At 56.9% G+C, this 57,671-nt stretch carries 52 protein-coding genes (2 of these 52 running past the window's edge); 28 read left to right on the top strand and 24 right to left on the bottom strand.

Translation table 11 applies throughout. The features are described from left to right. Together PL263_RS07970 and PL263_RS07965 are read right to left on the bottom strand one after the other, a co-directional pair. Window positions 1-341 carry the beginning of a CHAT domain-containing protein gene (locus tag PL263_RS07970; protein WP_278212497.1) on the bottom strand. It extends 2,467 nt beyond the left edge of the window, so 341 of the gene's 2,808 nt are visible here — the first part of the coding sequence; its start codon is at window positions 339-341; the stop codon falls past the left edge of the window. Window positions 342-358: 17 nt separating this feature from the next. Beyond that, window positions 359-1,309, bottom strand: coding sequence for a CFI-box-CTERM domain-containing protein (locus tag PL263_RS07965; RefSeq protein ID WP_278212496.1), 951 nt, complete (start codon window positions 1,307-1,309; stop codon window positions 359-361). Window positions 1,310-1,634: 325 nt separating this feature from the next. Between PL263_RS07965 and PL263_RS07960 the strand changes: the two genes are divergently transcribed. Then, a complete protein-coding gene (locus tag PL263_RS07960; RefSeq protein ID WP_278212494.1) occupies window positions 1,635-1,787 on the top strand; it encodes a hypothetical protein in 153 nt (50 codons plus the stop codon). A 662-nt stretch (window positions 1,788-2,449) separates the two neighbouring features. On the opposite strand, the gene PL263_RS07955 is transcribed toward PL263_RS07960, so the two are convergent. From PL263_RS07955 to PL263_RS07945, 3 genes are all read right to left on the bottom strand, one after another. After that, on the bottom strand, window positions 2,450-3,829 hold the full coding sequence (locus PL263_RS07955; protein ID WP_278212493.1) for a trypsin-like serine protease: 1,380 nt from the start codon (window positions 3,827-3,829) through the stop codon (window positions 2,450-2,452). A gap of 221 nt (window positions 3,830-4,050) precedes the next feature. Further along, window positions 4,051-4,947, bottom strand: a complete 897-nt coding sequence (locus PL263_RS07950; protein ID WP_278212491.1) for a hypothetical protein — start codon at window positions 4,945-4,947, stop codon at window positions 4,051-4,053. Between the two features lie 460 nt (window positions 4,948-5,407). After that, complete coding sequence (locus PL263_RS07945) at window positions 5,408-5,668, bottom strand: SRPBCC domain-containing protein (protein WP_278212489.1); 261 nt, start codon at window positions 5,666-5,668, stop codon at window positions 5,408-5,410. Between the two features lie 362 nt (window positions 5,669-6,030). On the opposite strand from PL263_RS07945, the gene PL263_RS07940 reads away from it, so the two are divergent. Then, window positions 6,031-6,561 (top strand): YgjV family protein, encoded by a 531-nt coding sequence (locus tag PL263_RS07940; RefSeq protein ID WP_278212487.1) that lies wholly within the window; start codon window positions 6,031-6,033, stop codon window positions 6,559-6,561. On the opposite strand, the gene PL263_RS07935 is transcribed toward PL263_RS07940, so the two are convergent. Beyond that, window positions 6,558-7,517, bottom strand: a complete 960-nt coding sequence (locus tag PL263_RS07935) for an alcohol dehydrogenase catalytic domain-containing protein (protein ID WP_278212486.1) — start codon at window positions 7,515-7,517, stop codon at window positions 6,558-6,560. The two genes, PL263_RS07940 and PL263_RS07935, sit on opposite strands and share 4 nt — an antisense overlap. A 230-nt stretch (window positions 7,518-7,747) precedes the next feature. Here PL263_RS07935 and PL263_RS07930 point away from each other — a divergent pair, with 230 nt between their 5' ends. The 3 genes from PL263_RS07930 (at window position 7,748) to PL263_RS07920 (ending at window position 11,689) form a co-directional block, all read left to right on the top strand. Next, window positions 7,748-9,253 (top strand): phenylacetate--CoA ligase family protein, encoded by a 1,506-nt coding sequence (locus PL263_RS07930; RefSeq protein WP_278212484.1) that lies wholly within the window; start codon window positions 7,748-7,750, stop codon window positions 9,251-9,253. A gap of 133 nt (window positions 9,254-9,386) precedes the next feature. Beyond that, window positions 9,387-10,934, top strand: a complete 1,548-nt coding sequence (locus PL263_RS07925; RefSeq protein ID WP_278212483.1) for an alpha-isopropylmalate synthase regulatory domain-containing protein — start codon at window positions 9,387-9,389, stop codon at window positions 10,932-10,934. A gap of 32 nt (window positions 10,935-10,966) precedes the next feature. Continuing rightward, on the top strand, window positions 10,967-11,689 hold the full coding sequence (locus PL263_RS07920) for a pseudouridine synthase (protein WP_278212481.1): 723 nt from the start codon (window positions 10,967-10,969) through the stop codon (window positions 11,687-11,689). A gap of 9 nt (window positions 11,690-11,698) precedes the next feature. On the opposite strand, the gene PL263_RS07915 is transcribed toward PL263_RS07920, so the two are convergent. The 4 genes from PL263_RS07915 to mscL form a co-directional block, all read right to left on the bottom strand. Continuing rightward, window positions 11,699-12,094 carry a type II toxin-antitoxin system VapC family toxin gene (locus tag PL263_RS07915; protein ID WP_278212480.1) on the bottom strand — a complete coding sequence of 132 codons (396 nt, stop codon included), beginning with the start codon at window positions 12,092-12,094 and terminating at the stop codon, window positions 11,699-11,701. Further along, window positions 12,091-12,357 carry an AbrB/MazE/SpoVT family DNA-binding domain-containing protein gene (locus tag PL263_RS07910; protein WP_278212479.1) on the bottom strand — a complete coding sequence of 89 codons (267 nt, stop codon included), beginning with the start codon at window positions 12,355-12,357 and terminating at the stop codon, window positions 12,091-12,093. Before PL263_RS07910 ends, PL263_RS07915 begins: the two co-directional genes overlap by 4 nt. Window positions 12,358-12,553: 196 nt before the next feature. Next, a complete protein-coding gene (locus PL263_RS07905; protein ID WP_278212477.1) occupies window positions 12,554-13,150 on the bottom strand; it encodes a Uma2 family endonuclease in 597 nt (198 codons plus the stop codon). A gap of 282 nt (window positions 13,151-13,432) precedes the next feature. Continuing rightward, window positions 13,433-13,888 carry a large conductance mechanosensitive channel protein MscL gene (gene mscL, locus PL263_RS07900; RefSeq protein WP_222101894.1) on the bottom strand — a complete coding sequence of 152 codons (456 nt, stop codon included), beginning with the start codon at window positions 13,886-13,888 and terminating at the stop codon, window positions 13,433-13,435. Between the two features lie 536 nt (window positions 13,889-14,424). On the opposite strand from mscL, the gene PL263_RS07895 reads away from it, so the two are divergent. Further along, on the top strand, window positions 14,425-17,496 hold the full coding sequence (locus PL263_RS07895) for a cytochrome c peroxidase (protein WP_278212475.1): 3,072 nt from the start codon (window positions 14,425-14,427) through the stop codon (window positions 17,494-17,496). Window positions 17,497-17,863: 367 nt separating this feature from the next. Further along, the gene (gene leuB, locus PL263_RS07890) at window positions 17,864-18,970 is read left to right on the top strand and encodes a 3-isopropylmalate dehydrogenase (RefSeq protein ID WP_278212474.1); all 1,107 of its coding nucleotides are present in this window, start codon (window positions 17,864-17,866) and stop codon (window positions 18,968-18,970) included. Window positions 18,971-19,060: 90 nt separating this feature from the next. On the opposite strand, the gene PL263_RS07885 is transcribed toward leuB, so the two are convergent. Then, entirely contained in the window at window positions 19,061-20,314 is a 1,254-nt protein-coding gene (locus tag PL263_RS07885; protein WP_278212473.1) for a hypothetical protein, read from the bottom strand. A 53-nt stretch (window positions 20,315-20,367) separates the two neighbouring features. Next, a complete protein-coding gene (locus tag PL263_RS07880; RefSeq protein ID WP_278212472.1) occupies window positions 20,368-20,652 on the bottom strand; it encodes a type II toxin-antitoxin system HicA family toxin in 285 nt (94 codons plus the stop codon). A gap of 210 nt (window positions 20,653-20,862) precedes the next feature. On the opposite strand from PL263_RS07880, the gene PL263_RS07875 reads away from it, so the two are divergent. After that, on the top strand, window positions 20,863-21,018 hold the full coding sequence (locus PL263_RS07875; protein WP_278212471.1) for a hypothetical protein: 156 nt from the start codon (window positions 20,863-20,865) through the stop codon (window positions 21,016-21,018). 96 nt (window positions 21,019-21,114) lie between these two features. Here PL263_RS07875 and PL263_RS07870 read toward each other — a convergent pair whose 3' ends face one another. After that, window positions 21,115-21,426, bottom strand: a complete 312-nt coding sequence (locus PL263_RS07870) for a hypothetical protein (RefSeq protein ID WP_278212470.1) — start codon at window positions 21,424-21,426, stop codon at window positions 21,115-21,117. After that, on the bottom strand, window positions 21,420-22,094 hold the full coding sequence (locus PL263_RS07865; protein ID WP_278212469.1) for a glutathione S-transferase: 675 nt from the start codon (window positions 22,092-22,094) through the stop codon (window positions 21,420-21,422). The genes PL263_RS07870 and PL263_RS07865 overlap by 7 nt, the downstream gene beginning before the upstream one ends. A gap of 205 nt (window positions 22,095-22,299) precedes the next feature. Here PL263_RS07865 and PL263_RS07860 point away from each other — a divergent pair, with 205 nt between their 5' ends. Further along, window positions 22,300-23,892, top strand: a complete 1,593-nt coding sequence (locus PL263_RS07860) for an ABC-F family ATPase (RefSeq protein ID WP_278212468.1) — start codon at window positions 22,300-22,302, stop codon at window positions 23,890-23,892. Window positions 23,893-23,899: 7 nt separating this feature from the next. Here PL263_RS07860 and PL263_RS07855 read toward each other — a convergent pair whose 3' ends face one another. Both PL263_RS07855 and PL263_RS07850 read right to left on the bottom strand, forming a co-directional pair. After that, window positions 23,900-24,739, bottom strand: coding sequence for a cupin domain-containing protein (locus tag PL263_RS07855; RefSeq protein ID WP_278212467.1), 840 nt, complete (start codon window positions 24,737-24,739; stop codon window positions 23,900-23,902). Beyond that, window positions 24,732-25,370, bottom strand: a complete 639-nt coding sequence (locus PL263_RS07850) for a sigma-70 family RNA polymerase sigma factor (protein WP_278212466.1) — start codon at window positions 25,368-25,370, stop codon at window positions 24,732-24,734. The genes PL263_RS07855 and PL263_RS07850 overlap by 8 nt, the downstream gene beginning before the upstream one ends. Window positions 25,371-25,798: 428 nt before the next feature. On the opposite strand from PL263_RS07850, the gene PL263_RS07845 reads away from it, so the two are divergent. The 4 genes from PL263_RS07845 to PL263_RS07830 are packed head-to-tail and all read left to right on the top strand — an operon-like array spanning window position 25,799 to window position 30,561. Further along, on the top strand, window positions 25,799-26,530 hold the full coding sequence (locus PL263_RS07845; protein ID WP_278212465.1) for a DVUA0089 family protein: 732 nt from the start codon (window positions 25,799-25,801) through the stop codon (window positions 26,528-26,530). A 43-nt stretch (window positions 26,531-26,573) separates the two neighbouring features. Further along, complete coding sequence (locus PL263_RS07840; protein ID WP_278212464.1) at window positions 26,574-28,205, top strand: DUF4331 domain-containing protein; 1,632 nt, start codon at window positions 26,574-26,576, stop codon at window positions 28,203-28,205. A 59-nt stretch (window positions 28,206-28,264) separates the two neighbouring features. Then, window positions 28,265-29,449 carry a hypothetical protein gene (locus PL263_RS07835; protein WP_278212463.1) on the top strand — a complete coding sequence of 395 codons (1,185 nt, stop codon included), beginning with the start codon at window positions 28,265-28,267 and terminating at the stop codon, window positions 29,447-29,449. Next, window positions 29,446-30,561 (top strand): HupE/UreJ family protein, encoded by a 1,116-nt coding sequence (locus PL263_RS07830; protein WP_278212462.1) that lies wholly within the window; start codon window positions 29,446-29,448, stop codon window positions 30,559-30,561. The genes PL263_RS07835 and PL263_RS07830 overlap by 4 nt, the downstream gene beginning before the upstream one ends. Before the next feature lie 83 nt (window positions 30,562-30,644). Here the strand turns inward: PL263_RS07830 and PL263_RS07825 are convergent, their stop codons facing one another. From PL263_RS07825 to PL263_RS07810, 4 genes are all read right to left on the bottom strand, one after another. Continuing rightward, window positions 30,645-31,139, bottom strand: coding sequence for a GFA family protein (locus PL263_RS07825; protein WP_278212461.1), 495 nt, complete (start codon window positions 31,137-31,139; stop codon window positions 30,645-30,647). A gap of 317 nt (window positions 31,140-31,456) precedes the next feature. Further along, a complete protein-coding gene (locus PL263_RS07820; protein WP_278212460.1) occupies window positions 31,457-32,074 on the bottom strand; it encodes a hypothetical protein in 618 nt (205 codons plus the stop codon). Window positions 32,075-32,164: 90 nt separating this feature from the next. Then, complete coding sequence (locus tag PL263_RS07815; RefSeq protein ID WP_278212459.1) at window positions 32,165-32,509, bottom strand: hypothetical protein; 345 nt, start codon at window positions 32,507-32,509, stop codon at window positions 32,165-32,167. A gap of 984 nt (window positions 32,510-33,493) precedes the next feature. Further along, the gene (locus PL263_RS07810; RefSeq protein ID WP_278212458.1) at window positions 33,494-34,039 is read right to left on the bottom strand and encodes a hypothetical protein; all 546 of its coding nucleotides are present in this window, start codon (window positions 34,037-34,039) and stop codon (window positions 33,494-33,496) included. A 940-nt stretch (window positions 34,040-34,979) separates the two neighbouring features. On the opposite strand from PL263_RS07810, the gene PL263_RS07805 reads away from it, so the two are divergent. From PL263_RS07805 to PL263_RS07760, 10 genes are all read left to right on the top strand, one after another. Further along, on the top strand, window positions 34,980-36,146 hold the full coding sequence (locus tag PL263_RS07805; protein ID WP_278212457.1) for an ABC transporter permease: 1,167 nt from the start codon (window positions 34,980-34,982) through the stop codon (window positions 36,144-36,146). A gap of 2 nt (window positions 36,147-36,148) precedes the next feature. Next, complete coding sequence (locus tag PL263_RS07800; protein ID WP_278212456.1) at window positions 36,149-36,940, top strand: ATP-binding cassette domain-containing protein; 792 nt, start codon at window positions 36,149-36,151, stop codon at window positions 36,938-36,940. Further along, the gene (locus PL263_RS07795; protein WP_278212455.1) at window positions 36,937-37,929 is read left to right on the top strand and encodes an MlaD family protein; all 993 of its coding nucleotides are present in this window, start codon (window positions 36,937-36,939) and stop codon (window positions 37,927-37,929) included. Before PL263_RS07800 ends, PL263_RS07795 begins: the two co-directional genes overlap by 4 nt. A 15-nt stretch (window positions 37,930-37,944) precedes the next feature. Next, complete coding sequence (locus PL263_RS07790; protein WP_278212454.1) at window positions 37,945-38,544, top strand: PqiC family protein; 600 nt, start codon at window positions 37,945-37,947, stop codon at window positions 38,542-38,544. A gap of 656 nt (window positions 38,545-39,200) precedes the next feature. Continuing rightward, the gene (locus tag PL263_RS07785) at window positions 39,201-40,013 is read left to right on the top strand and encodes a formate/nitrite transporter family protein (protein WP_278212453.1); all 813 of its coding nucleotides are present in this window, start codon (window positions 39,201-39,203) and stop codon (window positions 40,011-40,013) included. Between the two features lie 64 nt (window positions 40,014-40,077). Next, window positions 40,078-40,521, top strand: a complete 444-nt coding sequence (gene cynS, locus PL263_RS07780; RefSeq protein ID WP_278212452.1) for a cyanase — start codon at window positions 40,078-40,080, stop codon at window positions 40,519-40,521. Between the two features lie 18 nt (window positions 40,522-40,539). After that, complete coding sequence (locus tag PL263_RS07775; protein WP_278212451.1) at window positions 40,540-42,327, top strand: bifunctional protein-serine/threonine kinase/phosphatase; 1,788 nt, start codon at window positions 40,540-40,542, stop codon at window positions 42,325-42,327. Window positions 42,328-42,355: 28 nt separating this feature from the next. Continuing rightward, the gene (locus tag PL263_RS07770) at window positions 42,356-43,831 is read left to right on the top strand and encodes a NarK family nitrate/nitrite MFS transporter (protein WP_278212450.1); all 1,476 of its coding nucleotides are present in this window, start codon (window positions 42,356-42,358) and stop codon (window positions 43,829-43,831) included. A 52-nt stretch (window positions 43,832-43,883) separates the two neighbouring features. Then, on the top strand, window positions 43,884-44,189 hold the full coding sequence (locus PL263_RS07765; protein WP_278212449.1) for a hypothetical protein: 306 nt from the start codon (window positions 43,884-43,886) through the stop codon (window positions 44,187-44,189). A gap of 34 nt (window positions 44,190-44,223) precedes the next feature. Next, complete coding sequence (locus PL263_RS07760; RefSeq protein ID WP_278212448.1) at window positions 44,224-45,954, top strand: bifunctional protein-serine/threonine kinase/phosphatase; 1,731 nt, start codon at window positions 44,224-44,226, stop codon at window positions 45,952-45,954. Between the two features lie 37 nt (window positions 45,955-45,991). On the opposite strand, the gene PL263_RS07755 is transcribed toward PL263_RS07760, so the two are convergent. From PL263_RS07755 to PL263_RS07740, 4 genes are all read right to left on the bottom strand, one after another. Then, window positions 45,992-48,166, bottom strand: a complete 2,175-nt coding sequence (locus PL263_RS07755; RefSeq protein ID WP_278212447.1) for an adenylate/guanylate cyclase domain-containing protein — start codon at window positions 48,164-48,166, stop codon at window positions 45,992-45,994. 173 nt (window positions 48,167-48,339) lie between these two features. After that, window positions 48,340-48,840: a hypothetical protein gene (locus PL263_RS07750; RefSeq protein WP_278212446.1), complete on the bottom strand. Its 501-nt coding sequence runs from the start codon at window positions 48,838-48,840 to the stop codon at window positions 48,340-48,342. A 40-nt stretch (window positions 48,841-48,880) separates the two neighbouring features. Then, on the bottom strand, window positions 48,881-52,327 hold the full coding sequence (locus PL263_RS07745; protein WP_278212445.1) for a FecR domain-containing protein: 3,447 nt from the start codon (window positions 52,325-52,327) through the stop codon (window positions 48,881-48,883). Between the two features lie 181 nt (window positions 52,328-52,508). Continuing rightward, window positions 52,509-53,174 carry a Crp/Fnr family transcriptional regulator gene (locus PL263_RS07740; protein ID WP_140912290.1) on the bottom strand — a complete coding sequence of 222 codons (666 nt, stop codon included), beginning with the start codon at window positions 53,172-53,174 and terminating at the stop codon, window positions 52,509-52,511. A gap of 565 nt (window positions 53,175-53,739) precedes the next feature. Between PL263_RS07740 and PL263_RS07735 the strand changes: the two genes are divergently transcribed. The 5 genes in view from PL263_RS07735 to PL263_RS07715 are tightly spaced (at most 45 nt apart) and all read left to right on the top strand, a layout consistent with a single transcriptional unit that may run on beyond the window. Further along, window positions 53,740-53,931, top strand: a complete 192-nt coding sequence (locus PL263_RS07735) for a hypothetical protein (RefSeq protein WP_278212444.1) — start codon at window positions 53,740-53,742, stop codon at window positions 53,929-53,931. 31 nt (window positions 53,932-53,962) lie between these two features. Then, complete coding sequence (locus PL263_RS07730) at window positions 53,963-54,244, top strand: hypothetical protein (RefSeq protein ID WP_278212443.1); 282 nt, start codon at window positions 53,963-53,965, stop codon at window positions 54,242-54,244. Between the two features lie 7 nt (window positions 54,245-54,251). Beyond that, window positions 54,252-54,686 (top strand): nitrogen fixation protein, encoded by a 435-nt coding sequence (locus PL263_RS07725; RefSeq protein WP_278212442.1) that lies wholly within the window; start codon window positions 54,252-54,254, stop codon window positions 54,684-54,686. A 45-nt stretch (window positions 54,687-54,731) separates the two neighbouring features. Beyond that, the gene (locus PL263_RS07720) at window positions 54,732-55,979 is read left to right on the top strand and encodes an HlyD family efflux transporter periplasmic adaptor subunit (RefSeq protein ID WP_278212441.1); all 1,248 of its coding nucleotides are present in this window, start codon (window positions 54,732-54,734) and stop codon (window positions 55,977-55,979) included. Window positions 55,980-55,981: 2 nt separating this feature from the next. Beyond that, window positions 55,982-57,671, top strand: the 5' portion of a protein-coding gene (locus tag PL263_RS07715; protein ID WP_278212440.1) for a peptidase domain-containing ABC transporter. It continues 431 nt past the right edge of the window; only the first 1,690 of its 2,121 coding nucleotides appear in the window; it begins with the start codon at window positions 55,982-55,984; its stop codon lies off the right edge, out of view.

The raw sequence follows: 57,671 nt of genomic DNA, 5'->3' as shown, positions 1-57,671 counted from the left end.
GCGGTCGTGGCCTGAGCGTATTGCTGGAGTTTTAGATGGCTGCGGCCGATTTTGTAAAATAAATCGCCGCGGAATTCAGGCGGCTCGGTGTTGTGCGCCAATGCCAGGGCTTGCCGATAATGGCTTAACGCCAGATCGTAGCGTTGTTGTTTAAACTCGCGCAAACCCAGTTCCCGCAAGCGCTGCGCTTGGCTGGGCCGGTTACCGGTCATGATGGCGCCAGACTCGGCATCGTCCGGAAAATCCAGGTTCTCCGCGCTGTGCAGCAAATTACAGCCGGCAGCGACCCAGCTCAGCACGCCGGCCAACAGGGCGTGGCGCAAAGGGGGCAATCCGCTCATGGCCGTCATCTCGGCCTTTACAATTTGACGCCGGTAACCGGTTTACGCTGGCGCTTAACGGCTATACCCAGCCCGAACAACAGGCTTAACCAAAACAGGGCAGGGTGTTTCAGTGCCGCCACCACCGGCCAGAGCAGCATCCGCGTCGCAATCCGGGCAGCTTGGTGCCGGGCGACATAGTCGGCGACCGGCGGCGAATACCGGTAGTACACATCGACGAAGGCGCGGCCCAGCGAGTATGGCAGCAAATGCCGGTCCCTGAAGCGTTTCAATGCCACCACTTCCTGCGCCAGCGGACTGCCGTAAGCAGCCGTGGCGATAAAACAATAATTCTGACGGCCATCGGGATTCCAGCGGCCGGGGCCTTCGGAACCGGTCTGACCGGCAGGCGTCAACTCCTCGGTATCGTCTTGATAATCGCTGCTATCGGTGATGTGCATCATCAAGGTTTGCCGCTGTTGGTCAACGTTTTGCAGATTCTGTTGCAGACTACCCAGTTGCGAATTGATCTGATTGATCTCCAACTGCAGTCTTTGTTTTAACAAGGGTTGGCTGGTTTGCTTCAACTGCGCCTGTTTCTGATCGAGCTGACTCCTGGCATTCACCGCCTCTTGTTCCAACTGTTTTTTCTGCCGGTTTAGCGCGTGCAATTCCTTTTTCAGCCGGATCTGATCTTGCGACAGCAGTGGCGGTTTGACCGTCATTCGGTCCGGCAAGCGCTGAACCGCGGGCGCGGACACCTTGTCGTCAACCCGCTGGGCCGGCTGGGTGCTGGCCGGTTGTTCGGCCTCGCTTGATGCGGGCTGTACTCGCGGAATCAATACCGGGTAGGTTAACGCCCGTTGCCTCAGGTTCGGCTCGTCCGCCGCCGCCCAGCCCGAGCCAAGCCACGCCACCAGGAAAAAAGTAACCACGTTAAACCGCATCGGGAACGTCGGCCCGCGCCGACCGTGTTGGTGACCGTTCATACCTACCCCCTGCACTATGCCGTTAAACCCAAACCGCAATTCCGTAGCCTGCTTTCGTTAAGGTTAGGGCGAAAAACGTTACGAAACCTTCGCCGTGGTCTGCCACGACAAAGGTGCGATCGGGGCTTTCTGCGGCGTTATCGCCGGAGCCCGCTAAACTGGCCGAATCGCGACGAGCCCGCACGCCGGTGCCAAGCGGGTTTCGGCTTCGTCCGACTGCAGCTTATTTGGCTTTGCTCGTCATTGCAAATTCAGCCCCGACTTTCGGTAGGCGCGGGTTTAAGACCGCTCGGATTTGGGGGTGTTTGGCGGAGCGGCAAATGCTTTGCCAGGATCAAATCCGCGCCCGCCGGACCCGGCCGAGGTGGCCGCACAAAGCCGGGAGCGAGAGCTGGCCGCCGCCTTGTTAGACGGCATCGACCTGGTATTGACGGTCGCTTCCCGCGCCGCAGCCGATCGGCTCTACCGGCCAATCTGATCATGCTGGAACCGCCGCTACCCATCTCGCCGTCCGATTCCGCAGCAATTTGGCGGCCGCGTTTAGAAGCCAATCCGGAGTTGGCGTGGTTGCGTGCGGAGAATCGGGCGGTTGGGGGGGAGGTGGCAATTGTTGGCTACTTGCCGAGTAGTTCACTGAAGGATACTTATGCTTGCAGAAGCGCGTGTCAGTATATTTTGGGTGAGTTCGGCCAAAAGCAGTCTATCAAGCTGGATTTCTGAATGGCAGGTTAATGCCGTAAATTGCTAGTTTAACGCTTGTCATAAAGCGTTGTTTTTAGATTTTGGCATTGTTAGTTGCGCCTCAATAAACCTCATTATCAAAAATACCGCCACAATAAAAAGAATACTTTAACTTTAGTGTATTGCAAAAAATAGGGATTTTCAAGGTGTTCTTAGGAATTTGACGTCACCAGGGGGTGTTGCCATGGTGTAGATTTCAAAAGAAAAATAAATGAAAACTTTTCTACAATTAACTCGACCGAACGATGACAACAATTCCCAAACTAAATGCTATCGCCCGTTGTAAAGGCGTTTAGCTTAGTTAGCGATAATAACCTTAAAATATTGAATAATAATTAGTTATAATGAGATCAGAAAATATTCGTAACTTGCTAAATTAAAAGCTATTTTTTTTGTTATTCATCTTATTTTTCCAGCCAACCATATGCTAAAAGCGTCGATTCTAGTTTCAAATCCTTCAGTACAAGTACTATTTCCTCCTGATGTTATTCCTACTTGAATTATTGATCTAGATGAAAAAATGAAAGCAGGCCCGCCGGAATCACCTTTACATGTATTTTTTCCAATTACTTGGAAAGCCACTCTGCGATTCTCTACCTTATTGATATACCAAGACGCCTCTCTTTTTATTCCAACCCCAACCTTTTGATCTTCAATGACATCATAACCAAAGCCTACAAAAGTCAAATTTTTTCTCTTATCCAATATTTCATTCCATGATGGTAAACCGGTATGTAACATTACTGGCTCAACGGTTAATTCGTGTTTGAGATAAACCAATCCTATATCATCTTCTAAAGTATTTCGATTAAACTTGAATCCTATTATATTTTCCTTAGGATATTCGAAATTACTTATGCCAATTGCTTGAATTTCAGGTTGCTGTATATTTGTACCTAAGATAAAGCTCATATTGTCTAGCTGATTTTCATATCCTTCTAAACAATGTGCTGCCGTAAGGATTGTTTGTTTTCCAACAACTGTTCCTGTACAGTGTAATCTTCCTCCAATTAAAATAGCGCCAACATTCATATAAGAACCCGGTTCCGTTTCGTCGCCACCTCTAATATACGGTTCAACAATCCCCATTGAGCTGAGTATTGGTGCCTTTAATACGCTAATGTCAATTACGGAATAATTGCTTTTTTCATCTTTGCAGCATCCGCCTTTATTGCTCACTGAAATATCTAGATCGACTGAAAAATAGTATAAATTACCAGGAAATCCATGAATAATTTGTTGGTCACTCGTTGATTGCAAATTAATTTCATTGCCAAACCGGTCCGTTAATTTAAACTTTGGACTGATACCTTTTGAAGAACTATTAAAATTTAAAAGGTAGTCTGCGGCTGGAAATTCTTTGTCAAACTTTATTGTGACCAACGCTCTAGAGTTTGCGGTAGCTTGTCCAGTAGTATCGTTTCCGAAAATTCCCACACAATTACTTAATGCACAAGTAGCGCAGTTACGAAAATGACCACCTAAAGCTGTTGCTGCATTTGATAAAGAAAAAGAGATAGATGAGTCGTCTTGACGCAAAATCTTGACATTTGCAATTGCCTCGGCTGAACTATGTCTTCCATATGCATGACAATCGCTTGTTTCCGTACCTTCAATTTTTGCGGCCAACTCACTCAAATCTCTTTTATGTATAGGAGAAACACCATTAGCCTGAACAGATATGGAATTAATAGGATCTACAAAAATCTGGAATGCCTTATCTGCAAAACAGCTTGTTGGTATGCCAATAAAAAGAGATAAAAAAATAAAATATCTCATAAAATCACCTAATAACTAATTTGCATATACAGGAAAAATATATCGACGCGCCGTCTAATTCTTGTAAATTTGTTAAAGGAATACTGAAATTCTATAAATATTAGAAAGGTGGCGATCTGTTTTAGAAAACGTCCAAAAACCTCTTTCATCATTGATTGTAACGCATTGAAACATTGGAGGCTGCATGACTAAAAAAGGAATTTTTTAAAAGTTAATTTTAGTTATTTTTTTACGGTATCGGTAGCCGACTTTTTGGATGCATCAATTGCGTCCTTTATTGATTTACCTTGTGCGACCAAAGCATTAATTATTTCTGCATCTGTTTTAATACCTGTATCTTTTTCCGATGTAACTGATACACCACATTCACTATGGAATGAAATTTTTCCTTTAACTGGGAATGCCACTTGCTGAAAAAATCTAGGATCGCTTATTTTTAGATTTTTCTTGTACTTATGGCCTAAATATGTAAATTTTATCGTAGCATTACGACATGCCGAATAAATTAGACCACTCATTTCCATGGGGCCAGAAAAATCTTCAATTGCTTTAGCGTCAGGCGGTATGGGGGAGAAGTCAATTGTAACTCCTTCGCTCGCATCAACATCTTGTTTCCCTTCTCGACCAACTTGATTGGATGACATCACCAACGAAGTTTTTATTTCTTTGGGAAGCATTCCTGGTTCCAGTCCCTTAGATGCATCAAAGGCCATGGCCGCAACACCGGTTATAATGGTTCCAACTTTCTCAATCATTTCAACTCTTCTATCGGTTACTTCTGTACCCGATTCTTTTATTAGTTCAGTATTTTCAATCTTTGCAATGTTTAGATTAGTTTCGACACCAATAGGGTCAGATTTACGTATGCCGACTTTAAAATCGATCGATTCAGTGGGTATTGATACTACTGTTAAATTGCTAACATCTTTGCCTTCTGCATTTTTAATAGTGCCTTGTTGATCAATTTTTATAATAGACTTACTTAAAAAGAAAGTATCTATTTCATCTCCCTTCAAATCCTTCGCACTAAAAATTTTGCTGTACTCGACTGTTGGCACTACAGTGCAGCCCATTTGAGTTACACAGCAAAAAATGGTTATTGCGTTTAAAATTTTCATCTTTTCCTCTTTTATTTTTATATAAATACAGCGATCAGCCAAAAATAATAAAATAAGTCTCGAATACCATAAATTGAAGCCCATATTCCTAGCATAGCAATCCACTAATATAGCTCTGAATATTAACTTATTAATATTCAAGCCACATTTATGGGTAATAGTTAAAATTTAGATTATTTGATATAATGCTATAGATGTCATAGACAAGTCTATGACGCATAAGTACTAGTACGAACGTACTGGTTCGACGGCTCATTACAACTGAACCCTGGAATTAGATTCTTTTCGAATGAATGACAAATTTATGTCAATTTTTTGCCATCTGGAGGTAAAGTCCAATAGTCTTTTTTGGGTCGATTCCAGTAATTCTGTCAGTCCCTAGGCTGATGACATGGACTCCTCCTCAACCCACAAAAAATGAATATGGCATTTCGGATCTGCCGAATCATACTCGTCCACTTTATGGCTGTTCCGCGCGGGCTTTCAATCCCTGATTCATCGCTGCAAAACCGGGCAGCACCTCGCGTTGCAAGCTGGCGGCAAATAGCGGGATTAGCAGTCCGCTGAAACGCTCGCTGTGGCGGAAGCGGGTTTTGTCCGCGGCCAGCGGTTCGATAGTAAATCGGTGTTCGCCGTCGAACAGGCCGGGAAGCAGAACCCGGCCCAGCCATTTCAATTCTCGCTCCGACTCCACGGTAACGACAGTCGGCTGAAATTTCATGGTCTTGTCGGCCTGGATTTGCACGTGCAAGCGGCCGCCGACTTTGGCTTCGCCGGAAATGGCGCGGACGAACGAGTTTCAGATCGGATAGGCGGCAAAGTCCGACAAAATGGCCCAGACTTCGGCGGCTGACGCGGCGATTTCGATTTCGTATCGATTTGATAATGAAACATCGCGGGTTTGCTGGGTCGGGTTGCGACGATTGGCTTGGGCCGACGGTATGCCCGATCCGGATTAGCGTATATCATCCTGGTCGGACTGTAGCCGTATTTGACATTAACAGACCCGTCCGAACAACGGGCGCGCCGGCCGTTGACACGCTAGCGGTCGCATTTAATCTGCAACTTAGGAATCCGCCACCTTTGGCCGCACTGATCGACACCCTGGATTTGCACAGCCTGGCCTATGCGGTGGGCAGTATCGGCATCGTGCTGGAGTGGCGCGCTTACTGGTTGCCGGGCGGCCGGGCGTTTCGGCGCTGGTCGGCGACTGGGGCCTTGTTTTGGGCCGGCCAGTATTTTTTATTGAACGCCTGGACCGCCGGCTTGAACATGGCCGGCACCGCGTTGCGCACCTTGTTGTCCGCTTACCTCACCCACGGGGCCGGCAAACATTGGACGGCGGCCGGATTTACCTTGGCTTTCGCCGCGTTCACTGCATTCTCCTGGCAGGGGCCGATATCGCTGGCGCCGGGCTTTGCGACCATCAATACCACCGTCGCGTTGTTTTATCTGGATAACCGGCGGATGCGCATCGCCTTGCTGGCCTCCAGCCTGGCCTGGATCGGCAACGACCTGTATTGGCAGGCTTGGCCGGCGTTGCTGGCCGAGAGTGTGGCCATGCTGGTCAATATCCGGACCATCGTCGGTTTATATCGACAAGAGTCGGTTTAGCACCGCAGCAGGATTTTGCGCACGCCGGGCTGGGCGGCATGGGCGAACGCGGCGACGCCGTCGCGCAACGGGTATTCGCCGTCTATCATGGTCTCCAACGGCACGGCGCCTTTCACTAATAATTCCACCGCCTCAGCGAACGGTCCGCAGCGCGAGCCGAGCAGCGTAATTTCGGCGACGACGATTTTGCTTAAATCCAGCGCCGCGCCGGCGGCAAAAGTGCTTTTCAATACCAGCGTGCCGCGCGCTCGGGTCAGGCGTAGTGCTGCCGTAAAGCCGGCGGCGTTGCCGCTGGCATCGACCACGCAATCGAAACGGTTGTCCGGGCAATCGGCGGCTAGACCGGTCTGCAAGCCCCAACTTGACGGTAAAGCCAGCGAAGCCGGCGTCCGGCCCAGCATCACGACGTCGTGGCCGGCCAGGGCCAGCACTTTGCCGATCAACAGGCCGAGCCGGCCCGGACCGACCACGGCGATTTCGCCGGCCGGCCGCTGCGCCAGTTGCTCAGCCACGCGCAAGGCCGCCGCCAGCGGTTCGACAAATACCGCCGCCCGATCCGGCACCGCGTCGGGGATGCGGTGCAGGTTGCGAATCGGCAGGGTCAGATAGTCGGCGAAGGCACCGTGTTGGCCGCGGATGCCCAGCACGCGCCGGTTCGGGCAATGTTCCGGGCCGTGTTGCAGGCATTCCGGGCAGGTTTGGCAACCGATGTTGATGCTGCCGACCACCCTTTGTTGCAGCCAAGCGTCGTGTTGCGGGTCGCCGACCGCCACCACGCGGCCGACGAATTCGTGGCCGGGAATGCCGCTAAAGCCGGCATAACCTTGCGCCAATTCCAGATCGGTGGCGCAGATGCCGGCCAGGCGCAGTTCGATCAAGGCTGCGTCCGCTGCCGGCACCGGCTCGGCAAAGTCGGTGCGGTAGGCCAAGGTGTCGGATAAAACCAGTGCTTGCATGATCGGTACGCCGGACGAGGAAAAGCCGATTATCGCGCAAATGCCGGTTGGGGAGAGCTCAATGTCGTTGAGTTAAGGATGGTAGGAGCGGGCCATGCCCGCGATCATAAGCCTTCGGTTGCAGGCTGTTCCCGCTCCTACAGGATGTGAAAAGGCCTTAACTTAACGAGATTGGGGGTGAGCCGGGATGGCGCTACAATCTGACTTCGACTTTTTTCGTGGGGATTGCCATGTCCGATTTTCCGTTGCCGCCGGCCGCCGAAGCGTTCGATCGGTTCGTCAATACGCCGCTGGATCGATTGTTAGCCGAGAATGCCGAGTTGGATGTCCGGCACAAATATTTGCAGCTGTTCAAACGCTGCGCCGCCGAGGTGCCGGCCTACCGCGATTTTCTGGCCGCGAGGCAGGTCGATCCGGCGCAGGTCAACGATTATGCGGCGTTCAACAATCTGCCGTTGATGGGCAAGGCCGATTACATGCAGGCCTATCCGCTGCCGGAACGCTGCTTCGGTGGCAGCTTGCACGGCGCGGACCGGGTGGCGGTGTCGTCCGGTTCCACCGGCAAGCCGACCTTCTGGCCGCGCGCCGCCGCCGACGAATTGGAGGTAGCGCTGCGTTTCGAGCAAGTGTTTGCCGACAGTTTTCAAGCTGATCGGCGTAGCACTTTGGCGGTGGTGTGTTTTGCCTTGGGCAATTGGGTCGGCGGCATCTTTACCACCTCCTGCTGCTGGCAGCTGGCGCGCAAGGGCTATCCGCTGATGGTGGCGACGCCGGGCAACAACAAGGCTGAGATTCTGCGGGTGGTGCGCGAATTGGCGCCGCACTTCGCACAAACCGTGTTGCTGGGCTATCCGCCGTTCGTCAAGGACGTGATCGACGCCGGCATCGCCGAAGGTATGGAGTGGGCAAAGTACCGGCCCAAGCTGGTATTCGCCGGCGAAGTGTTCAGCGAGGAATGGCGCAGCTTGCTGGCCCGGCGCATCGGCTCTGCAGATATTTGCTGCGACAGTGCGTCGTTGTACGGCACCGCCGACGGCGGCGTGCTGGGTAACGAAACTCCTTACAGCGTCGCGATCCGGCGTTGGCTGGCCGACCGGCCGGATGCGGCCCGGGCCTTGTTCGGCGAGTCGCGCCTACCGACCCTGGTGCAATACGATCCGGCCAGCCGCTTTTTCGAATTGCACGACGGTACCCTGGTGGTATCCGGCGCATCCAGCGTACCGCTGCTGCGCTACCACATCGCCGACAAGGGCGGCTTGGTTGCGTTCGCCGAGATGCGGGATTTTTTAAGCCGATACGGCGTAACATCGCATGTCGATCTGGGCTTGCCGGCCGACTTTCGGCCGCGGGAGTTGCCGTTCGTGTTCGTGTTCGGCCGGGCCGATTTCACGGTGTCGTATTACGGTGCCAATATTTATCCGGAGAATGTCACGGTCGGTTTGGAGCAGCCGCAGATCGCGGCCTGGGCCAGCGGCAAGTTCGTGTTGCAGACCCGAGAAACCGCCGACGGCGACAAGGAACTGCAGATTGCGGTGGAACTGTTGCCCGGCGTCGCGCCGGCGGCGGAGATGGTGCCGGCCATCGCCGAATCGGTCAAAACTCAATTGCTGCGCTTGAACAGCGAATTCGCCCATTACACGCCGGCCGAGCGCCAGTTGCCGCAGATCACGCTGCACGGCTTCGGCGATGCCGAGTATTTTCCGGTCGGCGTCAAGCATCGTTATACCCGGCGTTGACGGCCGGGTGCAGGCCGCAAATTGCAAAGCGGGTGCCGGTTGAGGGACAATAACCGGTCAAGCCCGGCGGCGATAGGCGCGCAATTGCGTTTCGCCGCCGGGCGCAATACCTCGACCAACACCGACGAAAACCATGTCTACATCGGCCAGACACATTCAATTGATGGATACGACGCTGCGCGACGGCGAGCAAACCCAGGGCGTGGCCTTCACGCCGATGGAGAAAGTCAGCATTGCCAAAGCCTTGTTGCAAAACCTGCGCGTCGACCGGATCGAGGTGGCGTCGGCCAGGGTGTCGGAAGGCGAGAAGGAAGCGGTGACGCTGATCAACCAATGGGCGCGGCAGGAAGGTTTTGCCGAGCGCGTCGAAGTGCTGGGTTTTGTCGACCACACCCGCAGCGTGGATTGGATCAAATCAACCGGCGGCCGGGTCATCAATCTATTGGCGAAGGGCAGCGAGAAACATTGCCGCGAGCAACTCGGCAAGACCCTGGACCAGCACAGTGCCGACGTGTTGCAAACCATCGGCTATGCCCATGAGCAAGGTTTGAAGGTCAACGTGTATTTGGAGGATTGGTCCAACGGTTACAAGAACAGCCCGGATTACGTCTACGGTTTGATGGATCGGCTGCGGCAAAGCCCGGTCAGCCATTTCATGCTGCCGGATACCTTGGGCGTGATGGCGCCGGACGAGGTGTTCGCCAGCTTCAGCGACATGTGCCAGCGTTATCCGGAAGTGCAATTCGATTTCCATCCGCACAACGATTACGGTTTGGCGACCGCCAACGTGATGGCGGCGGTGCGGGCCGGGATCAGCGCGGTGCACTGCACCGTCAATTGCCTGGGCGAGCGGGCCGGTAATGCCTCGCTGGCGGAAGTGGCCGTGGTGTTGCGCGACAAGATGGGGCTGGAATTGGCGATCGACGAAAGCCATCTGGTGCGGATCAGCGACATGGTGGAAAACTTTTCCGGCAAGCGGGTCGCGGCCAACGCACCCATCGTCGGCGCCGACGTGTTTACCCAGACCGCCGGCATCCACGCCGACGGCGACCAGAAGGGCGGTTTGTACAAAACCAAACTCGGTCCGGAACGCTTTTCCCGCATCCGCAGTTACGCGCTGGGCAAGATGAGCGGCAAGGCTTCGTTGAAGAAAAATCTGGAACAGTTGGAACTGGATTTATCCGAAGAAGACCAGAAAAAAGTGCTGGCGCGCATCGTCAGCATCGGCGATTCCAAGCAGACCATCACCACCGACGATCTGCCGTTCATCATCGCTGACGTGCTGGAAAGCAAGAGTTACCAACACATCAAATTACTGGCTTGCGCGATCAATAGCGGCTTGGACTTGCCGTCTACCGTCAGCTTGCGGGTGGACGTCAAAGGCGAAAAGCACCAGGCTACCGGCGCCGGTAGCGGCGGCTTCGACGCCTTTATCGATGCCATCGGCAAAGTGCTGGAAAAGTACGATTACCGGCTGCCGACACTGGCCGATTACGAAATCCGCATCCCGAAAGGCGGCCATACCAGCGCGCTGACCGAGTGCGTAATTACCTGGGACTGCGGCAGCGAGTTGCGCAAGACCCGCGGCGTCCACGTCAACCAAGTTTTTGCCGGCATTTTGGCGACGATCAAATTGATCAACATTCAATTGCACGAGATGGCTGCCAGCCCAAAGGCCTAGGGTTCGCTTCGCGTATCCGGCCGGCTCGTTCCGTGCGGTTAAACAATCCTCTCATCGAAATTTACCGCGACGCGTGGTTGCTGGCGGTGCACAAGCCGGCCGGCTTGCTGGTGCACCGCAGCCCGATCGACAAGCACGAAACCGAATTTGCCCTGCAATACGCGCGGGCCTTGAACGGCGGCGAACACGTCTACCCGGTGCACCGGCTGGACCGACCCACTTCCGGCTTGCTGGTGTTCGCCCGCGACCCGCAAACCGCCAGTAGCCTGGGCAAGGCGCTGATGGCCGGCGACGTGTGCAAAACCTACCAGGCCATGGTCCGCGGCTGGACGCCGGAACACGGCCTGATCGACCATCCGTTACGCGACGAACCGGAAGACCGCCGCCGGAAAAGCGAGCCGCAAGCGGAACGCGAGGCCCGCACCCGCTACCGGCGGCTGGCGACAACGGAAATCCCGGTCGCTATCGAAGGCCACGCCACCAGCCGCTACAGCCTGGTCGAGCTCTACCCGGAAACCGGCCGCAAACACCAATTGCGCCGGCACATGAAGCACATCAACCACCCGATCATCGGCGACGCCAATCACGGCCGCGGCCGCCACAACCGTTATTTTGCCGAGCGTTTCGGCCAGAGCCGTTTGATGCTGGCCGCGACCGAGATGGTTTTTGCGCATCCGGCGACCGGTGAGAGGTTACATTTGCAGGCGGAATTGGAGGACAGTTTTTTGCAGGTGTTGTCGGTGTTTGCGGGGTAGGGCAATCGTTTAATTTCCTAAAACCCGCACTTCCGGTGCCAATCCTGCATCCCTGGCCGCTTTGCAAAAATTGCGGTCAAAGGTATACATGACGGCTTTACCGCATGCCGCCAGATGCAAGGCATCCGCGAAATCGGCGCCTTGCGCGTACCATTCCAGCGCATTTTCGACGGCTTCCGCATCCTCGATCACGGCGTTGTCCACGTCCAATAATGCCGAGAAAAAAGCGATCAGTTGGTCGCGGGATTTTTTATATCGGGCGCGTAACACCCATTCGGTTTCCAGCAGCACGGTGCGCGAAACAAAGATCAGGTCGCTGGCAATCAATTCCCGAACCAAGGCAACTTGTTCCGGATGGTCGTCCACCACCGCCCGCACCAACAGATTGGTGTCAAAAGCAATCATGGAGCATCCGCACCGTCTTCTGCATTGAGCTCCACCGGCTGACACAAGGCATCTGTGGATAGCGGTGGTCCGTCATGCTTGAGCATGCCGATCAAATCCGCCAAATTGCGGCCGGATTTTTTCTCCACCGCTTTTAGCGTAACGCCGGATGCATTGGCAATCAGAGTAAGTTCCGTGCCGGCTTCCCAATGTAATTCGTCGCGAATTTGCTTGGGTATAACAACCTGTCCTTTGCTGGATAGGGTAATTGTGGCGGTAGACACTGGCAAACTCCTTCGGGTGACACAGAAATGAAGACGAATTATGGGCCGGCGACGGTCTATAGACAAGGCTTCGTCGCTCTCGCGCACGGCGAAGCACATGATTTTTCTCGGTATTTTCGGACCGAGTTAGCCGGCAGTTTTTGCAGGTGTTGTCGGTGTTTGCGGGGTAGGTTAGGGCGGGCTTGCCTTAAGCGGCTTAACCGAGGGTTGCCGTCAGCGGCTGCTCGGAATCCAGCGCGACGTCGGCGTATATTTCGGCAAAATCCAGTTCCAAATTCAGCTCCGGAATTGCCAGTTTATCGCCAGGTCCGGTATGGCTGTGCAACAGCCAGGCGTTGTCTGCGGTGCGCCTGAAGCAATCGATGGCCTGAGTCCGGCTGTCGATCAACCAATAGCTCTGCAGGCTGTCGAGTTGGCGGTAAGCGGCAAACTTGGCGCCGCGGTCGAAAGCTTCGGTGGAGGGCGACAATACCTCGGCGATGAATACCGGGTGTTGTTTGAACAAACGGTTGTCCCGGTCTTTGGGATTGCAACTCACCAGTACGTCCGGGTAAAAGAAGGCGTTGGCCGCAGCGACGTTGACTTTCATGTCGGAAATATAGGCCCGGCAAGGCGACTGTTTCAGCGCTTGTTTCAGTAGAAAGGCCAGGTTCATAGCAATGGAAACATGCGCATCGCTGGCGCCGACCATGGCCCAGACCTCGCCGTCCAAATATTCGTGTTTTACCGCCGCGGCCTCTTCGCCTTGCAGATACTCTGTGCAGCTCAACTTCAACTTTTCGGCAACTGCCATAGTTCTATCCTCCGTTGCTGGTCGGCCTAATTCTACTCCTCCCGGCCGCGATGTGAACTGCGCAATCCTTTTCCGCCAAGGTTCGTTCGGTTAAATCGTCGGTAAGATCGGTTTGAACCCGGAAACGGTTCAGAGGGGCGAGGCAACCGTATGCCTTGAGTTGATGGTCGGCGGGTGTGACCAGACTGGGTGCGGAGCGTCGTCGGATTACGCTAGGCTACCCGACCTACAAGGTTTAGAGGGGAAGGGGTTGCGTCGTTAACCCCTTCCGTATGGCCGGGTTTATTTTTTCAGCAAATCGCGGATTTCGGTCAGCAATTTAACGTCTTCGGGAATGACCGGTTCCGGAGTTGGTTCTGCTGGCGCGTTGCGGTTGGACATTTCCACCAACTTGTTCATCGGTTTAACGATCACGAAAAACACCACTGCCGCGGTGATCAGGAAACTGACCACAGCGCCGATAATCCCGCCCAGGTCCAACTCGATCAATTTGTTGACCATATGGGTTACACTTTCTCCGGCGGCATTTTTTTCGGTCACTTCCACCATTTTTTCCATAATCGGAATCGTCAATTTCGGTTGCGGGCCGCCGCCGGCCAATGCCAGGATAGGTTCGACGATACCTTTGGTAAACGCCGTTACGATGCCGGTAAATGCGGCGCCGATAATCACACCGGTCGATAAATCAACCACGTTGCCTTTCAAGATAAATTTTTTGAATTCTTCTAATGTTTTCACGATAAGCCTCGGTTTTTGACGGATGATTCTGGATTCGTGGCGTGCAATGGTCGCCGCCACGTTATGGTTATGTGAAAGCGCTGCGGCTAACCGATTTGACTGGGGCGCTTGTAGGCTTTCGCCGACAACCATACCAGATAAATTGGTTTGATGACTAGGCGGACTTTATTCAATGCAACAAGTAAATCATGGGAAGAAGTCGCTACCTTACCAGCTAAGCCGACAAACCCCATTTCATAACCTTCACCGTCTTGGCCTGGTTGGCGGTGTTTGCCCGTCCGGAAACCGTCCAAAGCGGCACAGGGTATTCATTGATTGCTAACTGGCTCCATAGGCAATTCTTAGAAAGTTATCCTGCCGACAGGACATGTCGGTTTCGTTTACAACCCTAAAAAAATAAAGCCTACCAATGACTTGCCAAGTCATTAATTGATAACCGAATATCTATAGCCGGCATATAGATTGCTCATACTTTCGTCGAGCAGACAATCGACGAGCTGCTCATCTTGTATTGTTTAAATTGACTTGAGAACGAGATGATCAAAAACCCCTTACGACAGTTGCCGCCCGACAAGCCGCGGCCGGCAAAATCAACTGCCACCCTAGACGCGCCCTCGCTGCTATTCGCCTTGGCTTTGAGCACGATCTGCATGTCTGCAGCGCATGCCGTGGTGTTCTTTTCCGATGATTTCGAGCGGACGACGCTGGAGCCCAGCGCCGGTGCACCCAGCGGCCTGATTCAGGACCAAATGCCCAACAATGCCTATCAATATTTCGCTAAAACGCGGGTTTGGACTGCGGGTGAGAATAAGCTGGAAGTCTTGACCAATGGTTTTGATGGCGTAAGCGCGCGCAGTGGCAAGCATTTCGTCGAGCTGGATACCTGGACCAATTCCAGTATGTCGACCAAGGTTAAGTTGGTCAACGGCCAGAACTACAAACTGCGTTTTCATACGCGAGCCAGAAACCTCTTTCAATTTGGTGGCGGTTTAAGGGCCTCGATTACATCCACGAACTACACCAGCGGTTATTTTTCGGTGGGCGACACCTTGGACTGGACGGCATGGGAATTCCCGTTCAATTACAGCGGCCCCACGGGTGATGTCACCTTAAGTTTCGAGGCTACCGGTGTTTCGAATGCCATTGGTACGCTGTTAGATGATGTTTCGCTGGAGACGACAATAGTCGGCGATCCTAATGCCCCTGAAGCCTTGACTGGCATTTTGCCGCCAGCCATACCGGGCTTGGTAAGCAGCGACAGCATCCGAACCGATATCGTTACGCCAGTCGTAGTCGACAAACAAGCGGCAATTGCCCTGGGCAAAGCCTTGTTTTGGGAACAGGGGATCGGCAGCGATCAAATGGCCTGCGCCAGTTGCCATTTCCATGCCGGCGGCGACAACCGGGTGAAAAACCAACTTTCGCCCGGCCTGAACCATGCTGCGGCGAGCGGCACGACATTCGAACCGACCCGTTCCGGCGCACTGGGCGGGCCTAACTACACCCTGACCAAAGCCGATTTCCCGTTCGATCCGGCTAATGACGACACTGTCACGTCGTCGGGCACTTTCTCCGGCCAGTTTCGAGCACCAATTGCCGACAGCAATAACGAGGATTGCGACCGCGATGTGTCGCCGATCTTTCACGTCAATGGCGTCGGTACCCGCAATGTCGAGCCGCGAAACTCGCCAACCGTCATCAATGCCGCCTATAACTACCGCAATTTTTGGGACGGCCGAGCCAACAACCAATTCAACGGTGTATCGCCATTCGGTCCACGGGATGTTGCAGCCGGGGTGTATATCAACGACAACCAACGCCGCAACGCTGATTTTCAACAAGGTCAAAATAATTTCAACGGTACCGTAGACACCTATCTCAACGCCTTCAGTCGATCGACCTCCTACGCGGCGGCCACCTCACTGCAGGTTGACGACGGTTCGCCCAACCAAAAAAACATCTTGATTCGTTTCGACAATTTGTTTGGCAACGGCGAAGGTCAAATTCCGCCTGGTTCGAAAATCGAAAGTGCTTCGCTCAAGGTCTTTGTGACGCAAACCGACGCTCTCGACTACGTAAGCATTAACCAGATGTTGGTTCCCTGGAATGACAACTCGACCTGGAATTCGCTGGTAAGTGGCGTGTCGACCAACAATGTGGAGGCCAGCAGCACGTCGTTATTCAGGCTATCCGCCGGCGGTTCCGGAACACAGAGCTTCGATAATTTGACCTCTTCGTTGCAAGCGTGGTCGAACGGCTCGCCTAACTACGGCTGGGTGATTGTCACCGGGGCTTCCGACGCCGACAACTGGACCATCGCCAGCGCTCAGGCGGCGAACACAACACAAAGGCCGAAACTGGTAGTGACTTACACACCGCCAGCGAAATTGGTCAAGAGACCGCTGAAACTGACAAACGCCTCAATGGCGTCACAAGCGGTTGGCCCGGTCGGTAGCGACTTTGAAATGGCCTGCCGCGCCAGAAAGTTTGCCGATGTAGGACGCAAGTTGTTGAACAGAAAACCGTTACAGTTCCAAGCCGTGGCTGCTGACGACAGCGTATTGTCGGCGTTGCCTACCTTGCTTGGCACCAACGGTACTTACAGCACCCTGATCCAAAAGGCTTTTGCACCGGCCTATTGGAACGGCGACTGCGGCAACCAGTGCGGTACGCCTAACCCTGGCGTCACGCCTAGCGGCCCTTACAACCAGATGGAAGCCAATTTCTCGATGTACTTCGGGATTGCCTTACAACTGTATCAAGAGACTTTGGTGTCCGACGACAGCCGTTTCGACCGCTGGAAACGCGGCCTGATTACGCCTACGACTGCCGAGCGCAACGGCGAAGCCGTATTCAACGGTAAGGGCGCATGCAACGCCTGCCATAAAGGCCCCACCATGTCGAATGCCACGCGATTGCAAACCAGCAACAATGTTATCGAAGGCATGCTGATGCAAAATAATCAGATCGCCATCTACGATACCGGCTTCTACAACATCGGTGTAGTACCAACCCGTTACGACATTGGTGGAGGCGGACTCGACCCGTTCGGCAACACGCTCTCACTGACTCGTCAGTTTGTGCAAAGTCGGTTTGTCGACGAATTCGGCGTCGAACCTTGCAAATTCGAGCAGGATAACGGCTTGTGCCTGGACAACTCGCCGGCACGGCGGGCGCAAAACATCGCTCTGGTTGACGGCAGTTTCAAGGTGCCCACCTTGCGTAACGTCGAGTTTACCGGGCCTTACATGCACAACGGCAGTTTATCGACCCTCGAGCAAGTGGTCAGCTTTTATAACCAGGGCGGCAACTTTGCCAATCCGGAATTGCATCCCGACATCAAGCCGTTGGGCTTGACGCCACAAGAGCAAGCGGATTTGGTGGCGTTCATGAAGACCTTCACCGACGCCCGTGTCAGTTACGAAAGAGCACCTTTCGACCATCCGTCGCTCTCTGTTCCCAACGGCCATGCCGGCGACGCTTTTGTGGTCACCAATGGTAATGCCCTCGACCCCGCTTTGGGTGTGGATGAGATTCGCCAGTTGCCGGCCGTTGGCCGTAATGGCAAATCAACGCCCCTGCCCACCTTTGAAAACGGTTTGAAATAAACCGCTACTTCGGCTCTCTCCACCCGCATTCGCCGCGCGGTGGAGAGGCTTCATTCGCTGATTTGACCTGCGCTTATTTCCTCCTCATCGCCCAGACATTGGCATTAGCCAGGCCTGCCGCTTTTGACCCTGTCGCGTTCGGACAGGATGCAATTCGTTTGGTTGGCAGCTGGATTGACCTGTCGCCGCAGCCCGGTGGCGGTGAGCGGCTTGACCTATCAAATGCGGAAGCAGGGCAATACCGCGGCAGTGTGTGCAAACGTTATTTCCGGGCGTTACGACCTGCGCTATCTGGTAAAATCGACGGGTTTATTGCTCGGATCGCAGTCCGTATTTATCGATTTATCCATTCAACCAGCACCATCCCATGAAAAACTACAAAATCGCAGTCCTGGCCGGCGACGGTATCGGCCCTGAAATCACCGCGGAAGCCATCAAGGTTTTAAAAGTCATCGAAGAGCGCAACGACGTTCAATTCGAATTGCTGCCGGCCTTGTTCGGTGCCTGCGCTTACTTCGCAACCGGCGACGCCTTCCCGCAAGCCACCATCGACATTTGCGACCAGGCCGATGCGATCCTGAAAGGCCCGATCGGCTTGAGCCATGAGGAATCCAAAAAAATTCCTGTCGAAAAACAACCGGAACGCGGTGCGCTGCTGCCGATGCGCCGCCGTTACAACACCTACGCCAACTTCCGCCCGGTGTCCTTGCCCAAATCGCTGGCGCATTTCTCGCCGTTGAAACCGGAAGTGATCGGCGAAGGCATCGATTTGATCATGGTGCGCGAACTGGTCGGCGGCTTGTATTTCGGTAACAAGGAGCGCGGCGTCAACGAGCAAGGCCAGCGCTATGTCCGCGAAACCCTGGAATACGACGAAGAGCAAATTCGCCGCATCATGCACGAGGCCTTCAAACTGGCGCAAAAACGCCGCAAATTGCTGCACAACATCCATAAAAGCAACGTGCTGATGTCCAGCGTGTTGTGGAACGAGGTGATGGAAGAAGTGGCGAAGGACTATCCGGACGTGCAGGTCGTCAACTACCTGGTCGACGCCGCCGCCACCGCGCTGTGCCTGAAACCGACCCAGTTCGACGTGATGGTGATGGAAAACATGTTCGGCGACATTTTGAGCGACCAAGGCGGCGGTATTTTAGGCTCATTGGGCTTGATGCCATCTGCGTGCATTGGCCCGGACAAAGCTTACTATGAGCCGTCGCACGGCTCGGCGCCGGATATCGCCGGCAAGAACATCGCCAACCCGTATTCGATGATCGGCTCGGTGGCGATGATGCTGGAAAACAGCTTCGATATGGAAGACGAAGCCAAAAACGTCTGGGCGGCGATGCAGGGCGTGTTCGGCGACGGTTACTCGACAGCCGACCTGTCCAAGCCGGGCAGTGGCGTAACGATGATCAGCACCCAGGAGTTTGGCGACAAAGTGGTCGAAAAACTGCGGGCGATGCCTAAGGTTTAAATCCCGGCGGCAAAGCCGAATCGGCTTAAAACCCAGTTAAAGGCGGGTGCCGTAAGGGCCCGCCTTTTTTGTTGGCCGAATTCCGCCGATTCAATCCCGGAACAGCGCCAGTTCGGCGATGCGGCGTTCGATGGTTGCCAGGGTTTGCCGGTAGGCAGCGCCGTCGAAGCCGCCGAAGCGCTGGATGAACTCGGCTTCGGTCATCGATTCGACCAAGTCGGCGGTGGCCGGCATCAGCTCCGCTTCGCCGGATTGGGTTAGACGTTGCTGCAGGCGCAGGGCTTGGCTGCGATCGGCCACGGCGGTTTCGCCCATTCGGGTGCCGGCGCGGTCGGCGGCCAGGTCGGGAAACGAAAAACCGCTGCCGCCGCGCGAGTCCTGGATTTCTTTATATAGACCCACCGCATCGGCCAACGGCGTGCCGGAGTAGGCCGCCAGCATCGCCGACACCAAATAATGCTTGGTCAAATCGTCGCGGCCGTTCAGCAGTAGCGTGTGTCGGACCGGGCGCGGCCAAAGTGCTGCCTGAGGTACTGCTTTGGCTAGCGGAATGCCGTTGACATAAAGCGTCAGCACCAAAATCGCCGCGCGGTTTTCGGCGATAGGGTCGCCGGTCCGGCTTTGAAGTTGCGCCAGTTGAAACAGCGGCTGGGTCAATGCTGTCAGGCTGGCGCGGTCCGGCGTGTTGCGGCTGAGTTCGGCCAGTCGGCGCTGGTACGGCTCCAGGATTTGGGCTTCGGCGTCGGCCAGCAGGGCGCGGCGCAATTTGCCCGGCAAATCGGCTTGCCAGCGGTAATACACGCTGGCGCGTTGCGGCAGGAACTGCACATGCTGGACGAGGCCGGCGACGAGTTTCAGGTCGATCGGCAACGGTAGTGCCGCGACAGCGGCTTTGACGGTCAGTTCGGCGAGCGGCCCCGGTATCCGTAGCGAGCCGAGGCGGGCCGATTCGATCTGCGGCAAGCCGATTTTCTGCCGCAGTTGCAGCCGCAGATTCAAGTAGCCGCCGAACGGATTGGCCGGCAATGGCCAGGTGGCGTCGATCCGGGCCCGATTTTGTTCCAACTGCAAGCTGGCGCTGGCGTCGGCGAATTGGTTGGCCCAATAGTTCAAAGCCAGGTCCAGATCGGCTTGCTCCAGGATGAGGCGGGCGGTCGTGCCGGAGCGCAGCCGGCGCGGGTCGTTTTGGTGGAACAATTGCCGGGCGCGGCCGATTTGCTCCGGCGTCAATTCGGCCTGGGTTTGCAACAAAGGTTTGGCGTCCAGCGCAGCGTAAATCGCCAGCGCGATTAACACCGGCGTCAGCATGAACGCCAGCCGGCACAACTTTCCGAATAGTCTCATCGCTTACGCGCCGGTAGTGGAGTCATCCTTGAAATGAACGCGGCAACCGTCGCTTAACCGGATTTGTGCCGGTCCGCTTCGTATTGCGCCACACTGATGCCGGCGTGGCTGAGGTATTCGCGGATGTGTTTGATTTCTTGTTTGCTGCAAACCCCGCTGTGGTGCGGGTGGTGCAGAAAACCTTCGACGTTGTTCAACACCACATGAAAGCGCGCGCCGTGGCTGGGTTGGACGCTGGCGCCCAAGTGGCGCAACAAAGATTCGATATCGCGCCAGTGCAAGTTGCCGCTGACCGGGTCCTGAAATATCGCGCGGAGCAGGTTTAGATGGTGGCTCATGGCGGCGTACTCCTGAATAGTGTGGCTAAAGGATTGCCTGAAAAATGCTCAGTCATTTTCCGTCCGATGTCGTGGCGGGCGGGTCGGTGTCGATTTTTGTTTCTCATGAAGAAACAAATCATCTATAAACAGGCTTATTGTAAATAAAAATTAAAGGTTTATAGTTAACCCAACTTCAACGATTCGACTTAATTCAGTCAAGGCGGAAAAATGAACCAGTCAAAATTCAAAGACATCGTTACCGGCCTGTTTTTCACCACCGGTATTTTCAGCTTCATGTCGGGCGAGTTCGTGCTGTCGACATTGCTGTTCGGCGCGGCCTCGTTGGCCAGCAACCTGAGCGTTGTCAAACCGATCCGGATTTAAGCGTTTCCCGATTTTCGTAGTACCTCCTCGTTGTAAATGCTCTGCATCTTACGTGGCCTCTTCCCGCAAGGTTAGAGGCTTTTTTTTGCGGGGCGGTTAGCGGCCGGGGCGGTTGTCGTCGCGCTCGCTGGAGATGACGGTGTACTCGGCGTCCAGGGTTTGCTCGGCCTGCTGGCGTTGGGCATTGCGCCAGGCGCGCCAGAGTTTGAAACCGACGATCGACAACGGAATCAGCAGAATGGCAAACAGCGCCGAAAACACCAAGGTGCCGACGATGGCGCCGGCGACCATGGCCGGAATCGCCAATAAGCCGGACAGGCGCTGCGACAAGGACTTGGGCGGCGGCGGTAGCCGCGGATCGGCCGGATTCGAATCGATGACGACGACTTTTCTATAGATTTTCAGCATAAGCTGCTCCTGTCGGGATGGGCTCCGAAAAAGTTGGCGGCATCCGTTGCTTGCCAGACCGGGTATTTTTCCATGGCCTTGCCGAATAGCTCGGATTCGACCAATTGTTTTAACGCTGCGCGCAAAGCCGGGTAGGGCGACGCGGCGAACCAGGCGGCGTCCACCGCGGTGAACTGTCTGATAAACGGCAGAATCGCGGCGTCGGCCAAGCCGAAACCCTCGCCGCAGAAACCGGCGTTACGTTGCAGGCGCTGCTCCAGTTCGGCCAGGAAACGTTCGCCCTGTTGCCGATAGTGCTCGGCCGGATGTTCTGGATAACGGTCGGCGTATTTGTAGCGGTCCAGCCAGTATTTGAAATCGCCGTCGTTGCTTGCGATCAGCCGCTCGGCGTCGGCTTTATCCGAAGCGGGCAGCCAGTCTAGCGGATCGTGCTGCGCCAAGGCCCACTGCATGATGTCCAGGCTTTCGTCGATGACCCGGCCGTCCGGCAGCAGCAACACCGGTACCGTGCCCTTGGCCGAGATTGCCAGCATTTCCGCCGGCTTGGCCCGCAGTTCGATTTCGCGGATCACAACGCAAAGGCCCGCTGCGGCGATCGCCAAGCGGGCGCGCATCGCATACGGGCAACGGCGAAAACTGTACAGAATAGGGTGGCTGGATGCGGTCATGGCCTCGCCGGATTGGGCAGTTGCAGGTTGTTGAAGCGAATGTTGGGCGCCGATTGTAACAGGCGCCGGGCTGTCGTTTTACGGCCATTGCAAATCGGCTCCGGTTAAACTCTGGTAAAATCGCCACTTTGTTTTGCCGCTGCCGGCGCGCAAGCGCATCTCTGGCGCTCAGTCGCCATTCTGTTGACCATTTACGGACATTCCCTTGATTTCTACAGCCAATATCACCATGCAATTCGGGGCCAAGCCCCTGTTCGAAAACGTTTCCGTTAAGTTCGGCAACGGCAACCGTTACGGCCTGATCGGCGCCAACGGCTGCGGCAAGTCGACATTCATGAAAATCCTGAGCGGCGATCTGGAACCGTCGTCCGGCAATGTCAGCCTCGATGCCAACGAGCGCCTCGGCATCCTGCGCCAGAACCAGTTCGCCTACGAAGACCAGCGCGTGCTGGACGTGGTGATGATGGGCCACGCCGAAATGTGGGCGGCCATGTCCGAGCGCGATGCGATCTACGCCAACCTGGAAGCCAGCGAGGACGACTACATGCGCGCCGCCGAGCTGGAAGCGGTGTTTGCCGAATACAACGGCTACACCGCGGAAGCCAGAGCCGGCGAGTTGCTGTTGGGCTTGGACATTCCGCTGGAGCAGCACAACGGGCCGATGAGCGCGGTGGCGCCGGGCTGGAAATTGCGGGTGTTGCTGGCGCAAGTGTTGTTTGCCGAGCCGGACATCATGCTGCTGGACGAGCCGACCAACAACCTGGACATCAACACCATCCGCTGGCTGGAGAACATCCTGAACCAGCGCGACTGCACCATGGTAATCATTTCCCACGACCGCCACTTTTTGAACAGCGTCTGCACCCACATGGCCGATATGGATTACGGCGAACTGCGGGTTTATCCGGGTAATTACGACGATTACATGACCGCGGTCACTCAGGTACGCGAGCAATTGCTGGCCAGCAATGCCAAGAAAAAGGCGCAGATTGCCGAGTTGCAAACCTTCGTCGCCCGCTTTTCGGCCAATGCCTCCAAAGCCAAGCAGGCCACCTCAAGGGCTCGGCAATTGGAGAAAATCAAACTCGACGAAGTCAAGCCGTCCAGCCGGGTCAATCCGTTTATTCGCTTCGATCAGGCCAAAAAATTGTACCGATTGGCATTGGAAGCCAAGGATTTGGCCAAGGGTTATGGCGAAGAGCCATTGTTCAAAAATCTGAACATGATGATCGCGGTCGGCGAACGGGTGGCGGTGATCGGGCCTAACGGTATCGGTAAATCTACTTTATTGAAGACCTTGGTCGGCGATTTGACGCCGGATAGCGGCGAAGTGAAGTGGGCGGAGAACGCTGACGTCGGTTATTTCGCCCAGGATCACGCCGAGGATTTTGCCGAGGATATGTCGCTGATCGAATGGATGGGCCAGTGGCGTAAGGAATCCGACGACGACCAAACGATTCGCGGCACGCTGGGACGCTTGTTGTTTTCCAATGATGAGATCAACAAATCCGTGAAAGTGATTTCCGGCGGCGAGCAGGGCCGGATGCTGTTCGGCAAATTGATCCTGCAAAAAAACAATGTGATGGTGTTGGACGAGCCGACCAACCATTTGGATATGGAATCGATCGAATCCTTGAACGCAGCCTTGGAAAACTATCCCGGCACCTTGATTTTCGTCAGCCACGACCGCGAATTCGTCTCGTCGCTGGCCACCCGGATCATCGAGTTAACCCCGAACGGCATCGTCGATTTCAGCGGCAGTTACGAAGATTATCTGAACAGCCAGAATATCGGCTAAGCCCGGATCAATCGCTGCGGCCGCCGCGCACGAACAAGGTGGCGCCGACATCGGTGTAGACCTCGCGGTGGACGCTGCCGGCCGGTGCCAGTTGGTAGTCGCCGGCGCGCAGCAGCAGGTCGTCGATGAACAAATCGCCGGCCAGCATCATGCATTCCTCTTCGGTATCGTGGCCGTGCTCCGGACAGCGGGCGCCGGCCTCCAGCCGGTAAAAACACGACTCGCGCCCGCCTTCGATCCACAAGGTTTTCTTGCGGACGCCGGGCAGGATTTCCGGCCAATCGTTCATATCAGAGGCATGGGCCGTCAGCGACGGACCGGCTCCGAACGGCAGCAAACCGCTCAACACTTCTTTCAACACCTCGCGGCTATCGCCCAGCGAAGTGCCGCGCAGATAGGCCAGCGCGCCGCGCTCGGAGCGGATCGCGCCGTGGCGGCTGCCGGCCGCTGCGGCATGGTAATCCAGCGGCCCCAGCCGCAAATCGCCCATCGCCAAATCGCCGCGCAGCACGATGCCTTCCTCCAGACTGTTATGTCGGTGCGGGATCAGACTGGCGCCGGCGGCGAACTCGATCAACACCGAGCGGCCCAGGCTGCCGCCGTCCCATAACGGTTTGACCCGGATGCCGGTTTTCAAAGTTTGCCAGACGCCGTCCTTGGCCCGCACCGTGGTCAGACCGGCCTGTTTGGCGACGGCCGTCGCCACTTGCGCCAGCAGCCCGCGCCGCATCGCGCTGCGGCGCTCGTCGGCCAGCGCAATCGGCGCGATTTGTTCCGCCAACAGGTTTGTTAGCGGTGCCAGCTCGTCGTCTTCCGAGCCGGGTAGAGGCGGTTGCTGTTCAATCATCGGTTCGATTAACCTCGCCGAAATCGGCTGTCAGTAAATGCTGCATACTCTGCAATCCGCGCCGGATATGCGATTTGACCGTGCCCAACGGCAAACCGCAGCTCTCGGCAATTTCGTCGTGGCTCAGTCCTCTGAAAAAGGCCAGCGCCAGCAACTGTCGCGTCACCGGTTCCAACTGCGCCAAGGCCGCGTGCAACTGGTGTCCTTGTTGCACCGCACCGAGCAGATCGGTCGGCATCTGTCCTGCCGGCGCGGCGACGGCGGCCAGGGCATCGTCTGCCAATTCGGTCTGCTGGGTATCGCGTTGTCGTAACGCATCCAGCGCCCGGCTGCGGGCCATGGTCATGACCCAGGCCTTGACCGAACCGCGCGCCGGGTCGAAACGCGGCGCCTGCCGCCAGACCTGCCAGAACGTATCCTGCGCCACTTCCTCCGCGCATTGCACCCGGCCGGTTATCCGCAACGCCAAGCCGTAGACCTGGTCGACCAGGCAATCGTAGAGTCGTTCCAACGCCGCTTGGTCTTGATCGACGATGGCGGCAATCCAGCTTTGCAATTGCGCTTCGTCGGCCGCAGTCGTTCGGCCCGGCGCCTGCACTTCGTCATCATGGTTCCAATCGCTGTCCGTCATTGCCGTTGCTCCGTTACGGTAAATACGCGGCCAACGCCGGCTTGGATGCAGGGCGGGAGTGGATTGGCGCTGAAATGTGCGAGCTGGTGAGCATATTCAACCGATGCGGTCGGCAACCGGGCGTGATACGGCACAAGGCTATGGGGAGCGGTCGGATTTTGCCGGTCACTATAAAGCAGGTTCCGTTCGCCTGGCAAACCCGCTGCAGAGTGCCGCCGGCTCAAGTCATTGAAAGGCAACAGCTTCCAAAAATAGTCGCCGCGCGGAACCGGCCGCTGCCGGATTTGGGCCGAAGTTTTTTTCGCCTAGCTGCATCCGCGACCGGATTTGGCGCGTATTGGTGATTGCAAGCCATGCGAACGGCCGGCACACGCCGTGCCGCTGTTGGGGCTTGCGCTTGCCAACCACTAATTTTGGAGTGCCAAATCATGAAAACCATTCTTCGCGCGGCGGCGATCGCCGCGAGTCTGAGCGCCGGGCCTGTCGCTGCCGCCGACTTCGACTTCAGCGGCAGTTTCGTCAACGACAACGACGTGTTGCGCTTCAATTTCACGGTCGGCGCACCGGGCGTCGTCACTTTATTTACCTCGTCCTGGCTCGGCGGCGGCTTCGATCCGATTCTGAGCCTGTGGGACAGTGCCGGCAACCAATTGGCGGAACAGGACGACGGCTTCCCCGGCGGCAGCCAGGTTTCCAACGGGACGGTTTTCAACTACAGCGAGTTCGACAGTTACCTGGCCTTGAATCTGGCGGCCGGCGATTATCTTGCGACCTTGACCCAATACGACAATTTCTCGGCCAGCACGGCGTTGGCCGACGGCTTCTTGCGCGACGCCGACCCGAACTTTACCGCCGCTTTCGGCTGCTCCAACGGCCGGTTCTGCGCCGGCAGCCTGCTCGACAGCAACAACGATCCGGTCGAAGCCAACCGCACTGCTGCCTGGGAATTCCATATTCTGAACGTCGATACCGCGCAGGCGGCCACGGTCCCGGAACCGCCGACCCTGATGCTGCTCGGGTTGTCCGGCCTGTTTTTGCTGGGCGGCCGCTACGCCAAACCGAAACGCGGGCCGGGCTACCTGTGCGGCCAGCCGGACACCGGCGCCGAAAAAATTTCCGCCGCGTTGCATCCGAATGGCGTGCCGACGCGTATTGCCTGATGCGAAGTTTGTAGCCGCTTACTTATCCGACAGGAGACCGATTATGAAACAGCCTATCCAACCGACAACCCCCAGCAAGCGCTGGCCGCTGGCCTTGCTCGCCGGTGCCATTCTCACTCTGGCCGGATTGCCGGCTGCCGAAAGCGCCAACCACCGCGAGGCGCCGTTAACGGCCCTGGACAGCAAGGCCGACATTACCGACTGGTACGCTTTCGTCAGCTACGACGATCCGAGCAAAGTGACGATGATACTCAACGTCGATCCGTTGCTGGAGCCCGGCAATGGCCCGAATTATTTTCCGTTCGATCCGGAAATACTCTACGAGATGAAAGTCGACAACAACTTCGATGCCGAAGAAGACGTCACGCTGCAATTTCGTTTTAAAACCGAAAACCGTTTGCCCGGCGTGTTCACCGGCTTCGTCGGTGCCGGCAGCGGCATTTTCGCGCCGGCCAATTCGCCGGCACCGGTGGCGCCGGGCAGTCCAGTGGTGCCGCCGGCGATCACCGCATTGGACGGTCCCGGTTCCGAGGGCCTGGGCTTGCGCCAAAGCTACAGCGTAACCTTGATCAAAGGCAAGGGCGCCAACCGCCAGGTCATCGATCTGAGCCGGCAGCAGAAACTGTTTGCGGTGCCGTCCAACGTTGGGCCGCGCACCATGCCGAATTACACCGACCTGGCCCGGCAGGGCATCTACGATTTGGGCGGTGGCGTCCGGGTGTTTGCCGGCACGGTGGACGATCCCTTTTACATCGATCTGGGCGCGGCGTTCGATACTTTCAATTTTCGCGGCGACGCCTTCGGCTCCGGCATTCCCGGCGTGTTTTCCGACGCTCAGGCGGCCGATAACGGCCGAAACTACGCCCCGGACGACGTAGCCGGCTTCAATGTCAACTCGATTGCGATCGAACTGCCGATCGCACTACTGACTCAGGACGGCAAGCTGCATGCCGCCGGCGATGCGCTGGCCGTGATCGGTACCTATGCCACCACGTCGCGGCCGCGCACCAAGGCTTATGCCGACAGGCCGGGCGGCAAACCCAAGTTGGCGAACGCCTTTACCCAGATCCAGCGCATGGGTAACCCGCTGATCAACGAATTGTTGATCGGCACCGGCGACAAAGACAAATTCAGCATGAGCGATCCGAAAAACGACGCGGCATTCGCCAACTACCTGCTCGATCCGCTGTTGGCGCGGGTGCTGAACGCCGCCTATGCCGGCGCGGTACCGATTCCGGCGCCGCCGCGGCTGGATCTGGCGCCGCTGGTGTTCTATGCCGCGCCGATTTGCCCCGGCTGTGCGGCCGGGCAGAGCGGACCTTTGGCCGACCTGTTGCGACTGAACACCGGCATCGGCCCGACCGTCGCCGCGGCACGGCAACGCATGGGCTTTCTGGCCGGCGACAATGCCGGTTTCCCCAACGGCCGCCGGGTCTCGGACGACGTCACCGACATCGCCGCCCAGGCCGTCGCCGGAGTATTGAATCCGTCCTTCAACAGCTTTCCCAACAACCGCATCGCCGACGGCGTCAACGGCAACGACCGCATCTACCAGGAAACCTTTCCTTACGTCGCCTTCGCCAACAGCGGCCGCCAAAGCCGGCACGTCGATCCGGGCGAGGCCGGCTGCTTCAATGCCTTGACTGACTTACCCGGCAATTGCCCGGGCAACTGAGCCTTAGCTGCAACAGCGGTGGCGGCTTGGCCGCCGCCGCATCGATCCGGAGATCAATCATGGCGAATAGTTGGAGATGGCTAATTTTGTTTATTGGTTTGGCGTCGGCGCTGCCGGCCGCTTGGGCTGAAGCCTACCTGCCGGCCGACGCCGGCCAGGTGATCGAGACTTTGCCGGCGCGCGGCAGTCACTGGCTGGAACTGCGCACCTTGCGCCAGCAAGTTGCCGCCGCGCCGCAGGCCTTGCCGCCGGTGCTGCAACTGGTCAGGCGTTATATCGAATTGGGTCGGGCCGAGGCCGATCCGCGCTATTTCGGTTACGCCGAAGCGGCGCTGCAGCCTTGGCTGCTGCGGCCAGCTGCCGATCCCGAAGTGTTGACGCTGCAAGCCACCTTACTGCAAAACCGGCACGACTTCGCGCCGGCGCTGGCGTTGTTGGAGCGGGCCTTAGCGGTCCGGCCGCGTCTGGCGCAGGCCTGGTTGACCCGGGCGGCGATTCTGGAAGTGCAGGGCGACTATGCCGCAGCCGCCGGCAGTTGTCTGCCGTTGGCGAAAACCGCCGCAGCGCTGGTCGGCGCCGTCTGCATTAATTCGGTATTGAGTTTGGCCGGGCAGAGCGAGACGGCCTACCGGCAGTTGCAGCAGGCGCTCGAGCATGCTTCCGGGGCTGCCGCAACCGACCGGCAATGGGCTTTGGTAACGTTGGCCGAAATCGCCGAACGCCGCGGCGATGTCGCCGCCGCCGAGCGCCATTACCGGCAAGCGCTGTCTGCAGCCGAGGCTGACGGCTATCTGCTGGCCGCTTATGCCGATTTTCTGTTGGACCGGCAGCGTTACGCCGAGGTGGTCGATTTATTGGCCGACCGCAGCCGCGCCGACCCGTTTCTGTTACGGCTGGCGCTGGCCGAACGCCATTTGCCGCAGCGGGATAGCAATGCCCATACCGAAGCATTGCAGGCCCGGTTTGCCGCGTTGCGGCTGCGCGGCGACAACCGCCACCAAGCCGACGAAGCCCGCTTCCGATTGCAGCTGTGCAATGAGGCCGAGGCGGCGTTCGCATTGGCCCAAGCCAATTGGATGATTCAACGCGAGCCGCGCGACGCCAGGATCTTGCTGGAAGCGGCGCTGGCCGCCGGCAAACCCCGGACCGAGTTGCAGCCGGTGCTGGATTTCCTGGCTGCCAACGGTATGCAGGACAGCCGCTTGCAACCGTTGATCGCCCGTTTCGGCGAGGAGGGAGTATGAAAAACTGGGCCGTATTCTGCTTATGCTTGTGTTGCTGCGCCCCGGCCATGGCGCATAAAGCCAGCGACAGTTATTTGAGTCTGGACAGTGCGCACCGGCAAGGCCGCTGGGATATTGCCTTGCGCGACCTGGATTATGCCTTGGGCCTGGATGCGAACGGCGACGGCGCCATCACCTGGGGCGAATTGCGCGACCTGGGCGATGCCGTGTTCGCTTATGCCTTGCAGCGTCTGACCGTCGCCAGCGCCGGTCAGCCCTGCGCGCTGCAGCCGGGGGCATTGCAGGTCGATAGCCATAGCGACGGCAACTATGCCGTGCTGAATTTTGCGCTGGCCTGCCCGGACCCGGCCGGGCCGTGGTCGGTGGATTACCGCTTGTTTTTCGATCTGGACGCCCAGCACCGCGGCCTGTTCAGTTGGGCGGGCAGCGACCGGCCGGCCGTGTTCGGGCCGGACGCGCACCGCATCGATTTCGACAGGGCTAGCCAAACCGGTATTTGGCCGGTGTTGGCCAGTTTTGCCGGCGAGGGGATGCGGCATATCCTGATCGGCTACGACCATCTGTTGTTTCTGTTGAGCTTGTTGCTGCCGGCCGGACTGGCCTGGGATCGCACCGGCTGGCGCGCCGTCGGCAGTTGGCGCACGGCGGCCTGGGACGCCGCCGCCGTGGTGACCGCGTTTACGCTGGCGCATTCTTTGACCTTGAGCCTGACCGCATTGCACGTCATCGCCTTGCCGGCGCGTTGGGTGGAATCCGCAATTGCCGCATCGGTGGCGTTGGCGGCGCTGAACAATATCTATCCGCTGCTGTCTCGGCGCCGGGCCTGGCTGGCATTCGGCTTCGGTTTGATTCACGGCATGGGTATCGCCAGCGTGCTATTGGATATGGGTAGCGCACGCGGCTCGCAACTGGTCGCGCTGTTGGGTTTCAACCTCGGCGTCGAAGCCGGGCAGTTGGCGGCGGTGGCGGCGGTTTTGCCGCTGGTGGTTTATGCCGGCCGGTTTGCGGTCTATTCGCAGTCGGCGCTGCGCTGGGGTTCGGCGGCGATAGCGGCGCTGGCCTGCGTCTGGCTGGCCGAGCGCAGTCTGGAGATCAGTTTGCCGATTTTCTGAGCGGATCCCGATTCGGTGCTGAACTGCCAGGCGGAAACGCTGCCTCGTGCATCCGAATTGGAGGTCAGCACAGACACTTCGATTTAGACCGGATAGCGTTCGAACTCTGGCAGCTCATGAATATGTTTCATCCATACGAGCCGCTCCGCCACCTGTATTTGCATTGTAGGTGCAAGGGCGTCAGGGTCGTCGAGAGTCGATGTCTGTACATCGACTAGCCCCGGAAGGATCGCGGCGTTGCGGTAAAACAGGCCGCTCCCACACTCGGCGCAAAAACTGCGCATCGCGGTACCTGACGAATTGATCGTCTTTGGTTGCCCTTCTGTTACAGTCAGGGCTGACTCAGGAAACATCGCCCATGCCACCATAGGCGCCCCGGCGCTTCTCCGGCAGTCCTTGCAATGACACAAGGCGACTAGCTTGGGATCGCCTGCAAGCTGATAGCGGATCGCACCGCATAAGCATTGGCCGTAATATTTCACAAGGACCTCCTCAATCCCGTTCTCTGTGCTGTCGGGCAAAAGTATTGCACGAGTTTTAGCCGCCCAAGGTTTTATAGGCGCGAGCGGGTTGGTCATCACCGCTTTCCCCGGACGATTATTAACCCGGCCCTATTTATTACCGGTAGTCAGAGCGTAGGTTGGGGTGACGACAGGAACCCCAACAGACTGCCGTTCCGCCACCAACCGAGCGTGATAGCGAGACATCACGACCAATAAAACCATCAATAACCAATAAAGGCCGAACCGGTTAAAAATGTTGGGGTTCGTACCTCACCCCAACCTACGCGAGCTCACATTTCAGATTTCTCGTGAATCTGTAATGTCATCGACAGGACCGTAAGGCGTTTTCGCGATAGCAAAACGCCGGGTGGTTTTGAACTGCCCGCAGATGCCTAAATCTGCGGCCTCCCTACGACGAGCAAACCCTTGCCCCGCTGCGTTGCCTCGGTCAGCGCGACCGGCAATAACTCTATTACCTCTCTGGTCTGCTCGAGGCTGTTGCTATCCGCTATCCAAGCATGGGCACGTGCCGTCGCCTGATTCAAGTCAAGTCCGGCATAGCTTTCTTTAACCACCCTCAGGGCGGTTGCCACTTCACTTGCCGGTATGAACAGGTTCCCGTAAATGCCGGGAAGACGACTAGCTCTTTCGTATCCCAAGGCCTGCCACAAGACTGCGGCGGGGCTACAGCGGCGAATTGAAATGAAGCGACAGCAGTTGTCTTCGGTTAGCTGACTTGCTACCTGTTCACCAAAAACTTGAAATCCCGGCAGATTGAAAGCCCAAATGAAATCCTTATACCAACCACCAAAAGCCTGTTTAACACTTGGCGGCAAACTCATGTAGCCGCGTGCTGCGGTGCATGGTTCGTTCTGAATCCACCGCCGAATTGCCAGCAGACCGGCCGCCGATGGCCCTCCGGCCGCCATTGCCCTTGCAAACGAGATTGAGACCGAGCCGACCTCTTCTTCGTCTACGAAACGCGCCAGCCACCAAAAATCGAAAGACATGACGGCTAGTTTAATGTCTGCCACAACCGGCAGTAAAACAGCGGGGCAACGAAGTCGCGCGGCTTTTTACTGTCCGAGTAGAGGACGGGGTCAGACGCTATACATTGGTTTTCCTTCATTGAGGCGTAGCCATCCTTTAACGATGCGGTAGATAAACCAGACAAGATCGGCAATCAGCACAAACCAGCCAACGACAATAAAGAATGTAACGAAGCCAACGATGCCCCACAACAAGCTGAACCAGAAGGTACGTATTTGCCAACGAAAATGGCTTTCCAGATATGTGCCCGCAACATCATCTTTTTTGACGTAATTCATGACGATGGCGACGATGCTCGTAATGCCAAGCAACAGCGATGCGGCGTACAGAGCGTAGATAACAGTAGTGACTGTTTTATTGGATTTATCTTTTTCAGTCTCGACTAAAGTGGGCATGCTCCCTCCTCAAGGTATTGTTATGGCAGGTTAAAAGAAGGCGCTGCCATATCGCCTAACGTAAAGCTGAAAAATAAGACCGCGCTCCGGTCAAGCGCGACACACACCTAGCACTGATGATCGCATTGCCAACACTGACCGCTACCCATTGGATAGTGCATGGCGCCACACCTTGGGCATGGTTCCGCCTCGCCTTCGGGTGCATACGGCTCCCAACCGCATCTAAGATTTCTAATCGCCAATGCCTCTTCAAGAGACCCAACTTCTATAGTCCAGAGGCGCACCTGGCAATCAGGATCAATCTCCCCGTTGTTGAATCGCGGCGGGTCAAGGCCTTCTGCCAGACAGTTTGGCAGCGACGAGCCGTGTTTCGCCCAAGCTGAATAAATACGTTTCATGATGTCCAACCCAGCGCTAACCGGCGCGGAGCGACTTGATGGTGCAGCGTCCAGCGACCGAAAGGAGCGATGTTGGGCGCCGGGTTAGCGATCACGACGGCTTCACCATGCGCGGGCGAGTCTGTGCGGCCTTGGCCGGCTGTGCTTGCTCGCTTGAAAACGGTTCGAATCTCTATGCCAAACATTTTTTGCGGCCTCCGTCGCCGATCAACTACCCAACAAGAAGGCAGCGGCTTTAACGCTAGCAAAACACATAATCCTTCGCCAGGACTGTAGGGCGTTTTCGTGATAGCAAAACGCCGGGTGGTTTCGAGGTTCTGGCGGATTGTCGCTAGCGCTGCGAATCTGCCTTAGGGCCTTGCCAGCCGATTGGGGAATCGCCTCCCTCGAAAACGACAAACGATTTGGGGAGCGTAGGTTGGGGTGACGACAGGAACCCCAACACGACAGCCGTTCCGCCACCAACCGAACATGACAGCGAGACATTGCGACCAATAAAACCATCAATAACCAATAAAGGCCGAACCGGTTAAAAATGTTGGGGTTCGTACCTCACCCCAACCTACGCGAGCTGTTGAACGCCAAGTTAGGCGACAGATTTCTTTCGCTCTTCGTACTGCCGCTCAATTCGTTTATGCAGACGACGCAACTCTTCCTTGTAAGTGGCCTCGGCCTGCTCAAAGGCAAGGTCGCGAAAGCTTAGTTGAAGGACAAAGTGCTTCATCATTCCTTTGGAAATTTTTTCTCGATAGCGCTCAAACCTATCCAGTGCAAAGTAGTCATAGACGTGATCATTCCCGCGTAGTGTCTTGGGTGCAGAGATGTCAGACACCAATTCATGGATCTTGTGGCCGACTTGGTTGCGTAGGTTGATGATGGCTTGGAGCTCTTCGCTTTCCTTCGCGGTGATGACCTCCTTTTCTACAAGTATTTGAAAAGCTTTCTCCATAGGTCGGTTGATTCCATCAGGGAGCAGGGGCTCCTTAGCAGCATGCGTTGCAAACTTGTCGCTGGTGCGAATTGAGCCGATGACAAAGGCTCGAAGCGATTCAACTTGATGAAGTATCAAGACCATCTGAAGCGCTCTGTACTTCAAGATGTTCTTCTCCAAGGCAGGTAGTTTGACGCGCATGTTGGTGTTGCCTAACGCTGCAAATAACCGGGCGCAAAAAGCGCGTAGCGGTTTTTGCGGTCCGAGTTAATTTGCCTGGTTATATTTTACGGAAGTGGTTTTGGGCTGAGCGAGGTATACGCCGTACAAACCCAGTGGCAAAGACAATGAAACCAATACTACCCTACGAGCTTTCAACTTGATGTTAACGATGATTTTAGTCATGTTGCACCTCCAGGCAAGATTGAGTATGGTTAAAACTAAACTTGAATTTACCAGGGGGAGTTGAACCCCCTGAACGATCACTACTTTCTAAAACGATTGCTGTTTGGCTTTCACAGTAGATTTGGCTCACGTCCCGCTCACTCCAAAAACACCTCCGATACTGATATAAATATAACAAGGAATTAGATAGTTTCCGTATAACTACAAAAAAACGGCCTTATAAAATATAAGATATTGATACTCATATAATTTTAACCTCTGTATATCGTCGATGATGGCACGTTATGGCTGGAAACAACTCAATCGTCGTGATTGAATCACGTTAGGCGATAGACCGCAACAGGTTGAAAATCTCAGCTCGACTTCGGATTCTCCTTTACCCAAGTTTGTTTGTGCAGTCATCCTTCGCAGCATGCCTGGCTGAGATCGGCAGGCCGGTTAACGGACTCTGCGCGCAGATGCGTCGGACCCAGAAGAGCGTCTGGTTCGCGGTAACAACCGCCGCTTGCGGTTTGTAGGAGCGGGCCATGCCCGCGAGCAAACGCCTAGGGTCGTAGGCATGGCCTGCTGCTACAGGGCTTGAATCATCTTTAACTTAAGGACATCGGCTAGCCGGCTGCCGGTTCTTCCGCTGCATTGCTGAAGCGGATGCATGCCGACGAGTTGCTGCGCGGCCCTTGCCTTGTGCCGGGCTTGTGCGCATACTGGTCGCCCGTTCCATTCGGTAAGCCAAGGAATGATACAAAGCGATAATTCTCCCCTAATCGTTAACGCCGTTGCCGGCGCCTCAATCAGTACCGTTCGCCGCCAGCAGACGCTGGAAGTGGCGATTGGCGGCGACTGGGTGCTGGACGCGCCGGTGCCGCCGGTGGAGCCGGTGTTGACGCAAATTGAATCCGATACCGCACTGAAAAGCCTGATTTTCTCCACGACCGACTTGGGGCGCTGGGACAGCATGCTGGTCACCGAAGTGGTCAAACTGCTCGATTGCGCTAATCGCAGCGGCGTTGCGGTCGACAAAACCACATTGCCCCTACCGATCCAAAACCTGCTGGCACTGGCGGCCGCGGTGCCGGAGCGGATCGATGCCCATCGGCAGCAACAATCGGTATCCTGGCATGAGGCCGTGCACTCGGCCTGGGTCGGAGCCGTGCGGGAAAGCCGAGCCATGTTGCTGTTCGTCGGCGAAATGGCGTTGAGCACGCTGGCGACCGTGCGCGGCCAGGCCCACTTCCGCCGCGAGGACTTGTGGTTGTACGTGCAGGAATGCGGGCCGTCGGCTTTACCGATTGTCACCTTAATTAGCCTGTTGGTCGGGCTGATTCTAGCCTTCGTCGGCGCCGTGCAGCTTTCGTTGTTCGGCGCCCAAATCTACATCGCCAATCTGGTCAGCCTGGGCATGACCCGGGAAATGGGCGGCCTGATGACGGCGATCATCATGTCCGGCCGCACCGGCGCCGCCTATGCCGCTCAGCTTGGAACGATGCACGTCAACAGCGAAATCGACGCTTTGCGCACGATGAATCTGGACCCGATGGCGTTTCTGGTGCTGCCGCGGATGTTGGCGCTGATTCTGATCATGCCGCTGCTGTGCTTGTACGCCGATTTGATGGGCATCATCGGCGGCGGCCTGGTCACCGTCAATTTCTTCGATGTCTCGTTGACCGAGTATGTGGATCGCACCGCCAGCGCCGTAAAAATGAAAGATTTCACCATCGGCTTTGTCAAATGCGGGGTGTTCGGCATCCTGATCGCGTTGTCCGGCTGCATGCGCGGCATGCAGTGCGGCCGCAGCGCCTCGGCGGTCGGCGAGGCCGGGACTTCGGCTGTAGTCACCGCCATCGTTTTCATCGTCGTTGCCGATTCGGTGATGACGATCATTTGCAACCGGCTCGGGATTTAGCCATGGCCGAAGCTTGCATCACGGTCAAAGACCTGACCATGACCTACGGCGATTTCGTGATTCAGCGCGACCTGAATTTCACGATCAACCGCGGCGACGTATTCGTGGTAATGGGCGGCAACGGCTGCGGCAAGACCACGTTGTTGCGGCACATGATCGGCTTGAAGGCGCCGGCCCAGGGCGACGTCTATTACGGCGAGCAGGGCTTGTGGCAAGCCGATCCGAATACCCGCGAGCGGATTCTGTCCCGCACCGGTGTGCTGTTTCAAAGCGGGGCGCTGTTGAGTTCGATGACCTTGGCCGAGAATGTCGCCTTGCCGATTACCGAAGCCACCGCGCTACCGCCGAAGAAAGTCCGGGAAATCGTATCCTACAAACTGGCCTTGGTCGGCTTGGCCGGCTTCGAGGATTATTACCCGTCCGAGTTGAGCGGCGGCATGCAAAAGCGCGCCGGCCTGGCGCGGGCCATGGCGATGGACCCGGAAATTCTGTTTTTCGACGAGCCGTCGGCCGGGCTGGACCCGATCACGGCCAAGCTGCTGGACGATTTGATTTTGAGTTTGAGCAACGCGCTGTCGGCGACCATCGTCGTCGTCACCCACGATCTGGATAGCATTTTCGCCATCGGCAATAATTCGGTGTTTCTGGATGCCGAGACCCACACCATGATTGCCGGCGGCCCGCCGCGCCAGCTCTTGGAACAATCCGCCGACCCGAGTATCGTCCGCTTCCTGACCCGCGGCGAGCAGGACGGCCGCCACGGCGCCAAACACTTGATAGGGAGCGATAGGTGAGTAAACAAGCCAATCCTTTGGCAATCGGGATATTTCTGGTCGGCGCTCTGACGCTGCTGGTGGTCGCGTTGATGGTGTTCGGCGGCGGCCAGTTTTTCAAGGAAAAGAACCGCTTCGTGATTTATTTCGATTCGGCCCTGAACGGCCTCAACGTCGGTGCGCCGGTCAAGTTGCAGGGCGTGCAGATCGGCAACGTCAGCGAAATTTCGCTGGTGATGGACGAAGCCACCGGCCGGGTGTTCAAGCCGGTGGTGATCGAAATCGATCCGGCCTTGTTGCGCGACGTGTCCGGGCAGCAGAGTGGCGCCCATACCGAGAAACAGCACCGGCAAGCCGCACAGAAACTGATCGATCTGGGCCTGAAAGCGCGCCTGGAAACCCAGAGCCTGCTGACCGGCTTGCTCTATGTGGATCTGAATTTCCATGCCGACAAACCGATGAATCTGGTCAAGCTGGATTACAAAAATCTGCCGGAATTGCCCAGCGTGCCGACCACGGTCGACGAAATCCGCAATACCGCCGACCAAATCATCAACCGCGCCAAGCAGTTGCCGCTGGAAGACACCCTGAAAAACCTGTCGGAAACCCTGGTCGAGATACGGGCGCTGTTGCAGTCGGACGATACCCGTAAATCGATGGCGGCCCTGGCCAAATCGCTGCAGGAAACCCAGAAATTGATGGCAACCTTAAATAGCCAGACCGGACCGTTGCTGACCAACGCCAACGGCGCGTTGAGCGATACCCGCACCACCTTGCAGGAATTGAACAAGCAGTTGTTGCCGGTGCTGAAGGCCGTCGAAACCAGTTTGAATACGGCCACCCAGCTGATGCAATCCTCGCAGGGTACGCTGGCTGCGGTCGAGGCGATGGCAGCGCCGGACGCGCCGTTAAGTCAGGCGATGCAGGAAATGCGCAACGCCGCCCGCGCCTTGAAAGACCTGGGCGAATCGTTGGAGCGGCAGCCGAATGCAATCATTTACGGCAAATAGACGGAGGCAGAAGCGATGATCGGCAGGCGATGGATTTACCCGGCGCTGGCGGCCGCGGCGATTGCGGGACTGGCCGCTTGCGGCAGTGCGCCGTTACAGTTTTACATGCTGACGGCCGACAGCGGCGCGTCGAACGAATCCGGCCCGGCGCTGGCGCCGGGAACGGTGATCGGCCTGGGGCCGATCCGCTTGCCGGCCTATCTGGACCGGCCGCAATTGGTCACGGCCTTGAGCGATCACCAGTACCGGCTGGACGAACACAACCGCTGGGCCGAACGGCTGGACGAAAATATCGCCCGGACCTTGAGCCAGACTTTGGCCATCCGGCTCGGCGTCGAGCAAGTGGTGCGCTACCCATGGTCGGCGCGGCAGCGGCTGGATTATCAACTTGGCTTCGACATTCTGGAATTGCACCAGACCGCCGCCGGACGCAGCGTACTGTCCGCACAGTGGCAATTGAAGCAGGGCGAGCGGAATCTGGCCGGCAAGCGCTTCGAATGCAGCGAAACGGCCGCAGGCGGCGCCGAAGCCATTGTCGCCGCACAGAGCATCTGTTTGAGCCGCTTTGCCGGCGAATTGGCCGCTGCCGTGCGCGCCGTGGCGGCGGCGCGTTAGCCGTTATAGACATCGTTGTTTGTAACCGTCGTTCCGGCAGGAATTCATGTCAGGCTGTCCTGCCTGACAGGGTAATGTAAATCTGTTCCAGACCGATTTGTGCCGGAGCCGACCGCGAAGCGTATACAGGCTGCAAGGGCTCGAAGTTGCCGTCGATGGCACTGGATGCCGGCGTCCTGCGGGCATGACGGCACTTGTGTGGAATGATGAGCTTTAGCCGCCGCGACATCGCTGCCGGCAGCCTTGTAAATCGGGCCGGCTGGCCAAATCCTGGTCGACCCCGCTTTGTGTCGGTTTTGGTGCGCTCTTGGTCCAAGTTGGTGCGAGCTTGCTGGGTCAATGCTGGGTCGGCTCGGGAGGCCGTCAGGCAATTGGCGGTATTGCGAGGATTGGCATTAATTCTGCTTTACATCTGGCCGGTGCACAGCAGCACCGTTTCCCCTTCAACAATGGCGTTGAACAGCGGCTCGCGATTTGCGGGCGGCAACCGCTTTCGCCATTGTTCCCACCTTGAAGTCTCAGGTCCTGCAATCGGCGCATAACGGCGTCAGTTGTCGGGGACGGAGGCTTGCGCGATCAGGCTCCATAACATCCATCCGGGCATTTGCCTTGTTACGTCCGGGTTTTGCGTACCTAATCCAATTCAAAGGTGAATTATGTCTTATCTGATTCCAGCGGAATTTGTCACGAAAATGGTCGATGCCGGCGAATCCAAAGTCTTCATGTCGACCCGGGATACTTTGATCCGGGCTTACATGGCCGGTGCAATTTTGGCCTTGGCTGCCGTGTTTGCGGTATCGATTACCGTGCAGACCGGTTCGCCGATCTTCGGTGCGATTTTGTTCCCGGTGGGATTCTGCATGCTGTATCTGCTGGGCTTCGATCTGTTGACCGGCGTGTTCGTGCTGGCGCCGTTGGCCTGGCTGGACAAACGCCCCGGCGTCACCACCGGCGGCATATTGCGCAACTGGGGTTTGGTCTTTGTCGGCAACTTTTTGGGTGCGCTGACCGTCGCGGTGATGATGTCGATTGTTTTCACCTACGGCTTTTCGGTGCCGCCGGATGCGGTCGGCCAAAAGCTGGCCGGCATCGGCGAAGCCAGAACCTTGGGCTATGCCAAATACGGCATGGCCGGCTGGTTTACCATTTTCATCCGCGGCATGCTTTGCAACTGGATGGTGTCGACCGGCGTGGTCGGGGCGATGATTTCCACCTCGGTCAGCGGCAAAGTCATTGCGATGTGGATGCCGATCATGCTGTTCTTCGGCATGACTTTCGAACATTCAGTGGTCAACATGTTTCTGTTTCCGTCCGGGTTGATCATGGGCGGCAATTTCTCGATTATGGACTATTTCGTCTGGAACGAAATTCCGACTGTGCTGGGTAACCTGGTCGGCGGTCTGGCATTCACCGGCCTGACCTTGTATTCCACCCACGTCAGAACCGCGCCGAAACGCGCTGCTAACTAAGCCGTATCCGGCCCGCTTGCGGCGGGCCATTCATTTCGTATTTATTGGACAAGGAGAACGCAATATGAACCGCAACGAAGTCACCGAACTGGTTATCGCCCAAAAACTGCGCAAACAACTGAGCTGGCCGCAACTGGCCGAAGCCATCGGCATGAGCAAAGAATGGACCACCGCGGCGCTGTTGGGACAAATGACTCTGAACGCCGAACAAGCCGCGACGATAGGGGCATTATTGGAATTACCGGCGGAAGCGGTCGAGCAGCTGCAAGTGGTGCCTTACAAAGGCTCGTTGCCGAGTGCGGTACCGACCGATCCGCTGATTTACCGCTTCTACGAGTTGGTCAACGTTTACGGCACCACGTTCAAGGCGCTGATCCACGAGGAATTCGGCGACGGCATTATGAGCGCGATCGACTTCAGCATGGATTTGCAACGCGAGCCGGACCCGAAAGGCGACCGGGTCAGGATTGTCATGAGCGGTAAGTTTTTGCCGTACAAGAGCTATTGATTCGCAGCCGGAGCCTAGATGTCCGGACGACTGGCCGTCAGCGTCGGCCAATATTCCGACCGCGGCCGCAAGCCGCTGAATCAGGATTGCCACGGCGTTTACGTTGCGAAAGAGCCGCAATTGAGCGCAAAAGGCATCGCATTCGCCGTGGCTGACGGTATCAGCAGCAGCGACGTCAGCCATATTGCCAGTCAGGCCGCGGTAACCGGGTTTTTGTTGGACTATTACTGCACTTCCGAGGCTTGGTCGGTTAAAAAATCGGCGCAAAAAGTCTTGTTTGCGACCAATTCCTGGCTGTACGCGCAAACCCGCCACAGCCGCTATTGCTATGACAAGGATCGCGGTTACGTCTGCACTTTCAGCGCTGTGGTCATCAAATCGGCCACGGCCCATATTTTTCATGTCGGCGACGCCCGGATCTATCGCTGCCGCGGCGGCGAATGGGAGCAATTGACCAACGACCACCGCTTGTGGGTGTCGCCGGAAACCAGCTATTTGAGCCGGGCGCTCGGAATCGACAGCCATCTGGAACTCGATTACCGGGCGGAAACGGTGGAAAACGGCGATCTATTCCTGTTGGCTACCGACGGCGTCTACGAATTCACCGGTGTCAAGTTGTTCGATCAGCATATCGCCGCTGCCGGCAGCGATCTCGATGTCGCCGCCAAAGCGCTGGCCGAGGCTGCGCTTGCCGCCGGCAGCGGCGACAACCTGACCGTGCAAATCGTCCGCGTCGAGCAATTGCCGCAGCCGGCAGCCGACGAAGTATTGCCGGCCTTGGCCGAGTTGCCGCTGCCGCCGCAGTTGCGCGAGCGGATGGACTTCGACGGCTACACCGTGGTCCGGGAGTTGCACGTCAGCAGCCGCAGCCACGTCCATCTGGCGTTCGATAACGATAGCTGCGCCCAGGTGGTGCTGAAGACGCCGTCGATCGACTTGCGCCAAGATCCTGCCTATCTGGAACGGTTTCTGATGGAAGATTGGATTGCGCGCCGGATTGACAGCCCTTACGTGCTAAAACCGTGTCCGCCGACCCGGAAACGCAATTTTCTTTACGTCGCGACCGAATTCGTCGACGGCCGCACCCTGGCGCAGTGGATGCTGGACCACCCGCAACCGGCGCTGGAAGCGGTGCGGGCCATCGTCGAACAGATCGGCAAGGGCTTGCGCGCGTTTCACCGTCTGGAAATGCTGCACCAGGACCTGCGGCCGCAGAACGTCATGATTGACCATGTCGGCGGTGTGAAAATCATCGATTTCGGTTCGGTGCGGGTGGCCGGCGTCGCCGAACTCTTGCCGGAGCTGGCCGGGCTTAACATTCTCGGTACGGCCCAATATACGGCGCCGGAATATTTTCTGGGCGAGCAGGGCACGCCGCGTTCGGACTTGTTTTCCCTGGCCGCGATTACCTACCAGATGTTGAGCGGCCGCTTGCCCTACGGTGCCGAAGTCGCCAAATGCCGTAGCCGGCAGGCGCAATCCAAATTGCGTTACGATGACCTGCATTACGCCCAACCGCAGATTCCGGTGTGGGTCGACGATGCGCTGCGCAAGGCTTTGCATCCCGACCCCGCCCAGCGTTACGCCGACATCGCCGAATTCGTTCACGATTTGCGCCAACCCAATCAGGCGTTCTTACGCCGGGCGCGGCCGCCCTTGATCGAACGCAACCCGCTGGCATTCTGGAAAGGATTGGCGTTGCTGTTGGCGCTGCTGGTTTTCGGCTTAAGCTTGGCGCTGCACAAAGCCACCCACCCACAGGCAGCATTGACCGGCCCGGTATCGCCGGCAACGGCCGCACGATAGTTTCATTCACTCTGTTCTTTGGTTTTATATGTCATCAAGCAACCTCGATTTGTTCAGTTTTGCCGGCAAAATGAAAATTTTGCACATGAGCTGGCTGGCGTTTTTTATCAGTTTCGTGGTCTGGTTCAACCACGCGCCGCTGATGCTGGCGATTTCCGAAACTTTGCAGCTCAGCCCGGCCGAGGCTAAAACCATTTTGATCCTGAACGTGGCGCTGACGATCCCGGCGCGGATTGCGATCGGCATTTTGGTGGACAAATTCGGGCCGAAGCGGACTTATTCGACCTTGCTTGCCGTCGGCAGCGTGCCCTGTTTCATGTTCGCCGCCGCCGACAATTTCGAGCAATTGGCGCTGGCCCGGTTTCTGATGGGCTTCGTCGGCGCCGGTTTTGTGATCGGCATCAGGATGGTGGGGGAATGGTTCCCGGCCAAGCAGCTCGGCATCGCCGAAGGCATCTACGGCGGCTGGGGCAATTTCGGTTCGGCGGCGGCGGCGATCGTATTGCCGTCTCTGGCGCTGGCCTTCGGCGGCGATGACGGCTGGCGTTACGCGATTGCGGCGACCGGCGTGCTGGCCTTGTTGTATTCGGTCGTGTATTTTTTCAGCGTCAGCGATACGCCCAAAGGCTCGACCTATTTCAAACCGAAGAAGGCCGGGGCGATGGAAGTCACCAGCTACGCCGACTTGGCGCTGTACATCCTGATGAGCGTACCGCTGTATGCAGCTCTGACCCTGCTGGCCTGGAAGCTGTCGCCGACCGGCATGAAGTTGCTGTCGGAGCCGGCAACCATCGCCGCCTATGTCGTGATTTGGACGCTGTTTGCCTTCAACGTCTACAAAATCGTGCATATCAACGCCGAGTACTTGGCGCAGCCTATAGAACCGATACACCGCTATCAATTCAAGCAGGTCGCGATTTTGGATTTAGCCTACTTGGTAACCTTCGGCTCCGAATTGGCGGTGGTTTCGATGCTGCCGATGTTCTTCCACGACACCTTTAAACATACCGGGATTACCACGGTGCAGGCCGGCCTGCTGGCCTCCAGCTTCGCCTTCATGAATCTGGTGGCGCGGCCCGGCGGCGGCTGGCTCAGCGATAAATACGGCCGCAAATTGTCCTTGAGTATCTGCGTGATCGGCTGTGCGGTCGGCTACGCCGCAATGTCGCAAATCGACTCGAGTTGGCCGATCGCATTGGCCTTCGCCGCCACCTTTTTATGCTCGTTTTTCGTTCAGGCCGGTTGCGGCGCGGTTTACGCCATGGTGCCGCTGATCAAACGGCGTATGACCGGCCAGATCGCCGGCATGGTCGGCGCTTACGGCAACGTTGGCGGCGTGACTTTTTTGACCGTGCTGTCATTCGTGACGCCGGAAATCTTCTTCCTGACCATCGCCGCCACGGCGGTATTGGTGGCGGTAAGCGTTCAATTCATCGAGGAGCCGGCCGGGCATATGGCGGAAGTCATGGAAGACGGTAGCGTGGCGATGATCGAACTGAACTGAGCGGCCGGAGGCTCCCGGCCATTTTGTGACTTGTGATTTAGGAGTATTCGACGTGATTGAAACCGTATTGGCGACCGTGACACTGGGGATGGTATTTTGTTGGCGCACCGCTTGCCGCCAGTCGGCCGCAATGCTGGAAGCGGGGCCGGAGCGGGCAGCGGTTTGTGCGGTGCACAGCCGCCGTCTGCCGGAAGATGCTGTGTTGAGGCGCCATTTTCTGGCGCAAATCAATAGCGAAATCCAGGCCGGCCTGGCGCCGTGCCCGTCAGATTCGGTATTGCGCCGCCACCATCAGGCGCTGGTCAGCGCCAAACTGCAACAGGCTCTGGCCGAACTCGGCCGCAGTCCGGCTTGCTGACGGGCTTGTCTCCGCACCAGGTTAAACCCGCAGAATGGTCAAAACTTTAACGGTACGCATCGGTGCCGCCAGCGACAAAGGGGTTAAAGCCGACAACGAGGATTTCTGGGGCGCCTTGGTGCCGGCCGAACCGCAGTTGACCTTAAAAGGCGTTGCCGTCGCGATTGCCGACGGCATGAGCGGTAGCGAGGCCGGCAAGGAAGCCAGCCATTGCTGCATCACCGCGTTTCTGGAGGATTATTACAGCACGCCGGATTCCTGGTCGGTGACCAAGGCCGGCCAAAAAATCCTGTCGGCCACCAATTCCTGGCTGCACAGCCAGGGCCGGATGCGTTATGCCTCGGTCAAAGGCATGGTCAGCACCTTGAGCGTATTGGTGCTGAAATCCAATACCGCGCATCTTTTCCACGTCGGCGATTCGCGCATCTATCTGTTTCGCCAGGGCCAGCTCGAGCAACTCACTCGCGACCACCGGCTGTGGGTTAGCGACGACAAGAGCTATCTGAACCGGGCGATGGGCATCGAGCCGCATCTGGAGATCGATTACAAATCGCTGACGCTGGAGAAGGGCGACCGTTTCCTGCTCAGCACCGACGGCTTGCACGATTTTGTCGGAGAGGCGGTGATCCGCGCAGAACTGGCGGAAGCGGTCGATTTGGCACAAATGTCGCGCAATCTGGTGGCTGCGGCTTTGGCCAACGGCAGCGACGATAACGTCACCTGCCAGATCGTCGAAGTCGACAGCCTGCCGTTGTTGCGGGAAGACGAAGTACTGCGCCATAACGGCCATTTGCCTTTCCCGCCGCCGCTGGAGCCGGGCATGCTGCTGGACGGCTACCGGATCGAAGCCGAATTGCACGCCAGCAAGCGCACCCAAATCTACCGGGCTTACGACACTTTGCACAACCGGCGGGTGATTCTGAAAACGCCGTCGGTGCTGTACGACGACGATACCCATTACATCGAGCATTTTCTGCACGAGGAATGGGCCGGAAAGCGGATTCAGCACGCCAATGTGCTGCAGGTGTTGGAAACCGACCGCAGCAAGTCCTGTCTGTATTATGTGACCGAATATATCGACGGCTGCACCTTACGCGACTGGATGGCGGACAATCCGAAACCGGAGGTGCGCCAGGTCAGGGCTTTAGTCGAGCAAATCGCCAAAGGCTTGCGCGCGTTTCACCGCATGGAAATGCTGCACCAGGATTTGAAGCCGGAAAACATCATGATTGCCGCCGACGGCAGCGTCAAAATCATCGATTTCGGTTCGGTTAAAATCGCCGGGATTGCCGAAATCACGCCGCTGGATCATGCCGGCGACGAAAATATCCTCGGCACGTTAAATTACACGGCGCCGGAATACCACCTTGGTCAGCGCGGCACGGTCAAATCCGATCTGTTTTCGCTGGGTGTGATTTGCTACGAAATGCTCAACGGTGAGTTGCCGTACGGTAGTTTGCCGGAAAAACCCAACCGGACCAATCTGGAGCGCTTGCAGTACGTTCCGAGCATACGGCGCAATCCGCTGGTGCCGGTCTGGATCGACGGTGCGTTACGTAAGGCTACCAGTCTCTCGCCGCGATCGCGTTACGACGAGCTTTCGGAGTTTCTGCACGATCTGGCGACGCCGAATCCCCAATTCTTGAAGGCCGAAGACAAAATCCCGTTGGTCGAGCGCAATCCGTTATTGTTCTGGAAAAGCGCGGCGCTGTGCTTTTTTGTCTGTAGCTTTGTGCTGGCTTTGCTGCTGCTGAGCGGGAAATAGACCGTTTGGCCGGCCGGCGTGTCGGCGGCGGGCTGGTTTATTTGCTGTCCAAGTCGATGACCCCGTCCCAAACCTCGGGCGGCTGTTGCCGGTAGGCCAGCGCCTTTTTCAGATAAAAACGGCTGGGGCCGTCGTTAGCGTCCAGCTCCAAAACGGCTTGTAACACCCGCACCGCTTCCGGCCAATGGCCGGCCCGAAACGCGGCCAGGCCATCGGCGAAGATGCTGTGCACGATGTTCGGAATCGACTCGCCATGGCCGACGATTTCAGTTAATTCCACCGGTTCGGCGCGGCCCACCAGTCGAAACGCGCCCACCGGGCGGCTGAGAACGCCGTCGATCCCGGCGGTGATGGTCGACGTTGCCAGGATACGGGTACCCAGCGGGGTGTTGACGCCCTGGATCCGGGACGCAGTATTGACCGTGTCGCCGATGGCCCGGTAATGGCTGGTCTGCCCGGTTTCCAGCCGGCCCAGAGTCAGCGGGCCTTCATGCAGACCGATGCGGGTGGTCAATGCCGCCAGCGGCGAGGTTTTGTTGAAGGCTGCGACCGCCTCTGCCATTTCCAGCGCCGCCAGACAGGCCAACAGCCGCTGTTTGGCCGGCGCCAATTCGAACCAGACCGCCATCATGGCATCGCCGGTGACGTCGGCAATCGCGCCATCATGGGAAATGACCGGGTGGCCGAGTACCTGATAGTAGGCATTTAACAATTGCCACATTTCATGCGGCGAATGCTGGGCGGCAATGCCGGTGTAACCGGCGATATCGGTCGCCAGACACAAGCCGCTGACATCCCGTTCCGGGCGGGTCGGCGGCAAATGCCGATCCGGGTTCCAGTCGCCGGGCGCAGCCGGGACGAAGGTGGCCCATTGCGGAAACACCTGGCGGACGAACGCCAGCAGCCGTTTGCGCTCGCACAGCAAATCGATTCGGGACCAGACCAAGGCAAGCAACCACGACACCGGCAGTTGCACCAATACCGGTCCCGCCAGCGGTAGCCACCAATGCCGCGCGGCAAAGGCATAAACGGCAAAGCCGGCATAAGCTGCGGCCAACAGCAGGCTGGCAAACAAGCCGCGGCGTTTGCTGCGGCTGTTCAGCAAGCCGGCGATAGCCAGGCCGAAGACGGCGGATACCGACCAAAACGGTAACGGCATTTCGACGAAGGCACCCTGGCTCAAGTTGGCGAATTGGGTCGCCATGATCTCGACGCCGGCCATTTTGCCGGTGTGCGAATCGGAAAACGGCGTCGGAAAAAAATCGGTTTTGCCGGGCGAGAATTGGCGGTTGGCACGGCCGACGAACACCACTTTGTCGCGCAGGTCGCTGACTTGGCCGGAATAGACATCGACGTAAGACTCCATCCGGAGCGTCTTGGGCGGGCCGTAATAGTTCAGGTAGCGGCTGTCGCCCTCGCAAAGCACCTTATCGAAATCCGCCCCCAGGCCGCTACGCGCGGCATAACCGGCATCGGCCAGACAATCCCGGCGGCGGTCGGTCAGCCAAGCGGAGAGGGTTTGACCGGTTCCGGTCCAGTCGGCGAAAGGTTGTCGCGTGTAAGCCCAGGCCAGTACGGGCAGGCTCGGCGAATCGGCCAGGGCGTCGAAAAAGGTCCAGACTTCCCGGACTTTGGCCTCCTCGGCATCGTTGACCAGGAAAAACGGTGCGCTATCCAGCGCCGCTTGCGCGATCGCCGGCGTCGCGCTGATTTTACGCATTGCCACCAATTGTTCCGGCAATTCCCCGGCCGCCTCGCCTTCCAGGGCAATGACCGTTTGCCGGTTGGCCTCCGCGCATTCTTCGCGGCCGAAAAAGTCGGCAGTACCGTGGCGGAATTTCTGGATACATTCGCCGATCAGCACGTTGCCGGCTTCGCGCATTGCGGCTGCCAAGTCCGGATCCACCGCCGGGTTGGGGGTGATGAACTGCAAATCGAAAATCACCAGTCTGGCGCCTTGCTGCTGCAATTGCCGAATCAAGCGGGCATGGTAGGGCCGCCAACGCGTCAGATCCTGGCCGACACCCAACTGCGTTTCGGAAGCCTCGTCCATCGCCACGACGACGACTTGCCCCGGTGACGGCAACGGCCCCCGCCAGCGGAAGAGGGTGTCTTGGCTGGAGAGTTCGAGATCGGTTGACGAGTCTACTGCACAGGTCAGTATCAGTGAGATTGCGGCGAGAACAACCGTACGCAGAAAATGACGGTTCATTGCTTATTGGATGCTCGTAGTCTTTAACAGGCAAATCGATATGCCGAGAGACTTTGAGCTGAGAGGACTTAGGTGTTTCTCCGATTCGGATAAGCCAGCAAATTGCCGCTGCAACATGAAAACTTTCAAATTCCAGAAAACAGCGGCCGATCGTCTAGTTGCTTCGATCAATACTAACGGGTAGGGCGCGTGTGTTTGCTGCAGTTTTCGTATTGATCTCCACCGGAATAGACCACATTGCAATGCGAGCCATGGTAAAGCGTCGTGACCGTGACAACAAAACGCGCAGGTTTTTGTTCTCCGTCTTTTTTGATTTTGCCTTCGATTGTTTTTTGGCTGAGTGCGATCGCAGCTTTCAACGCTGGGTTATTGTCAAGCAATAACTCGACTTTGCAATCCGTCTTGCCGTCTGCGGTATTGCTGTTGGTACTTGGCGCCACACTAGCTCGACCGTCCGGTTTGTCCGCACCCGAATGGTTACATGGCATAATTTCCTCTTCGGTTTCCGGGTCAACCGCCACGACTTTTTCCGTTTTGAAATCAATGCCGCTAGCGAGTGCAACCTCCTTATCCAATAGTTTCTGAAATGTCGGGTGATGCGAAGAGCACCCAAACATAAATAGACTGCTCGAGATTAATAACGCCAAGTTTTTGCCGGTTGTTTTGATGGTCATCAATTTTCTCCTGGTTAATAAAAAAGTCCGGAATACTAGTTTAATAAAACAAGTTAAGTTTTACGAACAATTGCCGTTCTGGAATAAACGGACTGAGTTGCGGGCCAACCGCATCGAAGTTACTTTGGTAGTTGAATTTATTATCGAATAAATTTCGCATTTCGAAATTAATCGTTCCCAGTCTTTGTGGAAAGCGATAACCGATTGCGGCGTCAAAGGTCCAGAATGCCTCGCTGCGATGTTCCAGTAACGTAGTAACAGAATCACTTACTTCGACGACGTGCTGGCTGACCAAGGTTCCGGTCACTCGGGTAAACAGACCGCTTGCATGAAACAAGTTTAAAGAAATCGGTGCTTGGTGGGTACCGACGCTCTGTGGAAGATTGCCGCTTCCATTGCCCGGAGTAAAACTTCGGTCAGTGGTTGTGTAGCGATACTCGGTTCGAAACGCAGCCCAGTCAGTAGGAGTCCAATAAAGGTAAGCCAAGTGCGATGATTCGTTGCGATCCTGACTGGCGTTTACTTCTGCGCCATTTGAGGGTTGATTGCTGTTTCGCCAACTCAACTCGCCACCGAAAAACACGTTTTTCAATGGGTGGTAATCCATCCCAAATCCATAGCGCCAAGCGCTTGCGCTGTTGTTTTCATCGTAAAACTGAGTAAAGCCGGCAATTTGCGTGGGTTCTATGGTTTGGTTGGCTGCCAGCCGGCGGTTTAGCGTTCTAAATGCAGCGGCGCGGACTGTCAGGTTCTCGATAGGATTCCAGGTTATGCCAAACTTCGGGTTTAACTGCTGACGTTCAATTAGGTCTGGAGCTCGGCGAAAGGGCCCGGAATCGCCAAACGAGTTGCTTAGCACAGAGTCAAACTGATTAAGTTGGTTGGTGATGGAATCGAAACTTAATCCCAATGTAGTGACGATGCTGCGGCCAAAGTGCTGTTTGGTATAAATGTAGCCGTTGAAATGATCGGTATCGAATTTTTGTCGGGTTGAATAATTCTCTATAAAGGCCGGCGGTACAAAAAAATTGACTTCTTCGTTGGCGTGTAAATGGTTTTCCAAGTTTAAATAACCCAAGCCGGCAATCATTTCGAAATTCTCGGGGTGAAAAATGTACTGCCATTCGGTTTGATACCCGACGCTTCGAGTGTTTCGCGAAGTTGAGTCAATATTCCAGTTGAGGTCATTCGGCGAAGAAACGTCGGTTACTTGATTGCCTGTTACCTCACGCTTTGATGTATAAAATCCGGAGGCGATCAGGTCTTGTTCCGGATCGATGCGGTAATGCGCGCCAATGCGAGCCGTATCCTGGTTGTTGAGTTGCCTAAGGGTTGTGTCGTGGTTTCCATTTAATCGTGTGGCGACATCTCCCGCCCGGATCTTCTCCGACTTCAACTCCACCTGCATACTGAAATCCGAAGAAAAAGCATACTGGGCAAACGCATCGTAGATGTTTTGCTGGTAGTCGTCGTTTTGGCGAAAGCCGTCGGTTTGGTAATGGAATTGGCCCAGGCTCATCGACAGATTGTTGTAAACGCCGGAAACGATGGCGCTGTCGGTCTTGGTGTCGCGGCTACCGTAGGCGCCGTTCAGGACGATGTGCGCACCGTTGGCGGTGTACAGCGGATCGTATTCGTTGACCGATAGGCTGCCGGGGCCGGTGTTGTTCAGGATGCCGATGTTTTCGTTAGTCAGTTGCGGTTGCACCGGGGTGATGTTGATCGGCTGCAGCAATTGGGCTTGCAACAACTCGCTGGCTCTGGCTACTCGCTGGCCGGGCAGGCCCTGGTAAGCGTCCGCCAGGAAGCGGTGTGCGGTCGGATCGGCCGAATGGTAGTCCAACGCATTCCAGGCTTGCTTCAAAGCTACTCTGCCAAACCCCAGGTCGTTATAAATCCTGGCCAAGTTGGCGGAGCGGGCGGCTGCGTCTTCGTCCAGCAATAACTTGGAGCGGTAAACCCCGCGTTTGTCGTTGAGTTCGACCGCTTGCTGCATATCCGCCAAGGCCTCGATCGGCCGATTCGTGGTTTGTTTGCGGATGGCGTCGTAAAAATAGGGGGTCGGATCGTTCGGATCGCGTTCCTTGGCCAGTTCAAGCTGGTCGGCTGCCAGGCTGTCGCGGCGTTCTTCGTAATAGGCTTTGCCCAGGTAGCTGCGGATCAGTGCGTTTTCCGGGTCGAGTACCGCTGCGATTTCCAGTTCCTGGCGGCCTTGTTCCAGGTCGCCGTCGCGGATTTTCGCCAGTCCCAAACCCAGCCGCGCCAGTGGCGAGCTGGAATCCAAGCGGATTGCGGTTTCGAAGCTGCGGCGGGCTTGATCGATTTCGGTATCGAACAGGTGCGAGAAACCGGCCACGGTCTGGGTACGTTCCAGATTAGGATCGAGCTGGAAGGCCTTGGCGGCAGAGTCGCGGCTCTCACCGCGCCGGCCCAGCGCCAGTTGCAATTCGGCCAACCGGGCCCAGACCAGGGCATCGTGCGGCGCCAGTTCCGCGGCGCGCGCGGCGGATGCCTGGGCCGGTTCCAGCTCGAAGCGGCCTTGTTGCACGTAAGACAGGGCCGAATGCGCCGCGGCCGAACCGCCATCGGCGGCCACCGCCTGGGAGGCCAGACGGTCGGCTTCGGCTTTGCGGTTTTGGCTTAGCGCCAGAATGGCTTGCAAGGACAGGGCGTCGGCGTCGCGCGGGTTGGCTGCCAATAAAGTGTTGATGTCCTGTAGCGCGGCATCGGTCTGGCCGACGCTGAGACGCATCGCGCCGCGGGCTTTCAAGAACTCTGGCGTTTGCTGGGCCGGGGCCAAAGCCGATAAGGCCGTTAATGCCAGGTCGGTTCGACCGCGGCGAAAGTCGGCAATCGCCGCGCTTAAACCCGGCTCGACCGGCTGAGTGTGACTGGGATAGTCCAGCAACGGCGGATAGTAGAGCGCCCAATTCACGGCGTCGCGCGGTTTGATGTCCAGCTGCGCTCGCGGCGCTTGTCCGAGCTGGGTTTGCCCCGCTTCGCCGGGGTGCAGGCGAATTTCGCCTTGAGCGTTGAAAAAGCGTACGCCGCCCTCGTAGACCCACAGCGAAGCCGTCGCCGAGTCTGCTTGTAATGCGAATTCGGTACCTTCCGGTCCGGCGTTTGCCACCGGCGTGGTGATTTGCAGTTGTTTTGGGGTGCGGCTGATGAAATGGATGAAGCCTTTTGCCATGTCCAACAGCGTGGGGCTTTGCTGACCGATACGATTTAGCGTTAAGACCGAGCCGCCGCTCAAACGTAAGGTAATGCCGCTCGGCAATAGCAAGCTGGCGCGGCTATCGGTTTCGACCCGGACCCGGCTGCCTTCGCAAAGCGCTTGGTTTAATTGCGCCGCTTGCCAGCGGCCGTGGCCGTCGGGATCGAAATAAAGGCTGCCCTGCAGCGAGACTAAGGTGGCCGATGCCGATTGGCTGCATGCCGCGAAGGCGGCTGTTTCCGCAGAACATAACTGCGAAAATAAAAACATGAGCCAAATCACAAGACAACGCATTATTTCTCCAAGGTGGCGTTTTCTTTGCAATATAGTCGAAGTGGTCACATTATCAAGGTAATAATTAACTCGCCGCCGGTGCGGTTACGCTGCTTGGAAGCGGATTAAGTTCTGGCTTGCGGCCAGATTAATGGGGGCTGAACGGCGAGTTTGCCGGCTACCAGGATGCCGGCGGGGTGTGCAGGATGCGCAGCGTTTTATCGTCGACGCTGACGTAGCCGCCCTTGGTCAATTCCTTCATCACTTTATTGATCATCTCCCGTGACGAGCCAACCATGGTCGCCAGTTCCTGCTGGGTGGGCCGGTTGTGGATCACGTAAATGTCTCCGTCCTTTTCGGCCATGTCCTGCAATATCTTGATGGTGCGTTCGTAGACGTTGGACAGCGCCATCTGTTTGACTTTCTCGGTCAACGCCCGCACTTTTTCCGCCAACACGCCAAGCAGCTCGATCGCGGCGTCCGGGTACTGTTTTAGCCAGTGGATGAAGTCAGCCTTGCAAATGACCCCGCAAACCGTCTTATCCATGGCTTCGACGCCGGCCGAACGCGGCTCGTTGCTGAGTAAGGCCAGTTCGCCGAAGTAGGAACCGGCTTCCTGAATCAGCAAAGTCACTTCCTTGTCCTTTTCGTTACTGCTGAACACCCGGACTTTGCCGGACAACACGATATACATCGAGCAGGTATCGTCGCCTTCGGAGATGATCAGGGCTTTCTTGGGGAATTTGACGACTTTGGCCCGCGAGGCCAGCGCGCTGAGCGCTTCTTCCGGCATGCCGGCCAAAAACGGGATTTGGTTGAGACAAGCGAGAACTTCGGATTGCATAACGGCGTTTTTACATTTTCTGATGTTTGGTTGACGGGCGGTAGCAGGCCTTAACAGTGAATTCCGGCAAACGGCCATGGGTTTAGTTTGGGCAGCGGTGCCGGGTGAAAAACCGAGTCGGCCGGGGCTTACCGCGCAAATGCGCCGGCACCGTAGCGCTTTGTCCTGTGAAGTATTTCACATATCTCCGGTGAATCAAGTCGCGGCGCTGTTTTTTTTGTTCCGCTAAGCTAACGCCGCCGCAGCAGCAAGCTGTCGAAAATGGCGCTGGAGGTGCTGACGCTGAACTGGGCCGCTTACCGGGTTTGGGCCAACACCAGGCAAGCTGTAGCCGAATCAATCCGCTTACCTAGCGCCGAGAATACCCAGGTTAACAACTCCACACCTCGGCCGTGCAATTTGTCACTGCCTGGCAGCGGCCGCCTTGGCTACTGTATCGGCACCCGTCCACGGCCTGGCCTGCGACGGGGAATGGCGGAGTTACGGTCGCTCGTCGGCTGTTTCCGCTCCGCGTTTCGTCCGCGACCGATTCGGTCCGGTGTGTTCTGTCTTAAGGAGCAAGAAAATGTCAAAACAACCCGCATTTACCCAAGACTTGCAAGTCTTGACCTCACAGGAGCAAGCCCAGGTGGCCGGCGGCCTGATCGGCCCGGAAGGCGACTTGAGCCAGTTTCCGCGCAAATTCTGGCCGGTGATCAATCCGGGCGCCAGCGTGATCAACGTTAAAACCTTGGCCCAGAACGTTCTGGTGCGCTAAGGATTTTCCAACCACAGTCTGGAGAACAATCATGTCAAATAAAACTACCCGGATTTCCGCCGACGACATAGCCGCTTTCGCCGAACAAGGCAAGCAACGCGCATTGCAGGCCCGCGCCGCGGCCGGCAGCGAATTGAGCGCCGCCGAGCTGGAGCAAGTCAGCGGCGGCGCCTCGGTCAGCCTGGTGCTGAGCAAAGGCATCATCGCCGGCGGCCCATGGTTCGACCAATTCAAAGCCGTCAACGGCCTGGCCACCAACCCCGCCGCTGGCGGCTTGGCTGCCGGTATCCAAGGAGCAACCCGGCTGGGTTGAGCGCGCCATGGCCTCGGATAACGCAGTGTTATGCCCCAGCGCGCAGCCGGAATGGGACGGAGCCCAAGTCATCGGGGTTGTGGCCGGTACCCCGGAACAGCCGGAAATGGCTTATCTGAATACGCCGCAACCGGTCACCGAGCAAGTGCTGGCCATGGCCGGCCCGTTGACGCCGGCCGAAGTGTTTCGCTTCTCCGCGCCTTGCGCCTGCAGCGGATGCGGCCATTTTGCCGCCGAGGAATCGAAATGTCGCTTGGCCGAAAAAGTCGTGCGCTTTACGCCGTCGGTTACCGAGCAATTGCCGGTGTGCGCGATTCGCGCCGATTGCCGCTGGTGGAACCAGGAGGGGAAGGCGGCTTGTTTCAGATGTCCGCAAGTGGTGACCAATAACCTCAAACCCAGCGACGAGATGCGACTGGCCGCCGATTACGGCGTTATCTGAGTGCTTTGGTCTTTAACGCAGCACAGGTGAGAGGAGAACGGCAGCATGAAACCGGCATTATTTCGACAACAAGCCTTGGATTACAAAAGAGACAAGCCTTTGGGAGAGGTGATACGGGTGGAAGCTTTGCCGTTTTCCTTACTTACCGCATTGGCGGTTAGCAGCGCGGTGCTGCTGATCGCCTTCGCCTTCTGGGGCGAATACACCCGCAAATCCCATGTCAGCGGTTATTTGGCGCCGAGCATGGGTTTGATCAAAGTTTACCCGCCGCAAGCCGGCACCCTGATCGAGAAGCACGTCAAGGAAGGCCAAACCGTAAAAGCCGGCGATACCTTGTTCGTGTTGTCCACCGACAGCAGTTCCCGCGACACGCCGCAGGCCCAGGCCGCCGCGATCGAACAGCTCAAGCAGCGCCGGGAAAGCCTGGAAACCGAGTTGAGCAAGCAGGAACAAATCGACCAAATTCAATATCGCGCCTTGCTGGACCGCTGGCAAGGCATGCAACGCGAACTGCAGCAAGTCAACAGCGAGATCGCTACCCAGCAGCAACGTTTGGCCGGGGCGGCAGCCACGCTGCAGCGCTACCAGCAGTTGCTCCAAACTAAATTCGTCTCGGCGGTACAGGCCCAGCAAAAACAGGACGAATGGCTGGACCACCAAGCCAAATTGCAGGCCTTGCAACGCATCCAAATGACGTTGCAGCGCGACATCCGCGCCACCCAGTTGGAAGTGGACGGCAGCCAGATGAAGTTCAGAAACCAGCGGGCGGCAATCGAACGCAACATCTCGACCCTGACCCAGAACATCACCGAATCCGAATCCCGGCGCAACATCGTCATCACCGCACCGCACGACGGCACCGCGACCGCGATTCTGGCCGAACAGGGCCAAAATGCCGGCACCGCCAATCCGTTATTGTCGATCTTGCCGGCCGGCGCCCAATTGCAGGCGCAACTGCTGGTGCCGTCCAGCGCGGTCGGTTTCGTCGAGACCGGCCAAACCGTGGCGATCCGTTACCAGGCCTTTCCGTACCAGCGTTTCGGCAGCCACCGGGGGCGTATCGTCGAAATCGCCAAAACGCTGATCACGCCGAAGGACGCGGATTTGCCGGTGACCTTGCAGGAAGCGGTTTACCGGGTCACGGTCGTGCTGGATAAACAGTCGGTGCAGGCCTATCGCCAGGAGATCCCGTTGCAGTCCGGCATGTTGCTGGATGCCGACATCTGGCTGGATCACCGCCGCTTGATCGACTGGATTTTCGAACCGCTCTATAGCATTGCCGGACGGGTGTAACCATGAGCATACAAGCCATGCTGGATTTTTCCGGCCGCAAGAAAACGCCGTCGATTCTGCAAACCGAAGCCGCCGAATGCGGGCTGGCCTGTCTGGCGATGGTGGCTTCATACCACGGCCACCGGCTCGACGTCGCCAGTTTGCGTCGCAAGTTTTCGGTGTCCTTGAAAGGCTCGACCTTGAACCATTTGATCCGCATTGCCGACCAGTTGCATCTGGCCTCGCGCCCGGTCAAAGTCGATTTGCCGGAGCTGAGCAAGCTGAGCCTGCCGGCGATCCTGCATTGGGATTTCAACCACTTCGTGGTGTTGACCCAGGTCAAGCGCGGAGTGGCGACAATACACGATCCGGCCAAAGGCGTGCTGAATCTGCCGTTTAGCGACATCTCCAAACATTTCACCGGCATCGCTTTGGAACTGATGCCGACCCAAAGCTTTACGCCGAAAACCGAACGTCAACAAATCAAGCTCTCCCGCCTGATTGGCCAGTTGGATGGGGCCGCCGGCGCGATCTGGCAAATCGTTTTATTGGCTGCGGCCATTGAAGTGTTTGCCATCGTCGCGCCTTTTTTTATGCAATTGGTGGTCGATAACGCGGTCGTGGCCCGCGACGACAACCTGCTGACGGTGCTGGGCTTGGGCTTTTTGTTACTGTTTCTGATCCAGACCGCGATTACCGCATTGCGCTCCTGGGTGGTTCTGGTCTTGAGCACCTCGGCCAATCTGCAATTGCTGAGCAATCTGTTCGGTCACTTATTGCAATTGCCGATGAGTTTTTTCGAAAAACGCCATCTCGGCGACATCGTCTCCCGCTTCGAATCGTTGAACGTGATCCAACGCACGCTGACCACCGGCTTCCTGGAAGCCATCGTCGACGGCGCGATGGCGCTGGCCACGCTGGCGATGATGCTGGTCTATAGCTGGAAACTGGCCGCCATCGTCTGCCTGGCCGCCGCGCTATACGGTTTGTTGAGGCTGAGCCTGTTTACGCCGTTGCGGCTGGCGACCGAGGAACAAATCCTGCGCGGCGCCAAACAGCAGACCAATCTGCTGGAAACCGTGCGCGGCATGCAGAGCGTGAAGTTGTTCAACCGCGAGTTGCAACGCAAGGTCGGTTACCAGAATCTGATGGTGGACCACTTCAACGCCGGCATCCGCGTGCAAAAGCTGGGCATCGTCTACAAGGCGCTGAACAGCCTGTTGTTCGGCCTGGAAAACATCGCCGTGGTCTGGCTTGGCGCGCTGTTCATTCTGGACGGCGGTTTTTCGGTGGGGATGCTGTTTGCCTTCATGTCGTTCAAGGACCAATTCACCCATCGGGTCGGCAGCTTCATCGAGAAAAGTATCGAATTCAAAATGCTGGGCCTGCACACCGAAAGGGTGGCCGACATTGCCCTGGCCGACACCGAGCGCGCCGGCTTGGGCTGCGGCCAGCGCGACTTGCCGGCCTCGCTGCAAATCCGCGATCTGGCATTCAGTTATGCGCCGTCGGAACCGGCGGTGATCAGCAATCTGAGTCTGGACATCCAGGCCGGCGAATCGGTGGCCATCGTCGGTCCGTCCGGATACGGCAAGACCACGCTGGCCAAGTTGATTCTCGGCCTGTTGCAGCCGAGCTCCGGCGAAATATTGGTCGGCGGCGTGCGCTTGCCGCAAATCGACAACCGTGACTACCGGGACATGGTCGCGGCGG

Source organism: Methylomonas sp. EFPC3 (assembly GCF_029643245.1).
Lineage (GTDB): Bacteria > Pseudomonadota > Gammaproteobacteria > Methylococcales > Methylomonadaceae > Methylomonas > Methylomonas koyamae_B.
Note: the sequence above shows the minus strand (reverse complement) of the source record. Positions and strands in the feature narration are given on the sequence as shown.

Excerpts from the sequence above, each read along its gene's own strand:
- PL263_RS07965 (WP_278212496.1), bottom strand. The coding sequence starts at position 1,309 with ATGAACGGTCACCAACACGGTCGGCGCGGGCCGACGTTCCCGATGCGG.
- PL263_RS07955 (WP_278212493.1), bottom strand. The coding sequence starts at position 3,829 with ATGAGATATTTTATTTTTTTATCTCTTTTTATTGGCATACCAACAAGC.
- PL263_RS07950 (WP_278212491.1), bottom strand. The coding sequence starts at position 4,947 with ATGAAAATTTTAAACGCAATAACCATTTTTTGCTGTGTAACTCAAATG.
- PL263_RS07945 (WP_278212489.1), bottom strand. The coding sequence starts at position 5,668 with ATGAAATTTCAGCCGACTGTCGTTACCGTGGAGTCGGAGCGAGAATTG.
- PL263_RS07935 (WP_278212486.1), bottom strand. The coding sequence starts at position 7,517 with ATGCAAGCACTGGTTTTATCCGACACCTTGGCCTACCGCACCGACTTT.
- PL263_RS07930 (WP_278212484.1), top strand. The coding sequence starts at position 7,748 with ATGTCCGATTTTCCGTTGCCGCCGGCCGCCGAAGCGTTCGATCGGTTC.
- PL263_RS07925 (WP_278212483.1), top strand. The coding sequence starts at position 9,387 with ATGTCTACATCGGCCAGACACATTCAATTGATGGATACGACGCTGCGC.
- PL263_RS07915 (WP_278212480.1), bottom strand. The coding sequence starts at position 12,094 with ATGATTGCTTTTGACACCAATCTGTTGGTGCGGGCGGTGGTGGACGAC.
- PL263_RS07905 (WP_278212477.1), bottom strand. The coding sequence starts at position 13,150 with ATGGCAGTTGCCGAAAAGTTGAAGTTGAGCTGCACAGAGTATCTGCAA.
- PL263_RS07895 (WP_278212475.1), top strand. The coding sequence starts at position 14,425 with ATGATCAAAAACCCCTTACGACAGTTGCCGCCCGACAAGCCGCGGCCG.
- leuB (WP_278212474.1), top strand. The coding sequence starts at position 17,864 with ATGAAAAACTACAAAATCGCAGTCCTGGCCGGCGACGGTATCGGCCCT.
- PL263_RS07885 (WP_278212473.1), bottom strand. The coding sequence starts at position 20,314 with ATGAGACTATTCGGAAAGTTGTGCCGGCTGGCGTTCATGCTGACGCCG.
- PL263_RS07880 (WP_278212472.1), bottom strand. The coding sequence starts at position 20,652 with ATGAGCCACCATCTAAACCTGCTCCGCGCGATATTTCAGGACCCGGTC.
- PL263_RS07875 (WP_278212471.1), top strand. The coding sequence starts at position 20,863 with ATGAACCAGTCAAAATTCAAAGACATCGTTACCGGCCTGTTTTTCACC.
- PL263_RS07870 (WP_278212470.1), bottom strand. The coding sequence starts at position 21,426 with ATGCTGAAAATCTATAGAAAAGTCGTCGTCATCGATTCGAATCCGGCC.
- PL263_RS07865 (WP_278212469.1), bottom strand. The coding sequence starts at position 22,094 with ATGACCGCATCCAGCCACCCTATTCTGTACAGTTTTCGCCGTTGCCCG.
- PL263_RS07855 (WP_278212467.1), bottom strand. The coding sequence starts at position 24,739 with ATGATTGAACAGCAACCGCCTCTACCCGGCTCGGAAGACGACGAGCTG.
- PL263_RS07850 (WP_278212466.1), bottom strand. The coding sequence starts at position 25,370 with ATGACGGACAGCGATTGGAACCATGATGACGAAGTGCAGGCGCCGGGC.
- PL263_RS07845 (WP_278212465.1), top strand. The coding sequence starts at position 25,799 with ATGAAAACCATTCTTCGCGCGGCGGCGATCGCCGCGAGTCTGAGCGCC.
- PL263_RS07840 (WP_278212464.1), top strand. The coding sequence starts at position 26,574 with ATGAAACAGCCTATCCAACCGACAACCCCCAGCAAGCGCTGGCCGCTG.
- PL263_RS07835 (WP_278212463.1), top strand. The coding sequence starts at position 28,265 with ATGGCGAATAGTTGGAGATGGCTAATTTTGTTTATTGGTTTGGCGTCG.
- PL263_RS07830 (WP_278212462.1), top strand. The coding sequence starts at position 29,446 with ATGAAAAACTGGGCCGTATTCTGCTTATGCTTGTGTTGCTGCGCCCCG.
- PL263_RS07825 (WP_278212461.1), bottom strand. The coding sequence starts at position 31,139 with ATGACCAACCCGCTCGCGCCTATAAAACCTTGGGCGGCTAAAACTCGT.
- PL263_RS07820 (WP_278212460.1), bottom strand. The coding sequence starts at position 32,074 with ATGTCTTTCGATTTTTGGTGGCTGGCGCGTTTCGTAGACGAAGAAGAG.
- PL263_RS07815 (WP_278212459.1), bottom strand. The coding sequence starts at position 32,509 with ATGCCCACTTTAGTCGAGACTGAAAAAGATAAATCCAATAAAACAGTC.
- PL263_RS07810 (WP_278212458.1), bottom strand. The coding sequence starts at position 34,039 with ATGCGCGTCAAACTACCTGCCTTGGAGAAGAACATCTTGAAGTACAGA.
- PL263_RS07805 (WP_278212457.1), top strand. The coding sequence starts at position 34,980 with ATGATACAAAGCGATAATTCTCCCCTAATCGTTAACGCCGTTGCCGGC.
- PL263_RS07800 (WP_278212456.1), top strand. The coding sequence starts at position 36,149 with ATGGCCGAAGCTTGCATCACGGTCAAAGACCTGACCATGACCTACGGC.
- PL263_RS07790 (WP_278212454.1), top strand. The coding sequence starts at position 37,945 with ATGATCGGCAGGCGATGGATTTACCCGGCGCTGGCGGCCGCGGCGATT.
- PL263_RS07785 (WP_278212453.1), top strand. The coding sequence starts at position 39,201 with ATGTCTTATCTGATTCCAGCGGAATTTGTCACGAAAATGGTCGATGCC.
- cynS (WP_278212452.1), top strand. The coding sequence starts at position 40,078 with ATGAACCGCAACGAAGTCACCGAACTGGTTATCGCCCAAAAACTGCGC.
- PL263_RS07775 (WP_278212451.1), top strand. The coding sequence starts at position 40,540 with ATGTCCGGACGACTGGCCGTCAGCGTCGGCCAATATTCCGACCGCGGC.
- PL263_RS07770 (WP_278212450.1), top strand. The coding sequence starts at position 42,356 with ATGTCATCAAGCAACCTCGATTTGTTCAGTTTTGCCGGCAAAATGAAA.
- PL263_RS07760 (WP_278212448.1), top strand. The coding sequence starts at position 44,224 with ATGGTCAAAACTTTAACGGTACGCATCGGTGCCGCCAGCGACAAAGGG.
- PL263_RS07755 (WP_278212447.1), bottom strand. The coding sequence starts at position 48,166 with ATGAACCGTCATTTTCTGCGTACGGTTGTTCTCGCCGCAATCTCACTG.
- PL263_RS07750 (WP_278212446.1), bottom strand. The coding sequence starts at position 48,840 with ATGACCATCAAAACAACCGGCAAAAACTTGGCGTTATTAATCTCGAGC.
- PL263_RS07745 (WP_278212445.1), bottom strand. The coding sequence starts at position 52,327 with ATGTTTTTATTTTCGCAGTTATGTTCTGCGGAAACAGCCGCCTTCGCG.
- PL263_RS07740 (WP_140912290.1), bottom strand. The coding sequence starts at position 53,174 with ATGCAATCCGAAGTTCTCGCTTGTCTCAACCAAATCCCGTTTTTGGCC.
- PL263_RS07735 (WP_278212444.1), top strand. The coding sequence starts at position 53,740 with ATGTCAAAACAACCCGCATTTACCCAAGACTTGCAAGTCTTGACCTCA.
- PL263_RS07730 (WP_278212443.1), top strand. The coding sequence starts at position 53,963 with ATGTCAAATAAAACTACCCGGATTTCCGCCGACGACATAGCCGCTTTC.
- PL263_RS07725 (WP_278212442.1), top strand. The coding sequence starts at position 54,252 with ATGGCCTCGGATAACGCAGTGTTATGCCCCAGCGCGCAGCCGGAATGG.
- PL263_RS07720 (WP_278212441.1), top strand. The coding sequence starts at position 54,732 with ATGAAACCGGCATTATTTCGACAACAAGCCTTGGATTACAAAAGAGAC.